The sequence below is a fragment of the Priestia sp. YIM B13490 genome, from assembly GCF_042787735.1.
GTDB lineage: Bacteria > Bacillota > Bacilli > Bacillales > Bacillaceae_H > Priestia > Priestia megaterium.
This window is the reverse complement of record NZ_JBHZOT010000001.1, coordinates 456556-512844: the sequence shown is the minus strand read 5'-3', so window position 1 is coordinate 512844 and position 56289 is coordinate 456556. Positions and strand designations below refer to the sequence as shown.

Sequence of the window (56289 nt, the reverse complement as noted above, 5' to 3'; positions counted from 1 at the left end):
ATTTACAATAACTACACAGAAATTAATATAAAAAAGCACAAACTCCTTAAAGGAAGCTTGTGCTTTTCTATTTCATTGTTTGTTAAAGCTCCTTGCTCATATTAAACCACTGCACGCCTGCATGCTGAGACTCCGCTACTCCTTGATTCACATATCCGTTTTTTTCGTAAAACGGAATCAATTCTTCTTTACATGTTAAAGTAACCGTTAAGCGCTGTTTGTCCTGCGCTTGCTTTTCAAACTCTCTTAGCAGCATACTGGCAATTCCTTTGTGATGATGATTGGGATTTACAACGATACCTAAAATGCTTTGATGACCGCCTGCCTCAGGGTTCGAAATCGTTTTTTCAAACAAATCATCCGTAATAAACGGAGCTGAAATGACGGGACCGTTCACATATCCGATTATTTCTTCATTTTCTTGAGCGATGATAAACGTATCAGGAATAGTGTTGATCCGCGTGATAAATGCATCTTTTGAGGCAGCTTCTGCAGGTGTAAAGCCTTTGTTTTCTAACGTAATTAATTGGTTTAAATCTTTTTCCTCCACTTGTCTTATAATCATTGGAACGTTTCCTTTCATTATGTATTTTCTTTTTTCTCTAAAAGCTTCTATTACATATAACTATCTCTTTCTACTATATATAAAAATGCCCAAACAAAAAAGGATTGACCTCTGCATCATACAGAATTCAACCCTACTTCGCTTTTTAATTAACATCTTGATTATTTGATAAATGCTCCAAACGGCTTGCCCACCGGAAGCACAATTCGACCATAGTGAGTATTTAATATAGCCGCTGCAGATCCATAGAATGAAAACAGAGCAATCAATAGCTCTGACACTGCTGCTAGTAAGTGCGTGTATTCATATGCCACACCAAATGTACTTAGCGATAATCCAATGAATAAGAAATCAATTAACACAAAAATAATAAATAATACTTTATGAGTGCCCATTGCTCCAACTGTCATAAAAACGCTGAAAATCAAGTAGCCGACAAAAGCAAATGCGAGCTGCTTTGGATCCGCTTCTTTTGCGAGCGCTTCTCCAAATGCTCCAAGCTGAATAAGCCATGTCATAGCTACACCTAGCCAAAATAACCCGAAGGCACCAAAAGCAGTTGCGCCGAAGGTATTATTATGTTTGAAATCTTGCATAGACGCGATTAACTGTCCTATTCCGCCTAAAAAAACCGCCCATGGCAATACCAATGAAACACCATCGGTTACCCCAAGCTTTTGAAACGATGCAACAAGTGTCACCATGGCAAGTCCGAATAGACCTAGCGCTGATGGATCCGCTGTTACAATTTTAACGTGCTGCGTGCTGTTGTTACTCATGTTGTACCTCCCTGATTTTAAAAACACCTTTAAAAAGATACAAAAATGTGCGGGAAGTGTCAATGGATATTTTTGGCCTTTTAAAATCCCATAAGACCAAGCAGTGTAGCGGTTACACTGCTTGGCCTTTACTTTCTTATTATTAAACGTTTTGTAATAAATTTTTTCTGGTTTGTTTTGCAGACTCAACCATCACTTTTAAAGCTTCAACCGTCTCGCTTATTCCTCTTGTTTTAAGGCCGCAGTCGGGATTAATCCAAAATAATGCAGGATCAAGCACCTTTAGAGCGCGGTCAATGTTTCGCTGAAGCTCTTCAAGCTTCGGTACGCGCGGGCTGTGAATATCATATACGCCAAGTCCAATTCCTTGATTGTACGTATGTTTTTCAAACGCATAAATTAATTCACCGTGGCTTTTAGACGTTTCAATGGAAATCACGTCGGCTTCCAGCGCTTTAATCGCATCAATAATCTCTTCGAATTCTGAATAGCACATATGCGTGTGAATTTGCGTCTCGTTTTGCACCGATACCGTCGCTAGCTTGAACGCATACACCGCAGCATTTAAGTAGCTGTCCCAGTTTTCTCGTTTTAACGGCAGTCCTTCACGCAGCGCCGGTTCATCTACTTGAATCATTGAAATGCCCTGACTTTCAAGTGCTTCTACTTCTTTTCTAAGAGCAAGCGCAATTTGATTTGCGACGTCGTAGCGCGGGATATCATCACGCACAAACGACCAGTTTAAAATCGTAATCGGACCCGTCAGCATTCCTTTAACCGGCTTATTTGTTAGAGACTGTGCGTAGACCGTTTCTTTGATCGTCATCGCCTGCTCATACGATACATCTCCGTAAATAAGCGGCGGCTTCACGCAGCGAGAACCGTAAGATTGCACCCAGCCAAACTTCGTAAACTGAAAGCCTCCTAATTTCTCACCGAAGTATTCGACCATATCCGTACGCTCAAACTCTCCGTGCACAAGGACATCTAAGCCGATGTTTTCTTGAATTTCAATCCATTTTTTTATTTCCTCGTTAATGTACGCTTCATATGCTTCATCGCTTAACTCGCCTTTACGCCATTTTAGACGCTCTTTTCGCACTTCTTTTGTTTGCGGAAAGCTTCCAATCGTGGTCGTTGGAAGAAGCGGCAGTTGAAACGCTTCTTGCTGAACGCGCTGACGTACGTCAAACGGCGCTTGTCGCTCTGCTTTATAGCTGTGCAGCTGCTTCAGCTCTTTTTGCACATCTTGACAATTTCGAAAAGATGATCCATTTAATGCTTGAATTGCCTGCTTGCTTACGCTTATTTCTTCTTCTATTGCTTCTTTTCCTTGCTGCACCGCTTTTGTTAACAGCGTAATTTCCTTTAGCTTTTCATCTGCAAAAGAGAGCGCATTTTTCAATACTGGATCAATCGTCTCTTCATTTTTCACCGTGACAGGAACATGTAGCAGACTTGATGAAGGCTGAAGAATCAAACGGTCTTTTGATACGGCTTCTTCAATTTCACTGATCGTTAAAAGCTGCTCGTCCAAATTTTCACGCCAAATGTTTCGTCCGTCAATCACTCCTGCTGCCAGCACTTTATCAGTTGGAAAACCATATTTATTAAGGGCAGTGAGATTTTCGCCTCGGTCATGCACAAAGTCTAAACCAATTCCTTCAACAGGAAGAGACACGACTTCTTTATAGTAATCAACGCTGTCAAAATACGTTTGTAAAATGACTTTTACATTCGGTGCTGCTTCCTTCAAAGCTTGATAGACTTCTTTGTAAAGCGCCAGGTCTTCTTTTGATAGCGTTGTAGCTAAAACCGGCTCATCTATTTGTACCCACTCTACTCCTTCTGCTTGCAGCTCCGCTAAGATAGTTGCATAAAGCGGAACAAATTGTTCAACTACTTCTTTAAACTCACTTTTTTTATATCCTTTTGACAGCTTCACAAATGTTACTGGACCTAAAACAACGGGCTTGCCTTCAATATTCAGCTTCTGTTTTGCTTCTTTGTAAAATTGAAGCGGGCGATTTTCTACAAGTGCCGGCGTACATTCCTCAAGCTCTGGTACGATATAGTGATAATTTGTGTTAAACCATTTTGTCATCGTAGAAGCTACCGCACCTTTTGTTCCTCGCGCGATGTCAAAATACGTTTCAAGCGATACCGCTCCCCCATCATAATCAAAGCGCTTTGGCACTAGACCGAACATAGCGGCTGTATCTAACACGTGATCGTATAAGCTAAAATCGCCGACTGGAATCAATTCAATTCCTGCGTCACGCTGTTTTTTTAAATGCCCTAGACGAAGAGATTCAATTTCCTGCAGAAAGATATCTTTCTCTAGTTTTCCTGCCCAAAACTGCTCAAGCGCTTTTTTCCATTCTCGTTTTTCACCAATTCTTGGATAACCTAAGTTTGAACTTTTTACACTGCTCATTTTTTCCACTCCCTGTATATTTTTTTATCGGTAAACTAAAAAATCTCTCTTTTCGAAATGAAAAGAGAGATGATACGCATACTTAACTAAAGTTGAGATAGCCTGTTTTTCTCAACACGTATTCCTCACTCCTCTCTATATCCCGTAGAGCTTAAGTGCATACAACAGGCAGGTCTCCTGACTTAGGTTCATCGCTTCTTATCCCTTCCCATTTCAACATGAAACAGTGGTTAATAAGTTGCTCCCCATTACAGTGGCGGGACCGCGCCGGCTTTTCACCGGTCTTCCCTTTTAAGCTGCGTACATTCGTTACACAGCACCTGATGCATTTTTATAAAATTGTTCATTCAAAACATATTCACATAAAATAAAAAGCCTCTCTATCACGAATAGAGAGGCATAGTATCTATGAAATCCTCTCTTATTTTTCAAAGCTGTACGCTTTGCAGGATGTAGCACCTTTTCAACAAGAATGTTAAATGGTTGCCGGGCTTCACAGGGCCAGTCCCTCCGCCTCTCTCAATAAGAGTTTTAATTGTTTATAATATTTTGAATGTAGAGTCATCTTAACACCTTACATTTATGCTGTCAAAAGAAATTTCAAAAAAATTAGTTTTTAGGAGGCGCTGACGCTAACTTTTGCCTTAACAATTTGTAATCATCTTTTCGGTGCGTTTCGATTAAATCTTTTGCCCCTTGGTGATATCCTGACGAATAAATGTACTCTACCGCTGTTTCGATAAGCTTTCTTTTTTCTTCGGCACACTCCCGGTCCATTAAGGGGAACAGTCTACCTAAAAGGTCATTTAAATCTTCCTTGATAAAACGATCAAGTCCTTCTTGCATCTTTTCGTTTGCCATGATTGCTCCTCCATTTGCTGTGTATGTTCTAAGCCTCTATAAACAGGCATTTCACTGTAAATTTTAAGATAAAGTTAAGTCATTAAACAGTATATCAAGTGAATGTTTTTCTTTAATTACATATGTAATACAAATATATGACAAATATAGAGAATATATCATCATTCATTATCTATTATAACGTTTGACTGAGCCTTCTGCTACAAGGTTTCGTTAAGAGTTATGCACATTTTTCCAAAAGAGGTTGAGACATAACCAAATGAATCCACTCTAAAGGCAAATGGAATACATGAGCTGAATCGCTTGTGACACCGCAGTTGATTTCCGTACAAGACTTCGCTTCCCGCAGGAGTCTTCGTCTTGTCCTCCAATCACCTGCTAGAAAGACCTATACACATGAAACCTACGTTTGCCTTAACAAAAAAACGAACCACTAATCACACATCTTGATCGATGATTCGTTTCACTTCGTCTAAAACCCTTTTGTTCCAGCCTCTTTTTTTGAACCTAGCTTTCTACTTTCTTGTTTTTACAAACAATTTCTTCGAGGTCGTCCAAAATCCTTCCAAAGAAGAGGACCTAAAATGTCGTACCTGCTTACAAAAAATTCCGTAAAATTATAATTATTTAAAATTAAAGGCGGCTCAAAATCAAGGGGAGCGCCGGCGCCTCCTGACAATACAAAATCAGTGCCTCTTCCAAGCGTAAACGACCCGTTTCTGTTTTTTCTAATAAACTGCTCGTCATACGCATGCACGTGGCTGACTAACACTTTTTTCACGCGGTGTTCTTGAATTAAATCAAAAAATTCTTGACTTTGAGGAGTCGTTACAGGAAACCCTTCAAGATTTGACCACCGGCCAATATTTGGCTGCGCATGCATAGCTACAACGGTATTACGAGGAGCATCCTCTAGCTGCTGCTCTAAATAATTCAGCTCTCTATCTGTAAATCCATATATTTTATTCTTGGGACTGATGACATTATTTAATGCGATGCACCGGAAGTTGAAGACAGGAATATCAATGACCCAGTGTACTTTTCCGATAGTGGCTCTGAAGTTTTCGAGATTGCTTTCATCAAGGTACAGTTCATCATGATTCCCTACGCATACAAACATAGGAATGTTCGGGGCGATTTTTTCAACAACCTTAACAAAGTGCTCCAAATACTCTTTTTTCCCTGTATAGACGGTGTCTCCCCCATGAATAATAAACAGCGGGTTCAATTCCACCGCCTTTTTTAACACAAGCTCAAATTCACCGCTCATCGTGAAACAATTATCGTTTGGTCCGTCACCTCTGCTGTCTCCCATAAAAACAAAGTTAAATGGATCTCTCGGATTTAATTGTTTAATTCTTTGCTTTAATAACTTTTCAGAACGTTCATGAAGCGTCAAATTCATCAACTAGTTAATCCCCCTATTAATAAATAAATTTAGTTAAAAGTAAACAAGCTTACTTATTTATATGAGAATTTGTTGATGATGGTCACTACCTTCTTGTAAGCAGAACGCACATTTAGCTTTCGTTTTAGAAATTGCTAGTTATGAATATCTATTAAAGTCTACATTATGATAAGCTAACCTATCTTTCCATTTTATTAGGCACTAATAGGACAGGGTAAAAGATGAACTCTCTGTATCTACTAATAAGAAAGAGGCTGGGGACGAACAAAGGCCGACATGAGCTGAACCGCTTGTTCCCCCGCAGTTGATTTCCGTGCAAGGCTTCGCTTTCTGCGGGCGGCCGATGAGCCTCCTCGTCGTTTGTGCGCCTGCGGGGTCTCATCTGTTCCGCTTGTCCCGCAGGAGTCTTCGCCTTGCTCTCGAATCAACTGCTAGAAGAAACGAAACAGCTGAAACCTGCGTTCACCATAAAAAAACGAACCACTAATCAAAGTGTTTGATTAGTGGTTCGTTTTTCACTTCAGCTAAAATACTTTTATCTCAGCATCTTACATTTAAAACATTTACGACAATTAAACATATTTATTACGCTCAACTGGACTTACAGAATTTCTTCCAGAACGAGCTGCCATGTCCGTTTCAATTTGCTCTAGGCTACGTCCTTTTGTTTCAACAACTACAAAACGTATGAAGAATAAACCGAGAATACAAATGATCCCGAACGTTGAAAAGATAACGCCCAAACTAAACTGATCAGCTAAAATTGGGAACACAAGCCCTACTGCCAGCGATCCCGTCCAGTTAAAAGCAGATGAAATCCCAGCACCGATGCCGCGTACAGAAAGCGGGAAAATTTCTCCTACAATAATCCACGTAAGCGGCGCCCAAGAAAACGCATAGCAAAGGATAAAGCAGCAAAGAGCAATTAACGTAACCCAGTTAACAACGACTTCATTAACCCCTAACGCTCCTAGAATAGCCGGTGTGAAAAATGAAAGAGCCATACCCGCGCCGCCAATCGTAAGAATGGTACGGCGGTTGAATCTATCAACAAACTGCAGAAAAATAAGTGTTGTCACGACAAAGATTATCCCAACGATGACCGTAAAACCAGCAGCTACCTGCGGGGCTAAACCAACTTGACGAGCAATGCTTGTTGCATAATAAACAATTGAGTTTGAGCCTTGAATCTGCTGAAAAGTTGCCATTCCGACGCCGATTATTAATGCTAAACGAAACTTTTTCTGAAACAGCTGCTTAATGCCTGATTGTTCATGCACAGCTACGCTTTCAATTTCAGACACTTCAGCTTCTACTTCAGCTGTTGAGCGGCGAAGCGTACGCAGCACTTCACGCGCTTTATCTGGCATTCCATTTTTAATTAAGTAGCGCGGCGACTCTGGAAGCTTGATCATACCGATGCATAATACAATTGCAAAAATACCGGCGCTGCCAAGCATTAATCGCCAGCTGTTTGGAACCGGCTCAAAAATAAAGGCTACGATATAGCTTAATAATAATCCAATTACAATCATTAGCTGATTTAAACCTGAAAGCTTCCCGCGAATATGAGCGGGTGCGATTTCTGACATATAGGCAGGAACTAAAGAAGAAGCCGTTCCTACTGCTGTACCTAAAAAGACGCGCGCAATCGTTAACGTAATTTCCTCTGGTGCAATCGCTGAACCGATGGAGCCTAAAAGAAAGATGATCGACGAAATTAAAATTAACTTTCTTCGTCCAAACTTATCGCCTAATAATCCGCTTAAAATGGAACCGATAATTGCTCCTCCCATTAGCGACGAAACCACAATCCCCAGCCAGAGCGGACTCAAATGAAACGCTTCACGGATATGACCTTCTGCACCAGCAATAATCCCAATATCATAACCGAATAAAATACCGGCAAATGAGCCGAAGAAGAAGATAAACTTACTTGATACTTTACTCATGATTATAGATCCCCTTTGTATTGTCTTAGTTTTGCTTCCTATCACACAAATTTAAAACGCTTTCATTTATTTCTAAAAACGGCGTTCTTTTACTAACACTATATTTTCACTTTCAAGGAAGCAGCGCTCCCTCGAAAGTAGTGATGCTTACTTAATAATGACGTACTCTAGATCCACAAGCTTTGCATAGCTCACGATTTGATCCGTCGTTAAATTTAATGAAAGAACCGTATGATGGCCTCCTCCATTTTCAATCCACGCTTTAACGCCGTCTTGGAAGTTCGGCTTAATGTTCCAAAGCACGCGCGCCACGGGAAGATGTGGAGCAGGAACTTCCGGCTCAAATGCCGATACTTCGTTAATTAACAGCTTGTAATGCGTGCCGAAGTCAGCCATGGAAACCACTACGCCTTCTCCTTGTTTACCGTCAAACACTAAGCGGGCCGGATCTTCGCGGTTACCGATACCCAAGGGAGAAACGATTAGTTTTGGTTTGTTTACCGCTAGCGTTGGGTCTACTTCAAGCATGTGTGATTGAAGCACTGACTCACGTCCGGGAGCCAATTCATACGTGTAGTCTTCCATAAAGCCCGTTGACTGATTATGGCTCATCACTTTAAGCAAGCGGTCAAGCGCCGCTGTTTTCCAGTCTCCTTCACCAGCAAAGCCGTAGCCCTGTGCCATCAAGCGCTGTACGGCTAGACCTGGAAGCTGTTTCATACCGTATAGATCTTCAAAGTTAGTGGTAAAGGCGCTGTAGCCGCCTTCATCTAGAAAACGTTTAATCGCAATTTCATAGCTTGCCTGTACTTTTACGCTAGACTCCCAGTCTTCTGCAGAATAATCACCGTAGACAAATTCATACGCGTCTGCATATTCAGCAAATAAATCATTGATTTCTTCTTCCGTAACGGCATTGACATATTGAACAAGGTCACCGATTCCGAAGTAGTCAACCGTCCAGCCAAATTGAATTTGCGCTTCAATTTTGTCTCCTTCCGTTACGCCGACGTTGCGCATATTGTCACCGAAACGCGCAACTTTAATGTTGAAGCTTTCGTTATAAGCAGCGGCTACGTCCATCCACTGTGCAATTTGCTGCTGTACTTCGGGGCGCTCCCAGTAGCCCACTACGATTTTATTTTGCTTGTTCAAACGAGCGTTGATAAAGCCGTATTCACGATCACCGTGAGCGGACTGATTCAAGTTCATAAAGTCCATATCAATCGTTTCCCAAGGAATGCTTTCGTTAAATTGTGTTGCTAAATGAAGCAGCGGTTTTTGCAGTAGTTTGGTACCGCGAATCCACATTTTTGCAGGCGAGAACGTATGCATCCACGTAATTACGCCGGCAACTTCATCTCGGTAATTCACTTCTTTCATCATCTTTGTAATCGTGTCAGCATTCACAGCTAAATCTTGCAGAACAATCGGATAAGGCAAGACACCGCTTTCATTTAAAGCATCAGTCATCGTTTGCGCGTGTGCTTTTACTTCTGCTAGCGCTTCTTTTCCGTAAAGATGCTGTGAACCAACAATAAACCAAAATTCTTTTTGAGCTGTTTTTAACATGATAATCCCCTTTTCTGTATGTAAGTCTTTTACTGTCCTTGTCCGTAATACGCATTTTGTCCGTGTTTTCGTAAATAATGCTTGTCTAATATACGCTGCGGCAGCTCTTCAGCCAGCCCGTTTAATTTTTGTGTAAAGAAGTTCATTTTGGATACTTCGTCTAATACGACGCTGTTCATTACCGCCGTTTTGGCATCTTTTCCCCACGTAAACGGCCCGTGCCCTTGGAGTAAAATACCAGGAACCGCTAACACATCTAAGCCGCGCTCTTCAAACGTTTCGATAATCACCTTGCCCGTTTCCACTTCATATCCGTCATTCACTTCTTTTTCGGTCAAAAAGCGCGCGCACGGTACGGAACCATAGAAAGTATCGGCATGAGTAGTACCCATTGCCTGCACATCAAGTCCTGCTTGAGCCCAAATGGTCGCCCACGTTGAATGCGTATGGGCAATACCGCCAATTTGCGGGTAATGTTTATAGAGTACGGCATGTGTCAGCGTATCAGATGACGGATTAAGCTCACCTTCTACCACGCGACCTTCTAAATCAACGACTACCATGTCTTGCGCCGTCATTTTCTCGTACGTCACGCCGCTTGGTTTAATCACAAACACCCCCCTGTCTCGATCAATGGCACTTACATTTCCCCACGTATACTTGACTAGTCCGTGTTTTGGCAAATCGACGTTTGCTTGAAATACTTCTTCTTTTAATTTATCTAGCACACTAACTCCTCCCGTTCTTCGCTGTGGTGCTCTGCAGCTGCTTTTTCAATCAATAGCCCTTTTTTATATCTTTTAATAAATGCTTCAAACCCTTTTACATCGAGTTCGTCAGGATAAATTTCTTGTGCGGTCACTTCTTTAAAGACTCTATCATCCAAGAAATCTTCTAAACTTTCATTCTCACTTTTATTGAGCATATAAGAAGAAAGAATAGCCATTCCCCACGCGCCGCCTTCTCCTGCTGTGTCCATGACGGAAACAGGCGTGTTGATTGCCGCTGCCATCATTTTCTGACCGACTACCGGCGTTTTAAATAATCCTCCGTGCGCTAAAATACTGTGAATCTTTACGTTTTCTTCTTTGACTAAAAGATCCATTCCTATTTTTAAAGCGCCAAAAGCTGTAAAAAGATGTGTACGCATAAAGTTTGCTAGATTAAAATTGCTTTTTGCTGAACGGACAAATAGCGGACGTCCACTTTCTACTCCGGTAATATTTTCACCTGAGAAATAGCCGTAGCTAAGCAAGCCCCCTCCATCAGGATCAGCTTCTAGCGCTTTATTTAACATCACTTCGAATAATTTATCCGACTCTACTTTTTGCCCCATCGCCTCCGAAAATTCACGAAACAATCCGAGCCAGGCGTTTAAGTCGCTTGAGCAGTTATTCGCATGAACCATTCCAACTGGACTGCCGTTTGGCGTGGTAACCAAATCAATTTCCGGATAAACGTTTGAAAGCTTTTTATCTAGTACAATCATCGCAAAAACGGACGTTCCTACTGAAACATTTCCCGTGCGTTTTCTTACGCTGTTTGTCGCCACCATTCCCGTTCCCGCATCTCCTTCTGGAGGACAAAACGGAATGCCCGGCTGCAAATTTTTTGATTGATCTAAAATGCTAGCCCCAATGGCTGTTAATGTGCCTGCTTGCTCGCCTGAAGTATGAACTGCAGGCAGAATATCTGATAGTTGCCACGGATATCCTTTGTAAGAAATAAGCTCATCAAACTGCTTCATCATATCTTCACTGTAATTTTGCGTGCGTTCATCAATTGGAAACATCCCTGAAGCGTCTCCAATGCCCAGCGCCTTACTGCCTGTCAGCAGCCAGTGAATATAGCCAGCTAGCGTTGTCATGTAATCAATGCGCGGCAGATGTTTTTCTTGATTGATGATTGCCTGATACAGATGCGCAATGCTCCATCGTTCAGGAATATTAAATTGGAAATGTTCAGTTAATTCTTTTGCTGCTGCGCTTGTTGTTGCATTACGCCACGTTCGAAACGGAACAAGCAGCTCACCCGTTTTATCAAACGCCATATATCCGTGCATCATAGCTGAAACGCCGATGGAGCCAACTGTTCGAATGGTGATCCCGTAGCTTCGTTCTACCTCTTGCTTCATTTCACGGTAAGCACTTTGCAGACCTGTAATAATATCGAGTAAGTTGTACGTCCAAAAACCGTTTTCTAAGAGATTTTCCCATTCATAACTGCCTGATGCGATCGTTTCAAAGTTTTCATCAATCAGCACCGCTTTAATACGAGTAGATCCAAGTTCAATTCCAAGGGACGTTTTCCCTTTAGCAATTGCTTGTTTTATGCTTTCTTGAGTTGTTTTCACGTTTAATCTCCTTTCTGAACCTATAGCAGTAAGGAAGCGCTTTCCGTTTTATGTAACGCTGTTTGAATTTGTTAACAACCTAAGTATATTTATTTGTACGTACATTTGTCAATATAAAAATTATATATGCACACAAATACTTAAAACATCCTACTCTTTCCTTCTTAAACTTTTAAAAAATCGGTATTCAACCCTTAAATCATTTCCCCTTCGATTAAAAATCAAGGAAATCTTTTCATTTATTCACGTTCATGATAAAATATGTCCATACAAATTTTACACATAAAAAAGTTGAATGTATACAACTACGAAAGAAGTGAAAACATGAAGCCAAAATATCAGGTGATTATTGAGGATATAAAAAGCAAAATTCTTTCAGGCGATTACAGCATTGGCGAACAAATCCCGACTGAATCGGTCATGCAAGAAACGTATGGTGTCAGCAGACATACGGTTCGAAAAGCCATTTTAAAGCTGTCGAATGAAGGATTTTTAAGAAGCGAAAAAGGATCTGGCACCTATGTGAGCAATCAGTATCAATCCAAATCTAGCGGGGCTTCTGCCAACAAAACAATCGGTGTAATTACCACGTATATTTCCGACTATATTTTCCCTTCTATTATTCGCGGAATTGAAAGCAGGTTAAATAAAGATAATTATTCGCTGCTGCTGGCGAGCACGAATAACGATGTAGAACAAGAAAAAAAAGCGTTGGAAATGATGCTTTCCTACGGAGTAGACGGTCTAATTGTTGAGCCTACAAAAAGCAATTTGTACAATCCAAACATCTCGTATTATTTATCATTTAAAGAACAAGACGTTCCGTTTACGATGATTAACGCCTACTACGAAGAATTGGACGTTCCGTTTTTTTGTCTAGACGACGTTCAGTCAAGCTACCTTGCCACAAATGAATTAATTTTAAAAGGACATACGCAAATTGGGCTTATCGCAAAAATGGATGACCTGCAAGGAAAGTACCGAATGAAAGGCTACATAAAAGCGCTCGGTGAAGCAAAGCTCCGCTTTCAGCCTGAGCATATTTTGTCTTTCAACACCGAAACAAAACTTGATTTGTATGCTAATTTAAAAGAATTTCTTACTGAAAATCAAAACGAAATGACCGCTCTTGTCTGCTATAACGATGAAGTCGGATTAGAAGTTGTAAATGTATGCAGACAGCTTGGGATTTCCATTCCGGACAAGTTGTCAATTATTGGTCAAGACAATTCATACATCGCTAAAAATGCGACGATTAATTTAACAACGTTAACCCATCCGCAGGAACAAATGGGACACGACGCGGCGGATTGGATTATTAAAAAGCTGCAGGGCAAAAAAGATTTGCCAAACGAAACTTACTATCAGCCTGTATTAGTTGAAGGTGAAACGATTAAAGAGTTAAATGCGAAGCGTGATGAAGTTCGTTAAAAGAAGGCTTCCTTAGAGGTCTATAAAACTTCTTATGAGAGAAAGGGATGCACATTATTATGCATCCCTTTCTTTATGTACTGATTCCCTTTATAACGGAGCCTGAATGTTGAGATATACTCCTTTTTCGATCTTTTGTTTTGCTTGTTCTATTAGTCTTTTAGCAGTAAGTGATAACTGAGATGCAGAATTTGCCCCATCTGAGCCAATAACAAGGGGATCAACCCAGCGCATTTTTGTCGTTTGGTGAACGTCATGACAAGACGCTGTTCCTTTTTGTACTTTGCTGTTAAAAAGAGCAGATAACATCCCTTCAATGCTGCTATCTCCAGCATTTTTCAGCAGCCGAACCACATCGTCATCCTGCTTTAAAAAATCTTCGATAGATAAAATATCTTTTTGCAAAGCGAGCTTGATAATTTCCGTCAGCTGATGATTTCCAAACATATTAAGCGGATTCATAAAAAAGCCAATCACTTCTTTGTAGTAAGCATCCACAAACCAATCTGCCGCTGCTAAATTACTGCATGCCATTTGTCCATTAAATACGACAAGCTGATCCAAAAAAGCATGCACTTCTTGTAAAGTAATCTCCCCGCATACGTACAAATCCCGCAGCGTATAATCCACGCGGTCAGCGCATAAGTGCGGAGCGTTCTGTTCGAGCAGCGTCCACTGGCTTTCATCAAGCAAGATATCTCTCCAGTTTAAACCGGCGCTTTTTAAAATAGAAGGAATAGACGACTGAGTCACAATTTGTTCGTAAATCGTTTCATGATAATTTTCTTCTTTTTGTTCCAAAACATAGTCAATCACATGAGAAAATGCCGTATGTGAAACATCATGTAATAAAGCCGCTATTTGCTCTTCCAAAGAGCCTCCGAGTCTATTTACAAGCATCATCGCACCAACGGAATGATCATATCGAGTAGTATTCCAGTCTTCATTTACAAACCGGCTCGCTCCGCCTTGGTAAATTCCTTTTAAACGCTGTACGGGATCACTTTGAATGAGTTCCAAAAGAACGCCGTCTGCTTCAAATTTGCCGTACAGCTCATCATAAAGTATGAGCATATTTCTCTCTCCTTTTCCTAGCTTATTATGTTTAATCCTAAGCTCAAGACAGAATGCTGTAAAGTTGTGTTGCGATCGTAAACTATTTTTTGTGACAAAATGTTCGAGTTTCTTGCCGTCACACTCATAAAAATCACTCATTGGGATGATTTTTTTTTGTGACTTCAGTGATAAAGTTTTATGGAGAAATGTATTTAATAATAGGATATAAGATAAAAAAGGAGATATTTATGAAAAAGCTTAGCATGCTGCTGCTCGTTTTAGTCATTGCCGTGGTCGGCTGTTCAAAAGGAAATGAGCAACAGTCACAGGAAGTAAAAGGAACAATTGAAGTGCCGCAAACTATTAAAGCAAACGAAAAAACATCTATTAACGTACTCGTTACACAAGGAGATAAAAAAAACGAAAATGCAGACGCCGTACAGATTCAAGTTGAAAAAGAAGGCTATATTAACCAGGAAATGATCGATGCAAAACACGAAGGTAACGGCGCATACAGCATCGACTATACGTTCAAAGACAACGGCGAATATACGATTACCGCTCATGTGACGATAAAAGGCGACATGAAGATGTTTACGAAAAAAGTGACGGTTGGCGAGAAAAAGTAAATACCCTATCAAAAAGCGACCTCTGCTTGTCAAAGGTCGCTTTTATTATTTCTTTGATTCTTTAATACGGTCAAGATACTGCTTCGCATGAAGCAAACCAAGATTTTTTTCTTTTCGTATGTATTTAATAGCCTGCACATCACTTCGGCCATTCATCATCATCAAATTAACTCTGTTTTCAAAAGCCTCGTCTTTCTCTATTTCTAGCTGCTTCCACTCTTCATCTAAATCACGTTTAGGTGTTTTGAGCAGGAATATCACTAGGATAACCAGAACGCTACTTGTGGTGATATAAAGCCAAAGCCAATCGAGAAACCAGCTGTTAATCACATTCACTACGATGAGAATGGTGAAGCAAGAATATAGCCTTGTTTGATACTTATTAGCTTTTTTTGAATCTATTTTATTAAAAAATATCCCCACCGTCAGCCTCCTTTTAGCACGTTATCGGCGCTTTTTCTATTAATCTCTCGTGGTGCAAACTGCAGCTTTTTTTACCTAATGATGACGCTCTTGGTTGTACCCTCGCTTGTCTGATAGCCTCCTGAACTGTTACTGCCAATCACTTGTATGCTGCCGTAATTACGATAATCTTTGTCCAAAGAATGAGAGGTTTGTAGCTGTTTTAACTCCGTTCCCTCTAAAATAAAGTAAGGGCCGTCATAACTCGTATTCTCGTACTCACCGGAAGAATGAAGGTGCGTGTACGCTTAGCGACTAGTTGTAAAGAAATGCTGGTTATTAAGAACCTCTACCTTCGAAAAAAACTCATCTGCGGTCATTAATCGGTCATATTGAGCAGGCTTTCCATCAACTTTGTCACTTGTAACCGTCAACCGGTCCTCTCCTTGGTCTTCACATGAAAAACAAGAGCTGTAATCCAGCATTTTATAGGAGCTATGATCAGAAGGATCTATTACTGTAAACCGCATAGAAGATATGTTTTGATTCCTATCGAGCGTTAAACGAAAATCTTCTATTTTTGCGTTATTCTTTGACAGCTGCTGTTCTTTTCGAAATGATTCCCAGCTTTTGCTTACTTCTCCAGACTTCAGCTCATCTCTTGTAAATAGAAGCGTTTGTTTTGTACCTTTATAAACGACATTTACAATACTGAGAATAAGGAGAGCAAGGATTGCTAGCCAGCAGATGGTTTCTGCTGCCTTGTTTTTCGCCATAGTTGTTCTCCCCCAGAAGTTACATGTATGTGCATCATAAACGAAGCGCACATCATACAAATTACCATTTCCCCTAAAAAATATCAATTAATCTTACATTATAAAACTGAATATCTAGTTAATTAACAACTCATAAAAAAAGCAGGGCTCTTTGCAAAGCCCTGCACTTTTATTTCATATTTAAATAAGGTTAAACGCTTTTACCACTTGAGCAACCGCAAACGTAACCCCAATCGCAATCACTGTTGGAATTGCAAAAGCAAGAAACGTCCACTTGACATTTTTGGTTTCTTTATAAATATTCACAAGCGTCGTTCCGCACGGAAAATGCAGGAGCGAAAACAACATCATATTAAGAGCGGTTAGCCACGTCCAGTGGTGATCAAGGAAAATTTGCTTAAGTCGAGTCGCATCTTCAATTTCAATTAATGAGCCCGTTGATAAATACGCCATCAGTAGAACCGGTACAACAATTTCATTAGCCGGCAAGCCAATGATAAAAGCAGCTAATATATACCCGTCTAGCCCCAGCGTCTTGGCGAACGGATCAAGAAACTGAACGAAGTGCATTAAAATACTTGTGTCACTGATATAAATATTAGCCAATACCCACGTTAACACCGCTGCGGGTGCTGCAACAATAATCGCGCGTTTTAACACGAACAGCGATTTATCCAGGGTCGCGCGCACAATTGTATCTACAAATTTTGGCTTGCGGTAAGGCGGAAGCTCCAGCGTATAGTGTGTTGGAACTCCGCGCAGCGCCGTTTTAGACAGTGCCCACGATACGAACAGCGTCACAACAATTCCAAATAACACCGTTCCGACTACAACAAGCGCCGTTACGAAAGTTTTAGCACTCCCTGTAAAGCCTGTTGCCATAAATAAAGAAGCTAACAAAATCAGCGTAGGCCATCTGCCGTTACACGGAACAAAGTTATTTGTTAAAATCGCCATCATACGTTCACGCGGCGATTCAATAATACGCGTTGACATAATCGCTGCGGCGTTACATCCAAACCCCATCGCCATCGTCAATGACTGCTTGCCGTGTGCGCCTGCTCGTTTGAACAGACGATCCATATTAAACGCGACGCGAGGCAAGTAGCCGTAGTTTTCTAAAAGCGCAAACACCGGGAAAAAGATGGCCATCGGAGGTAACATGACGCTAATGACCCATCCCGTACCGCGAAACAGCCCTAATACAAGAATTCCGTGCAGCCATTCCGGTGCATGCATCGCTTGAAAGAAAGCTGTTAAATATCCTTCCGCCCAGCCAAAACCTTGTGCGATTAATCCAGAAGGAACGTTTGCGCCGGCTATGGTGATATAAAAAATTACCGATAAAATACCGAGCATAATTGGAAATCCCCAAATTGGCGAAGTGAAGACTTTATCTAACTTTTCTGTGCGCTGAAGCTTTGAGCGGTCTTCGTACACAACTGATTTTTTACATATTTGCTGTGACGACTTGTAAATGCTTGCGACCATATTGGAACGATGATCTTTTTCTTTTGCCTGCTGCGCATAGCGCGTTAATTGTTCCATTGCTAATGAGTTTTCAGGAGTTAACGGATTTCCCATATGCGCTGTTCCTCCTTTCTGTGTGACTGATATCTTGCTGCTGACGCTGCTGAATGGTTTCTAAAAATGACGTGTCTCCATCAAGAACCCGTAAAGCAATCCAGCGTAGAGGAAATTGATTTCCCACAATAGAAGCGACTTGAGGTTCTAGCTCCTTTAGTGACGCTTCAATTTCTTTTGTGTACTGCACCTGGTAAGGATTAAGATTTACTTGCCCTCGCACGACTCCTTCAATCGCATCCAGCAAATTCGTAATTCCTTTTTTATTGCGAGCTGATATAGGCACAACCGGTACGCCTAACGATTCAGCGAGCTTTTTTTCATTAATCACAATTCCTTTTTTCTTTGCTTCATCCATTAAGTTCACGCAAATCACGACGTTTTCCGTCATTTCCATTACCTGCAGGGCTAGATTAAGATTTCGCTCCATCGCCGTTGCATCGACCACCACAACCGTAACGTCAGGTCTTTCAAATAAAATATAGTCACGCGCTACTTCTTCGTCCGCTGAGTTTGAATAAAGTGAATACGTTCCAGGTAAATCAACGATTGTGTAGAGCTGCTGGTGATGTTCAAACGTCCCTTCTGCTTTGGCTACGGTTTTTCCCGTCCAGTTTCCCGTATGCTGCTTAAGACCGGTTAAGCTATTAAATAACGTACTTTTTCCTGTGTTCGGATTTCCTGCTAATGCAATACGATACTTACTCACCGTCGTCACCTACTTTTTTTACATAAATTTTTGAACTTTCTTCTTTTCTGAGACCAATCGTTGTATGACTTACTTGATAGGCAACAGGATCTCCTAACGGGCTTTTTTGAAGCACTTTGATAATTGCTCCTGGAATAAATCCTAAATCTAACAAGCGTCGCTTTAAGGCACCTTCGATTTCGATTCGCTCTAGCTGTACCGTTTCACCTGTCGTAAATGTAGACAATGGATAATTATTTACACTAGCCATCTATTTTTCGTCCCTTCTCATTTTTTACCTAAGGTTATGTTTTTTTCATCAGACCAACTTTTAAGGTAAAAAAAATATGCTCGTTGATTTTTAATAGGGTATTCTGCTTGTGCAGAAAAATGAACATGTCAGCATAATTTATTTAAAATTTTCAGTTTTTACTGTCATGATATCGAAAGTTTACCACAGGAAACTTTTTTAGTCTAGGGTAAAATACTGTGTTTTTTCTTATTTCTACTGAAGGCATAAAGTGCGCCGGCTATTTTATTTAATCATTTAATAAGAGGAATCAAGTCGAAAAATAATTTAGTAAACACGAATTAACAAAAGTGAAAAACTGTAAAAATATGCTATACTAGTAAATGGGTTTTTTTGAAAATAAAGTATTGATTAGCTTTAAAACCTCAAAAAATCACTTTAGGGGGCTTTTATGAAAAAGTTCAAAAGAGTTAGCGCAGTTGTTTTAGGTTTGGCTTTGTTATTCTCACCGCTTGCTCCGCAAACAGTTGCAGAAGCAAAAGTCGTGTGGGGGAATCAGGAACTGGTTAAAGGGCAAATAGGACGCGTTACCGTTTTAAAGAACACGAATCTTTACAACATTAAAAACAACAAGTTAGTAGCGGCTAGAAAAGTGACAAAAGGGCAAGTATTCCGCGTGTATTCTGAGTCCAGCAAATTTGGTGGTCTGTATGGGGTATCAAAGGGTACCTATGCTCAGAAGTCATCAAGTATTAAGTATGAAAAAGCACCTAGTGACAAAATTCAAGCACTAGGAGTAACGGTTACGAAGAAATCTTTAGCAAGCAACATTAGCTATCCGCAGGTATCCGGCCTTATCAATAAACCATTTGAGGCTAGCTATAATCGAAAATTTTTAAACATTGCGAAAGAAGCCCAAAAAGAACACAACGAGCTAAAAGAACAGGAAAAGGAAGACCGCAAAAACGGCTGGGCACCAGGTCCTTATTCTCGTAATATGACATACTCTGTACCTTACAACCAAGATAATATTTTAAGTGTTGCTATTACGAATGATGCGTACGCTGGCGGCGCTCACGGCAACGCTTGGATTGATACTTATAATTACGATTTGTTGAAAGCTCGACAAATTAGCTTAAAAGATATTATTAACAACAACACTAAGTTGAATAAAGTTAATAACTATATTCGTAATGAAATGATTGCTCGCAATAAAAAAGGTGCTCAGTTCTGGGTTAATGAATTTAAGTCTGTAAACTTAAAAGAAGATCAGTTTTACTACACAAGTAGCGGCATTGCCATTATATTTGGTGAGTATGAGTACGGCCCTTATTCTAACGGCATTCATACGTTTAAAATCCCGTCCAGTGTTTATAAATAAGATAATCGTATAAAACAAAAAAGAAGCTTACGAATCATCAGTTCATAAGCTTCTTTTTCTTTTTTTCTGCAAAATAAGCAGAGCAAAAAAGAAAGGTTATTCCTAATCCCCTTCCCTTTTACCATCATTTTTTCGGATATTGCAGAAAATCAAATTATACAGCCATGGAAGAACTCAGGGCTGCCTACATTACGCTGCTGATAGCCGAGGAAAACTGCTTTTCGAGGTATTTTTATAGGGTTTGAAAAAGTGAAATGGTCAGAACTAACGTCAGCAAGGAGCCTGCGGATGTTAACATCATTATTTTTCGGTTACTTTGATTCTTTTCAGGTTTTAAAAACTCTTGAATGGCTGCAAACCAGATAACAAAAGTGATTAAAGAAAGTATCCCCATAGACATACGAGCCTCTCCATTCATATATGTATTTAAATTTTTAACCCATCTAATCAACAAGCTTTTCAGACCAAGTTACTAAAATAAATGCCACTTCTCATCTAATATTAACATAAAATCCCATAAATCTTTAATGCATTGTGTAAAACCACAATATTTAAAAAAACAAGCTATTTATAAAACACTCTTTTGAACTGAAAATAGACATACAGCTGTCTTTGTCTATTCTCCTTTTTACAAATGATATACTTATTTATAGAAAAATTTCTCAAAGCTCACCCAGTACTTACCCTATCGTCAGAGAAAGAAAGCTTACATTGTGAGGAGGAAACGAAATGATTAAAAAATTAGACCATTTTGTGCTAACGGTAAAAGACGTTGAAAAAACGACTCACTTTTATACGGTTATTTTAGGCATGAAAAAAGAAACGTTCGGAGAAGGAAGAATAGCGCTTCGTTTTGGTGAACAAAAAATAAACTTACATCAAGCAGGCCATGAATTTGAGCCAAAAGCAAAGCATCCTCTTCCGGGTTCCGCTGATTTATGTTTTATTACAGAAGAAAAAATCGAAAGCGTAATTAGTCATTTACAAAAACATGATATGGAAATTGAAGAAGGACCCGTCAAACGAACAGGTGCTGTAGGTCCGATCGTTTCTGTTTATGTAAGAGATCCTGATTACAATTTGATTGAATTATCCAATTACGTAGATTGAAGCGTTCTTACTAAAAAAGAGCTGTTTTCATAAATATTGCTGCTATATCATAGACCTCACATAGACCTCAAAAGAAAACTCGCAGTAGAAATTTGCGAGTTTTTTTATTATATAAGGATTTGCTTATTCAACTTAAGCACCCTGATTCCTATAAAATGCGCCCTTACAATCTAATTAACAACCAAATTGATCGTATCTTCCCGTATTGTATACTGCCCTATTATTTCTCCAATACCAGCAATTAAAAGGGAATCACCAGTTTCCAATGGTTTATCCTTTAATAGAATGAGTAATTTATTTATATTTTTTAATCCATCCGCACAATAGGTAAGAGATGGTTGTTGAATAAGGTATTCTTGGTTATTTATCCTTACTTTTATATAATTTTTATGTAATAACCTGTTCTCAAAAGGGACAATATTCATCGGATCAAAGGATAAAGCAATGATTTCTCCTTCGATAAAAAGATGGGTTCCTATCTGTGCTTCGAATTCATCAAGTTCTTTCTTCCTTGATTCAACCGCAAAAATTACTGCTGCTTCTGTTTCCGGGCTTATTTGAACCTCTTCAATTGTCTGTTTTCGAGAGGCAATATCAAGAAGTTTAATTAACTCAAATAGTGTTGTTTTAGTCCCCAAAAAACTTTCCTTCCAATCAGATGACAATTCATCCAACAACAAACACATAAATAAACCTGAACTATAACAGCTCCGCCTTGTATTAGAAGTGGATTCAACGGCGTTTATTAGAGTTTTTCCATATTTTTTTAGAATCAAATCATTAGCGAGCGAAGATTTTTCTGAAAAAGCTTTTAGTTCAACGTACCAGGCAGGTCCTTCAACAGATTCAATTAAATTTTCATATGTTAGATGCTCTTTTATTCCTTCTGCCCTTTTTTCCCTTAGGCTGATAAACTCGTTCAAATACTGCTTCTTTTTACTGATACCAGTTTCTATCAATGCATTATAAAGATTTTTTCTTTCCCGATTTCGAATTTCTACATTCTCTTTTGTTAAGGGATAGGTTATTCCCAGCATTTCATCAGGGAAGCGTTTTTCCTCTTTTATATATTGATTTCCGTGGAACAATTCGTGGACCAATATCGAAAAAAGTCCTTCATAGTCATCGTACAGTTCCATATCAGCAATAGCCGTAGGATAGCCATCAAATAGAATAAGCGTATTTCCCACAAACTGCTCGTCCCGTTTTAAAATTTTATATGTTTTAGGAGGAACTTGATTATATCTAGGATGATTGAACAGGAATACACTGTTTTTATCGTACAATGCGTAAGCAACAAGTTCGAAATTTGGCCAATACCTTTCTAAGTTCATGTTAGTTAAGTCCTTGGCAATTTGATTCAGAAAATGATTCATTCTTTTCATCCCCAATTGTTAATTCCCTAAGGAAAGAGAATATTCTTTTTTAGAAAAAAGGGTTTGTTCAACTTGACTGTCCCGCTAGTTAAATAAGGTTACTGTCATTATCCTAATTTTAACATATTTTCTCAATATTTAGTTTGATGTGTAGGAGAAAAAGAAATGGTTAAAAAATTGGACCATTTCGTGTTAACGGTAAAAAACATTAAAAAACAACCCTATAAAAAAAAGAGAATGCACGAGGCATTCTCTTTTACATGGCTATATAAGCCCCTTCTTCAGCTATAAACTTTACTCTTTAGACTTGCCTATCTCTACTTTTTTCGTAAACATTTTCATGTCACCGTCTACCGTAACGTGAGCGGTAATCATATATTCGCCGTCTTCTTTAAACGTATAGTCCGTGCTGTATACACCTTTTCCTTCGTGCGGTGCTTTTGTCATTTCTTGATTGATGTAGCCTTCTTTTTCAACTTGGAACTGTACGTCATCGGCGTTTTCCACTTTTTTATCTCCTTGCGTCACAAGGACTTTAAGCTTGACTTGTTCATTTGCTTGAATTGATTCCGGTACTTCAATCGTTCCTTTTACTTCTTTTGAACTTGAATCATTTCCTTTTGAACAGCCTACTATAGCTATCATTAAAACAAATAATACGATGCTGAGTTTTTTCATTATGTTGTTCTCCTTTGTTATGTAAATGTGAAGTCTTCCTGCAATTTCATATTATACTCATTTATCCGGTAAAAAGAGAAAAAATGCTTATTGTCCACATAAAGTTCTTATTTCTACAGTAGCTTTTGCATCTTTTCATTTCTCTACTCGCCCTTCGCTTTATAAAAAAAGCTGAAGAAGCTCATTGCCTTCTCCAGCTTTGCCTTTATCTTTGCGGTTCTTCTAACGTGTATGATGAGAGGGCGTTTTCTACCCATCGCACAAAATCCTTGCTTGCTCCCCAATCAATATTTAATATCCCTTCTGCGCTTCCGGAAGGAATACACTTTACTTTGTTTGGACCGGACACATTTTCTAAAATAATCGTTAGTGATCCCCTGCCGCCGGTGCGGAAAAAATAGCGTTCAAACACAAGCGTACACATCTGCTTGCCGTCTCCGAGATCATAATATTCCTTGTATAATAAGTCACTTTCCGAATTATTTGCATTCACAAGCTTTTTTGCTCCATCAAAAGGAAGCAGCGTCGTTTTAAACTCAATTACTTTTTCCATCACTCAAGCCCCTTTCTATCGCAACAGATATGTACTACTTCTCTTTTTCCCACTAAAAAACCTGCCGCTTCTCTTTATGTACAATCAATATGGTACAATAGAAGAAAAAGAATTGTTTGAACGGAAAAAGGAGCATACAACCTCTATGAATACACGAGATCAACTTATCCAAAATGTGGTTTCCACGATGCGAAACCAAACGAAAAAAATGCAGCTATCGGTTATCCCCACTTTAAAATCATATATTCCTTTAAATGAATTTTTAGCGCTTCGCCTGCTGTATAAAGAAGGCAATCATATCGTTTCTGAGATTGCAGAGCATATGCACATCTCAAACAGCAGCATGACGTGCGTCAGCGACCGCCTCATGGAAAGAGAATTTGTCACGCGCGTACGCAGTCAAAAAGACCGCCGCGTTGTCTACTTATCCATTACGGATAAAGGAAAAGCGTTTGCAGAAGAAATGGAAAAAGTACTCACCAAAGAATATGGTGAAAAGCTTAGCCATTTTACGGATGAAGAATTACAGACGTTTCTTCGCTTGTTAAATAAAATGGATATCTAATAAAAAACCAGATGCACGTTAAGCAGGCATCTGGTTTTTATTTTGGTTAGTTGTTGTTTATCTTCAAATTAAAGGAGTCTGAGGTTAAGTCTTTTGAACTGTCGTTTTCGTAATCACTTACATACGGAACAAATCGAAGCATAACCACTCCTTTGTCGTTTCGGTACTCTTCGTCCATTTCTAGCACTTTGTCTGTTCCTCCTCCACTGCCGCTTTCAGAAAGATCTCTTCCATTTTGGTCTTTTATTTTTACGCCCACGTTCGTTCCGTTTCGAATGCTTCCGGTTGACGATGTAAATGTATAGTGCAGCTTAATTGAAACAGGCGATACGCGAACTTCTTTGATGGACAATACACCTTTTATTCCTTTTTCGTTAATGGGAACTTCTTTATTCAACGGATACACTTTTGTATCAGCGATGATTTTTGAGCCGTTTACGCTTGTATGAACCGTCCAATTTCCTTTAATTTCTCCGTAGGAATCCCGGTAGTTCCCGCTTTTCGTCTGAGCAGGATTCTTTTCAAATTCAAGGCTTGTGAACTGAGCGCTGATTTGATAGTTTTTATTCGGATCAATATGATCCAGTACACTGTAGCCTTTCACATCGATTTTCCCGTCTCCGTCCGTGTCCGCTTGCGTTAGTTTTAAAGCGTACAGATAGTTCCAGCTTCCGTCTTTATTTTTGATTGGTTCCTCTCTAATACTTGAAGCGGAATCAAAAAACGACATGTTTCCAATTTTCACGCGCAGCTCTCCTGGTCGAATTGGCGCGTTTCGATTAAGACCTAGTGCAGTTCTTCTAAATTCATCTGCGCTAATCGTCAGCCCAAGCAGCACCTGTCCGTCATCAAGCATCAGCTCATTTACTTTTACTTGAATGCCTTGGTCCGTTGCTGTTTCATTTACCGTTTTTTTGTAGCTGCTCAAGCTGCCTTCAGGCTTGTTCATAAGCAGCTCGATTTGCTGGCCAATTTGCTGACTGATTCGCACAGCCGATGCCCATACCGTTTCGTTTTGCATCATCACAGGCGTCACAGCAAGCAGCAGCACCGCAGCGGCGATCAGCGGACGCGCTTTTTTTCGAGTCGGCTTTATGTCACGCTTTAAACGTTTTTTCATACGCTTTTTCTCGCTTGCCGTTAGCTCAATTTCTTCATATTCATCAAAATCTACAGAAGATCCATTTAATAAGTCATATTGATTTTTCATCTTTGTCCCTCCTTATTTCTTATTTGAAAATCGCTTTTAATTTTTTTCGTCCGCGCGACAGCCGGTTGTATAAATTGCTGATGGTAGTCTGCTGCTTTTGAGCAATTTGTTTAAGCTCAATTTCTTGTAAGTAATACGCTTTAAACAGCTCGCGGTCTCCTTCGCTTAAGTGACCTAAAAGTTCTTCCACGTCGTTTGTTTGAATGTTATGAACTTCGGGCGTTTCACCCATTCCCGCTTCGCTAAGCGATTCGTGCTGCGTTTTTATGTATTTGCGCTGATAGTCAATGGCTTTGTACTTAGCAACAGCTGCAACCCAATTTTTAAACGTATTTTTCTCCGGATCAAAGCGATCAATATGATGCCACACCGCTAACAATACGTCGTTTACACATTCTTCTTCGTAGCTTTTCAGCGTGCCTAAATGCTTGCGTACAATGGCCGTAATTAACCCTCCGTACTGATCGATTAACAGCTCTAATCCTTTTTCTTTTTTTCGCGTTATACACGTAACAATCCAGTCATCTTCCATGACATTGCTCCTTTCCGCTTGCTTTTACATCTATTAATACGGATTCTTTTTACAAAACCTATCAATCTTCCTAAATTAAATGAAAAATAAGCTTGTTCCGTATTTCCCTCGCTGGTAAAATAAGCTAAAACCTTTGAAGGAGGCCGCTATGATTACCTATCCTTTTCTTACATCCAACCCAACCATCGGCATAACCGCACCTTCTTCTGGTGTACCTCAAGCTCTTCATTCCATGTTTTCTTTATCGTGTGAACGAATGAAAGAAAAAGGCTTTCCTGTTATACCGGGCGAAACCGTGTGGACGCAGCATAAAGCAAAATCCGCTTCTCCTAAAAAACGTGCAAATGAGCTTCAAGCCATGATAGAAGATAGAAACATTGATATCATTATCCCGCCTTGGGGAGGCGAGCTGCTGATTGAAATGCTTGAACATCTCGACTTTACAAAATGGACAGCAAAATGGGTGCTTGGCTATTCTGACACCAGCGTTCTTTTGCTGGCTATTACACTTAACACCGGGATTGCAACGGCTCATGGAACCAACTTTGTAGATTTGCGCGGAGAATACTGGGATCCAACGACTGCGATGTGGCAGCAGGTGCTGACGACCAAAAAAGGAGAAAGCGTGGCTCAAGTTTCTTCTGATCACTATCAAAAAGAATGGCAGCATGACAACCCGTCACCATGCGTGTTTCATTTAACCGAACAAACCGTTTGGAAGCATACAGAGTTAAGCGACGTGCACATCAAAGGGCGTCTTCTCGGAGGATGTATTGACGTGATTAGGCACTTAGTAGGAACTCCTTTTGGAGATGTAAAAACGTTTCGAGAAAAATACATTCCTGCTGAGCCGGTGATTTGGTACTTTGACAACTGTGAACTCACGACCGCTGACCTTCGCCGCTCGCTTCTTCAGCTTAAGCTAGCGGGCTGGTTTGATAACTGCTCAGGTATTTTATACGGCAGAAGCAGCGCTAATAAACCCATTGATTCCTACACCGCTGAAGATGTGTATCATGACCTTTCCTCTGACTTACATATTCCAGTTATCTATGACATCGACTGCGGCCACCTCCCTCCTCAGCTCACGCTTATTAACGGCGCGTATGCGAGTGTTAACGTAGAGAAAAACAAAGGCACAGTTGTTCAATACTTTACGTAAAAAAAGAAGCTTGTATAAAAGTAGTTTGATTGAAGGAAGATCCGAACGAATTTGATTCTTGATGGAGAATCCAATCCGTTCGGGTTTTTTCATGGGTATAGTGAACGTAGGGTTGTTTCATATATGTAGGTGCTTCTAGTGGTTTATTTCGTTATGTCTCAATCTTGTTTTACATATCCGTCATCAGTAATATAAACGTCCCAAATAAGAAAAAAGTTGCACCAAACCACGAGTGGTAGTGCTCTTTTTGCTTTCTTTCAAACTTCCATTCTTCGAAACCTCGAATTACGTATAGGAGAAAAAAGAAAAGAAACATAAAAACCGAGGTGTAGGCTGGAGGTATAACGAAGATGAGCACTAAAAAAGAAGCAAGCATCACCATTTCAATTGTGACAAACAGCGGACGCCTTCCTTTAAAGCTTCTCCAATAGCTTTTTTTCATCTTTGTATGGAGCTTTTTTCGCATGACAAGATCCAGAAAGATATAAACAACTGCCAGAATCAGCAAATACACAAGCGTCATTTCCGTTCCTCCTTCCGACCAAAAATATCCTTATACTTCCATTTTAAAGAACTTTCCATAAATTTCAAGGCTCTAAAAAATCTTTACACAACTTATTAGTGCAAGCATTCATATATTCAAAAATCGCTAATATATTGACTAATGTACAGGTTAAATTCTCTGTATAAACTCACCTAGAGGGGGACATCAAGTTATGAGAATAAAAGAAGTGAAGCAAGGTGCACTCGCAGCGCTGAAAAACCGCTGGGGATTTGCCGTACTGCTTACGTTCGTTACGTATTTAATTGCTGCCGGCATTCCAGGACTTATTGACTTTTTAATCAACGGATTTCCAAGCGGGTCCGAAACCGAATACTCTCAGTCTACCTTAGCTAATATTGTATCCCTGCTGCTCGTACCGCTCTTCTTTTCTTACTACTGGGTATTATTGCGTCTGGTGCGAGGAGAAAGTGTACGTGTAGGAAACGTGTTTGATTCGTTTTCATCTGCGGGATTATACTTTAGAACCCTCGGACTTTACTTACTAACGATTATTTATACCGTGCTATGGAGTATTTTATTAATCATTCCTGGCATCATCAAAAGTCTTGCCTATTCACAGGCTTACTACGTATTCCGGGATAACCCTGATTATTCAGTCAACCAGTCTATTACTGAAAGCAGACGGTTAATGAACGGCTACAAGTGGACCTACTTTTTACTTGTTTTAAGCTTTATCGGCTGGGGAATTTTAAGTATCATCACGCTTGGCATTGGGTTATTATGGCTCGTTCCATACGTCACAACTTCGCTTGGCGTATTTTATGAAAAGCTAAAAGCAAATGAAACTGAAGTCGCTGAATAAACGAAAAACCGTATTCGAGTTGCGAATACGGTTTTTTTATGGATAGCTTTACGCTGCCTGGTCTCCTCCATCAGAGGGCTTTAACTTTTGATTCTTCGCTTTTTTATTCACTAAATAAATACTGATAATAATAAGCACCAGCCCTACAAAAAGTGACGACGTAAACGGTTCGTCTAAAAAGAGCGTGCCAATGACAATTGAAATAATCAGAACAAGAAAATTAAAGGACGCCACTTTGCTGGCCTCTCCTCTACTGATTAAATAAAAATAAATGAGCCACGCAACAGCAACGGAAAACAGTGCTAAAAATAAAAGCAGCAGCATAGATGATGAATTCCACACCATATGAGACCATCCTTCCACTCCGCTTCCGGCTGCTGTCATAACCACTCCGCCGACAAGACTTTGAACGGTAATAAGCCAAATGCCATCTACACTGTCGCTAATACGCTTGATATAAACGGTTCCAATCGCCCAGCTCAGTGCCGTAAGGACAGCTAAAAGAATTCCAATGGCTGAAGCATTAGCAGATAATTCTCCCGTGCTGATGGTAGCTACACCTACAAAGCCAAGAAGCAAGCCCCCTATCTTCACAGCGTTCATGCTTTCTCCAATCCACAGCCATGCAATGATGCCGATGAGCACCGGCTGCAAGTAGACAATAACGCTGAAGACTCCTGCTGGCATAAACATAAGTCCAATCGTTTGCAGACCGTAGAATAAGATTGAATTAAATAGACCTGACACCATATATTTACGCCAGTTCTGCTTCCAGTGAAGCTGTTTATATCTTGGCAGTGCGACTGCTAATAAGATGATTCCCGCACTTAATGACCGCAGTCCAGATAACAAAATAGGCGATGAATAGCCAAGTGCCAGTTTCGACATCGGCCACGTTAATCCCCAAATTAGTACAAGAGCAGCTAAAAGAATCCCATTAATAAAAGATGATGACTGTTTCATACAACAACCACTCCTACATATATGAATGTAAATGATTCACGCGTTCATTCCTCCTTGTATACTACGCTTCTTTTTTGCTCACTTCAACTGGATGCTTTTGATGTAATTTATGTATAGCAGTTATAGTAACTGAGTTTCTTTTATGACAGCGTATCTTTCTTTTCTATGTGTTCACCCAGAAAAAATAAAGTGCATGGCTAGTGACGATATCACTTTTTATCTATAGCTTTTATACATCCTAAAAGCCCTGAAGCCATTCAGCTGCTGGGTTTCTGCTCCCCTTTTTCATTTAGCTTACATATTTTCTAATAAATCTATGAATCTCCTAAACATTTCTACCTAGATAAATTGTCAGAATTATTACAGAGAAGGTGACAATTCTACTTATATCGCCCTTTAATATTAAAACTATGTTACAAAATGTCGTAATTTGGAATTAGATGTTTACTTTTCCTGTCAGGATTGATAGACTCACACTTGTGAATAAAACAAGTTATGGAAAGGGAGAAAGAACATGCTAAAGAAAGCAAATCGTACAGTTATGAATATGGGGTTAGCAGCATTACTTGTTCCCGCTGCCCTAACATTTAGCACAACTTCAGCAAGTGCTAATGACGGAGGCGCTGCACCAGCACCCGTACAAGAAAAGGTAACGCCAAGCGTACCTCAACAACAAGCAACTACTACTACTAATCAAAAAGTCATCGTAAACGTGAGTGCGTTAAATATTCGTCAAGGAGCTAGCTTTTCATCTCCAGTCGTTGGAACTGCAACACAAGGTCAAGAGTTTGCTATTTTAAAAGAAGCAAACGGCTTAGTTGAAATTGCACCAAACAAATGGATTTCAAAAAGCTCAAGCTACGTAACAATTGCATCAGGTAAACCAAGCGCAAGCCAAGTAAAAGGTGTAAGCACATCAACTCCTTCTACTTCTACTTCTACAGCATCTACATCTGCAGCACAAGAAACAAGCACACCAGCACCTGCTCCAACAACAAGCACGGCTTCTGGAAGCACAGTAAATGTTGCACGTAGTTTAGTAGGATCACCTTACCAATGGGCAGGAAACACACCAAGCGGTTTTGACTGCTCAGGCTTTATCGCATACGTGTTCAACCATAGCGGTCACAGCATTTCACGTACAAGCGTAGCCAACTACTGGAACATGGCGACAAAAATTTCGTCTCCACAACCAGGAGATCTAGTATTCTTCCAAAACACATACACAAGCGGCCCATCTCACATGGGAATCTACATCGGAAACGGCCAAATGATTCATGCTGGTTCACACGGTGTAGCTGTAGCTGACCTAGATGTTTCTTACTACCAAGATCATTTCTTAGGATACGGACGCTTCTAAGAAAAAAATGCCCTCTAATCGTTAGATACGTATCTAACGATTAGAGGGCATTTACTTTTTATCTCTGCGCGACGGAAAGCGCCTTTTCAATACGCGTTTGAAATTTATGCTTCCAGTCTTCAGCCAGCTCAGCTACTTCTAAAGCCCGCTTCATCCCTTCTACATCTTTTGAACGATGGAAATATAAATCAAGCGTAAACCAAACGGATACTTGGTTTGGATGAGCTTCAATCAATTTCACTTCCGCATCTTGCGTAATCGTACCTTCTTTCAGCACGCGGCAAAGGTAGCCCGTATAGCTTGTCTCAATCATTCGTTTTAAAATCCCTTTAACGCCCGTTCTCTTTGTAATCGTGTCGCATGGATTTCGACCTTGCGTCACTTGAATAACGGCGTCTCCTACTTGATAAACGTCTCCAATGCATACGTCTTTTTCAATCATGCCTGCAACAACAAGATTTTCTCCAAACGCAGACATCGGCAGCTCCGTATCAAACTCTTCGTTCCATTTCTTATAGTGCTCATACGGATATACGCACACCGCACGATCCGGACCGCCGTGATACTTTAAGTTCGCTACGCCGTCGCCTTGAAACCCTTCTTTTGCTAAAAACGTTTCGTCTACTTGCTTCTTGCATATGCCTGTACGCATTTCTTTATCAGGACTGTAAGCCATTTGTTCAGGCATTCCAGTTGCTAAATGAATTATTTTGCGTTCATTCATTTGTACCTCTCCCTTCCCCTTTTTCCCTTACTAATTACGTCATATTTTACCACATTTTAAAGATGGCGTTCTTATCTTTTGTGTATCCCACTAAAATCTTGGCAATATCATGAAAGTTTAAAAAATATTTCACAATTATATTAAAAATATCTTCATTTCCTCTTTTTCTTTTGTTCGAAATGATTTAAGATAGTAGAGGCTGTCGAAATATAAGTTATTATGTCATCTCCGCATGTTTCTTTACATAATAGCACATAGTAAATATTATTTTACAATTACGTCATTTTTTACAATGGCCTAAAAAATTTTGCCCATTTTTAACAAAATTGGCGTAAAAGTTCCGTTTTTGTATAAAATAGAGGCCGATTTACATAGTCATTTCTATGCACGTCCCTCTTTTATAAATATAGAATACATGTAAGGAGAAAAGTAAATGTCAATTTTAATGGGAATTATCGGGATTGTAATTATCTTAGCAGTTGCATTCCTCATGTCGAACGACAGGAAACTTATCAACTATAAAGGCATCGCAGTTATGCTGGTTATCCAGCTTGCTATCTCTGCTTTTATGATGAATACATCGATTGGTCGCAAGGTGCTTGACTTTATCACAAGTGTATTTACAAAGATCTTATCATTTGGTAACGACGGAATTTCGTTCGTGTTTGGAGATCTTGCAGGAAAAGGCATTTTCTTTATCCAAACGTTAGTTATGATTGTATTCGTTTCAGCATTATTAAGTATTTTAAACTACTCTCGTATTTTACCCTTTGGGATCAAATATATCGGAGGACTTGTTTCAAAAATTACCGGACTTCCTCAAATTGAAAGCTTCACAGCCGTGAACGCAATGATTTTTGGTGATACAACGGCGCTAATTGCGGTGAAAAACCACATCGGAGGTTTAACACCAAACCGTTTATTTATCGTTACAACAACATCATTAGTATCCGTTTCTTGTTCGATTCTAGGCGCATACATGCAGATGATTCCGGCGGAATACGTATTAATTGCCCTTCCGCTAAACGTATTCTCTGGCTTAATTGTTTCTTCTATCGTTGCACCTGTAAAAGTAGAAGATGAAAACGAAGTCGATATCAAAGCACCTGCTAAGCAAGGCACGCTGTTTGAAGCAATCGGCGACGGAGCACTAGACGGCGGACGCGTTGCGTTAATCGTAGCAGCGATGCTTGTAACGTACGTTGGTCTTTTAGCATTAGTGAACTACGTATTAAACGGCGTCATCGGATTAACTGTTCAAGACATTTTAGGCTATATCTTCTACCCAATTGCCTTTATCATGGGTATTCCGGCAGATGAACTAATGAGAGCCGGCGGCGTAATGGGAACAAAAGTAGTAGCAAACGAATTCGTTGCCATGCTTGACTTCCAAAAAATGATGCCTCACCTTTCTGAAAAAACGGTTGGTATCGTATCAGCTTACTTAATCTCATTTGCAAACTTCAGCTCAATTGGTATCGTTCTTGGTACGATCCAAGCAATCAACGGCGAACAAGCTTCACGCGTTGCGAAGTTCGGCTTGAAGATGCTGTTAGTCGCGACAATGGGATCGATATTAACAGGTATTATGGTTGGATTGTTTATTTAATGGAAAAGCACTCACTTTTGGTGAGTGCTTTTTTGTTGGGGCTGGTTCTTTTGGGGTTATAGCTGGAGCGTTTCTACAATGTTGAAATTTATTAAATATCTCTGTTGACATACTCCGAGTTATCGGCACTATTATCAAATGCTTTTTATCTTCATTCTAATAACATTTAAATTAGTTTTACATAATGGATTAAAGCAATATCTCTTATCCAATAAAAAGACAGCTTGCTTTATCAGCAAACTGCCTTTTTTGTAATGACCCGTCCGGGATTCGAACCCGTGTTACCTTTTTAAAAGGACAATTTCTCGACCACTTGGCCAACGGACCAGATAAAATTATAAAATGGCAGAGAAGAAGGGATTCGAACCCTCGCACCGCGTTAACGATCTACTCCCTTAGCAGGGGAGCCCCTTGAGCCACTTGGGTACTTCTCTGTATGGATCTCCCACTGAGATACTGTGGAATAATAGTAGGCCTAAGTGGGCTTGACACCGACCTCATCAGACTTGGGCTCTACCAAACTGAGCTGCTTCCCGTTTATGGCGCGCCCGAGAGGAGTCGAACCCCTAACCTTTTGATCCGTAGTCAAACGCTCTATCCAATTGAGCTACGGGCGCTTCCTAAAATGGTGCGGATGAAGGGACTTGAACCCCCACGTCATAAGACACTAGATCCTAAGTCTAGCGCGTCTGCCAATTCCGCCACATCCGCATGTGAAAAATGGTTGCGGGGACAGGATTTGAACCTGCGACCTTCGGGTTATGAGCCCGACGAGCTACCGAACTGCTCCACCCCGCGATAATAACAAAGATATAATGGAAGAGGAAGAGGGATTCGAACCCCCGCGGGCTTTGACACCCCTGTCGGTTTTCAAGACCGATCCCTTCAGCCAGACTTGGGTATTCCTCCATATTTCAGGTTCAATGGTGGACCTTGTAGGACTCGAACCTACGACCGGACGGTTATGAGCCGTCTGCTCTAACCTGCTGAGCTAAAGGTCCTTTCTAAGTTCTCTATTAGAATGTGGAGACGGCAATCGGATTTGAACCGGTGATAAAGGTATTGCAGACCTTGACTATGCCACCAATAAGTATGAAAATTATTTATAGTCAGTCACATTTATCCGTATGCTACCCCTTCATATGAAACATGCACTAGTAAGTTAATAATTAATATTTGTTTCGCTACCAACAAATATTATTTTACCTTATAGTTTCGCAGAAGTCAACATCTATGTAAATTGTGTTTTGATACTTAATTTTGCAATTATTAAGTAGGAACATACACCTAAATAAAAAAACTCTGTAACAAGAATCATGATTCTTGTTACAGAGCTTATTTTTATAAAAAGGTTTGCGTAATCGCATTTTCTAAATCTCTTGTAGAAGATTTTAGGTATCGTTTTGTAACATTCACATCAGAATGGCCTGCTAATTCGGCAACTGTTGCAATATCTATCCCTTTCTTAACTAACTCATGACAGAAAGTATGACGTAATTTATGAGGATTTACATTATATTTTTTTAACATGTACTGAACCGTACGTGCAGACATTCTTCTATCAAAATTAGAGACAAATAAAGCTTCATGATTAGAATCAAGTGAATCAATATATCTCTTTAAACTATTTCTTGCTTCTGTAGAAAGAGGAACAAGTCGCTTTTTAGACCCTTTAGCATTACGGATAATTAAAAAACCGTCAGATTTGTTAATCTTTACGTCTTTATGATTCAAAGCACAAATCTCTGATACTCGAATCCCTGTATGTAATAAAGTATATACAATAGCAATATCACGAAGGTTTCCCTGTTGATTTACTTCAGATAAAAGGCGCTCACGCTCACTTGCTTCTAATGACTCTGGTACAACCTCGTTATTTTTCTCTTTTGGTTTACGTTCAATATTTTGAACAATTTCTGGTTTTTCAAGAAAGCGTGCAAAAACGCTAATTGTGACAAAAGCTTTTTCTATAGTCGACGCACTTTTATTATTAGATTCAAGGTTAATCATATAAGTTTGGACATTATTTCTTGTTACTTGCTCTAAATGTCTACCTTCACTTAGAAGCCATTCATGAAATTGGTTTAGCACTGCTCGATAGGTTTTAATCGTATTATCAGATTTGCCTGATTCTATTAACCATCGGCTAAAGTCATCAATCAACGGAATAACTTCTAGGCTATTTTTTTTCACTCTAAATCCTCCTACATGTACTAATAAATTACATAAAACATAACATTTAATTTCGTAGAAATCAATTTAAACGAAATTAATATACAAAAAAACAGCCCATCATTGATATGATGGGCTGTTTTTTTGCCTGACAACGTCCTACTCTCACAAGGACAAAGTCCCCACTACCGTTGGCGCTAGAGAACTTAACTTCCGTGTTCGATATGGGAACGGGTGTGACCTCTCTGCTATCGCCACCAGACCTATTAAAGATAGTTTTCTTAACACTAAATAAAAATTGCTAAGTAAAAACACCGTGCACCCGTCATTGACATGATCAAATAAGCGTTACTTGTACAGTTAGCTCGACCGGGCTGTGCTGCAACACACAGAAGAATCTACTTATGGCTGCTTCCTTCCGGACCTGACCATGTTCATAGGTTTCTGTTGTACAGGACCTAGTTGTCAACACCACTTGTCCAAGTCAGACCTTACCTGACTCATACCTCTGTTAGGAATTAAACCCTGCTAAGGCGGATTGCAGGTTACAGGGCACCGCCATCTCCCCGTCTAGCACGGTATGTATAGTTAATGGATTCCCACCTATGTCGTCCTCCCAATCTGTTTTGTGAACCCGCGATCTCGCAGGTGGGTTTCCGCATATTAACGTTTCAGCGATCCTGTGTCAAAGACAGGCATGGCATCAGTCAACAAATGTAGGAATCCCAAATAAACAGTACGGTTCAAAACAAATAGGGCATAACGTACATCGTAGGATAAGTATTTAATGTGTTTATTGATGATATAGATTATCCTACAATAAAATTTCGTAGAAGTCAACATAAACGAAAAAATAACTCCTAACTCTCAATGTTTTCTTATTTGCTTGATTTTCTGTTGTTGGGAAGGGATTCCTTTGAAAGGTGGAAGTTATAAGGAGTCGTGTTTCATTATATTGAGTCCTCCACTTAAAAGTGAAGTTCATTACGATTAGATTTTTATACATCCTTGATCTGACAACACTTTTCTGATGCGGTTATTTTTCTTCTTATCCTATGGGAGAAAAATAAAAAAGCCTACATAAAACGGCTTTTTTATTCTAAGAGTAAATTATTGTTCTGTTAGTTCAGTTATAGAAACACTTTGCTTACTATTTGGTTCATCCAGGTTATGAATTGTAGCTACCCCATTTTGTTGGTCTACATGCTCAATGTAAATGCTTTTCCCGTTATGTATGACATTGGCCATGTCCACTGAATCGGCAATTTCTTGTGCTCTTTGTGCATCCATCTTTATCTAGCCTCCTTTTTATTTATGACAGTGAAAGTATTTGTTTTTAATTAATTTTTATGCATTTAATTCCTCTATATAAAACCAATTTTAATTTTTCAACCGAGACATTAAGCAGTAAAAAAGCTATCTCATTCATAATTTGAGATAGCTTTTCATTTTATTATTCAGTTTAATCTTCTTCTGGAATCTTAATTAAAATGGCTATAGCTATTGTTGCCAAAAATATAACCCCTAAAGTTAGCAATAGACTCGTACTCATATGCCTCATCTACCCTTCTCTTTCCATCCCTATGATTCCATTTTAGCAGAGGAAATCAGGTAATAAAACTGGAAATGATAGCGTTTTACTAAAAATTTTATACATGTTAAAATAATGTAGTTGTTTTAACTCAACCAATGTATTCAATCTTTTACTTCAGTAGAGCAAGCTACCTCTTTTCTATTTTTGGGTAGCCTTTTTTTTATTGTAATAAAATAAAATGTTGTTTTGGATCTATTCCTTCCTGCCCTCGGTTTACATTCGTTATTTACGCATCTGTTCAATCTCTTCTTCTGTAAGCTCCGTTAATTCAGATATTGTTTGATTATCCATACCTTTTTGCAGCATTCTTAATGCTACTCTCTTAATAGCTCTTTTTTCCCCTTGCTTTTCAGCTTTTTTTAATGTCAATGTTTCATCTACTTGGAATTCCTGGTTTACTTCATAAGTCATTAACACTTGTGGATCCTCAGTCACACGTGCCCATTCATTCATCGCATTTTTCAACGTTTGATCTTTCTCCATTACAACTTCCTCCAAAAATGAGTAAAATCTTCATCTCTTGACACATTAAACAACAGTAATTGTTTTACTAATTATGTGTCCTTTTTACGATACTATTCTCACCTATTCCAAAATCAAATTAATCCCATAAAGCTTGTCCGTCCACCCTAAAACTAAAAAAGAGTAATTACTGCATTAGGTGAGGTGTAGGTAGTAATGTAAGATGTGCTCGGTTGTTTATATGCCGGAGTTAGCTTGGTGATAAATAGGGTTTTGATTCAGAAGCAACTAACAAATTATTTATTTAATTTATATGTTTTTTCTTATAGTTGCACATATTAAAAACAATACTAAATGAAAGCGAGATGAGATAAGTAATGTCAAAACAAGGGATACAGAAAAAGAATCAAACAAGAGAGCAAGTAGAGAAGCAAGATAAAAGAAATGATGTTGAATTAGGCAATGAATTTCAAACTGGCAACACAACTTCCCAGAGCCAGAAAAAAAGTGGACGCCAAGTGAATAAAAAATAAATTTAACCTTTCGAGGATAATAAAAAACCTCCGTTCAAATTTATGACTTGAACGGAGGTTTCTTCAAATTAAATAATACTTTTCCATAGAGTAAAAAGCTCACTAAACGTTCAACGTTTAGTGAGCTTTATTATATTTATACTATTATCTATACCCGTGAGAGAGTATATGGGAAAACGGTCTTTTTTTTGCAGAGAATGTTGAGTGTTAACGGAATATTATATACTTGTTTCAAACAAATTCAATTTACGCACCAAAATTATAAATAGAGCCCTTTAATGTAAATAGATGCGATATTCTTAGCAATTTGTTCTACAGGATGCTCATATTCATTACGAACAATTTCCCAAAGGTACATTTCATTGGTGAAAAACCATCCTCTTGCTACTAGCTCGTTATGTACATCTTTACGGGCTAATCCATTGCGCTGCGCATAGGCAATGTCTTCTGAAATTCGTTGAATAAACTTTTCCCGAATGTTCTTCCATTTCTCTGAAACGAGAGGAGAAATACCAATAGCCTGCTCAAACACTTGCAGCATTTTTTGTTCATCTTCAGCCATTTTTAAAAACTCGTTCGTTTGTTTATGAATCATTTCTTCTGCTTCATTTACAGAGGCGGGTAAAAATGCAGCCTCGGCAATTTCATAAAATTTCTCCATAACATTCTCCATTAATACAACTAAAAAGTCTTCTTTTCCTTCGAAATGAACGTATGCAGTGCCATACCCAACCCTTGCCTTTTTTATTATTTGAGTGATAGTTGCTTTGTGAAAACCTTCTTGTATAAATACTTCTCTTGCAGCTTCTAATAATTTCTGTCGAGTCTTTATTGAACGTAAATGCCGTTTATCTTCAATGTTATTTTCATTCATTAAGGCTCCTTCCTCCCTATCCGTTTTACTCTCTAGGATATAGAAGTTTTCACAAAACGAAAAGAAATAAAGAGAATTTATTACAAAAATTATTTTTTAAATTTTCAAAATTATATTATTGACACTGTGTCATATTCTTTGTTACGATTCTTCTAGGATACATATTAAGTAATGCAGAGGAGGAAAATTATGCAATTAAATACCTTTAAACCCACATTAGAGTATGCCAAACAGTTGGATCAAGAAGACTCCCTTTCAAGTTTTCGTGACGAATTTTATTTAAAGCCTGATTCCATATATATGGATGGAAACTCATTGGGGCTTCTTTCTAAAAGAGCTGAACGCAGACTTATAGAAGTATTAAATGATTGGAAAGAACAAGGAATTGATGGATGGACTCAAGGGAAACACCCATGGTTCTCCTTGTCCGAAAAATTAGGTGAAATGAGTGCGCCGTTAGTTGGGGCTTCTAGCGAAGAAGTCATTGTAACTGGTTCGACAACAGTTAACCTTCATCAGCTTGTAGCTACTTTCTACAATCCAAAAGGAACGCGCACAAAGATTTTAGCTGATGAACTGACCTTCCCATCTGATATTTATGCGCTTCAAAGTCAGCTGCGAACCCATGGATACAATCCAGATACTCACCTTATATGTGTAAAAAGCCGCGATGGCCGTTTTTTAGAAGAAGATGACATTATTGAGGCTATGACCGATGAAATTGCTTTAATTATCTTACCGACTGTACTCTATCGCAGCGGCCAAATATTAGATATGGAACGATTGACGGCTGAAGCACACAAGCGTGGAATTTTGATTGGATTTGATGGCTGCCACTCTATTGGTGCAATTCCTCACTCCTTTAGTAAATGGGATGTTGACTTTGCATATTGGTGTAACTATAAGCACTTAAACGGTGGACCTGGCTGTGTAGGCGGTTTATATGTAAATAAAAAACATTTTGGAACAGCACCTGGTTTAGCAGGCTGGTTTAGTTCAAAAAAAGAAAAGCAGTTTGATATGGAGCACACATTAACACCTGCTGATTCAGCCGGTGCTTATCAAATTGGAACACCCCATGTTTTAAGTCTTGCTCCTTTAATTGGATCGCTAGAAATTTTCACTGAGGCTGGTATAGATAATATTCGAGCTAAATCTCTTAAAATCAATCATTATTTAATGTATTTATTAGAAAAAGAGCTTAGTGACTTCAATTTTACCCTTGGAAGCCCTAGAGAAGATAAAAAGCGCGGAGGGCACGTAAGTCTTGAACATAAGGAAGCAGCGCGCATTTGTAAAGCATTAAAAGAGAATGGTATCATTCCAGATTTCCGCGCTCCGAATATTATTCGCCTTGCTCCTGTTGCTCTTTACACTTCTTATACAGAAGTCTGGGAAGTAGTACAAACTTTGAAGAAAATTATGAACGATAAAGAATATGAAAAATTTAAAAATGAACGTGAAGTAGTGGCGTAAAAGCTAAACTACTTGTTTTTTAACAAGAAAAGTAAGCGCTTTCTAAATCTTAAGGGAGCTATTTTACGTAGATATGCAGCCAAACCATTATTTTGAAACTATGAGGGAGATGAAATATGAAAACCCACAATACTCAATTGCCAAACAAAGATGACGCAGAAAAGGGATTAAAACGAAATCTAAAAACAAGTCAATTGACAATGATTTCGATGGGCTGTGCAATTGGAACTGGACTGTTCTTAGGCAGTGGACTTGCGATTCAAACAGCTGGACCTAGTGTATTGGTTAGTTATGCTTTAGGAGCTTTTGTTGTATTACTTTTAATGGGGTGTTTGGCAGAAATGACGGTGGCCCACCCTACTTCCGGATCGTTTGGAACAATTTCCGAAAAATATGTACATCCCCTGGCAGGCTTTTTGGTTCGCTATTCATATTGGATAGCCAACGTCCTCGCCGTTGGAGTAGAAGTAAGTGCAATAGCCGTGTATATGAAGTACTGGTTTCCAAGCGTTCCGGGTATTGTCTGGATTTTAGTGTTTGCTACTATACTAATCTATGTAAACGCAACTAGTGTTAATACGTTTGCTACTTTTGAGTATTGGTTTTCCATGATAAAAATCAGTGCAATTGTGGGCTTTATTCTTTTAGGGTCCTATGTTCTGTTTGGAACAGATGCACGTCCTAATATGGGTACAGGTAATTTTGTAAATGACGGTGGATTCCTTCCTTTCGGGTGGTGGGGAATGTGGGTAGCTGTCTTTATTTCCCTCTTTAGTTTCTTAGGAACCGAAATGATTGCAGTTACAGCTGGAGAAGCAAAAGAGCCTGATATAGCCGTTCCGAAGGCTTTAAAAGCAACTGTGTTTCGTTTAACTACTTTTTACGTTTTGACTATAGGCATCATGTTAATGATTGTTCCATGGAAGTCAGCTCAAGTTGATAAAAGTCCATTTGTGAAAGTAATGGAAATTCTGAATATCCCGGCTGCCTCTGGAATTATGAATTTTATTATTTTAACGGCTGCTTTATCAGCTATGAACAGTCAGTTATATGCTTCCACACGTATGATGTTCTCCCTCTCTCAAAGTAAACATGCACCAGCTTTTTTAGGGAGACTAAGCAAAAAAGGTGTACCGCTATGGGCCCTTGCTGTATCAACCCTGGGCATTTTTCTTGCGGCAGCAGTTAATGGACTGCTCCCAAGCTCTTCATATGCCTTTATGATGGGTATTTCAATGTTCGGAGCTATGTTCACATGGCTTATGATATTTGTTTCTCACCTCTACTTCCGGAAAAAATGGGAGAAATCTGGCGGAAGAAAATTACCGGTAAGAATGCTTGGCTTCCCCTATTTTACGATTTTAGGAGCCATCTTATTACTAGGTTTAATGATTACCACTTGGTTTACAGATTTTAAAATTATGCTTCAGTTTGGAATTCCTTGGTTAGCATTCTTATCCATTGCTTATTTTATCTCTAAGAAAAGAAAAGGTAACCATCACTTTGCAGAAGATATGGCTAATAGCAGCTTAAAAGAAGAATTAGAGGAATTACGTTAACGTTCAAGTTATTTTACATAAAAACAAGGGGGATACAAAATGAAAACGACAAATAACAAAGCACCCAATGCAGTTGAACTAGAGAAAGAACTTCAAACCGACTTTCAGAAAGCTATGTCATATGGAGACTACCTGCACCTTGATAAAATATTATCTAGTCAGCATAGACTTTCTAATCACCATGATGAAATGCTGTTTATTGTCATCCATCAAGCTAGTGAACTATGGATGAAACTAATTCTACATGAGGTAACAGCTGCTATTCAGTGCATCCGTGCTAATAACCTGGAACCTTCATTTAAAATGCTATCACGCGTTTCAAGAATTCAGCAGCAGCTAATTCAATCTTGGAGTGTTCTCTCTACGCTAACACCGGCAGAATACATGGAATTTAGAGATAAATTAGGTCAATCTTCTGGATTTCAATCTTATCAAAATCGCCTGATAGAATTTGCTTTAGGAAATAAAAATGTCCATACACTCTCTGTTTACCAGCATGACGCGGATTTATATCAAAAAATGCAAACGGCTCTTCATGAGCCTAGTATCTATGATGCTGCTATTCATGCCCTTATGAAACGCGGATTGCCGGTAGATCAAGAAGTTTTACAAAGAGATTGTTCACAGCCTTACGAACCGAATGCCAGCGTAGAGGATGCATGGCTTACCGTATACCGTAACGTTGATCAGTATTGGGACTTATACGAGTTAGCAGAAAAATTAGTTGATATCGGAAATCAACAGCAAATGTGGCGATTTAGTCATATGAGTACAGTAGAAAGAATTATTGGAAACAAACAAGGTACAGGCGGATCTTCTGGAGTGAATTACTTAAAGAGAGCTCTGGATCAGCACTTCTTCCCAGAACTATGGAGCCTGCGAACGAAGCTATAAATATTTTATAAAAGATAGAGAGGTAGTAAGAATGAGCAAATGGATTGATATTTCACAGCCTCTAGACGAAAAAACAGCAGGATGGCCTGGTGATACTCCCTTTTCTTATGAAGTGAATTGGAGTAAAGAAGAGACCGGTTCTGTAAATGTTGGAAAAATAACAATGAGTATCCATACCGGCACTCATATCGATGCACCTTTTCATTTCGATGATAACGGAAAAAAGGTTATAGATTTGGACTTAGATTTATATATTGGACGTACAAAAGTTGTCCATATCTCAGCTAATAAAAGCATTGGAATAAACGAATTGTCAAATGTTAATTTAAAAGGTGTTACACGCTTATTGATTCGAACAGATGCGTGGCAAGAACGAAGTGTTTTCCCGGAAACCATTCCTTACATTGAACCAAGCTTAGCTTCTTACTTAGCTAAGCTTGGCATTCGCCTGCTAGGCATTGATCTGCCTTCAGTAGATCCACTCGATAGTAAAGAACTAGCGGCTCACCATGAACTTGCATACCATAAAATTCACATTTTAGAAGGTGTTTTACTAGATAAAATCCCTTCAGGAGACTATGAACTAATCGCAGCTCCTCTTCCTTTAGTTGAAGCTGATGGAAGTCCTGTGCGCGCGCTGCTGAAAAAAAGCGACTAACTTAAAGCGACTATTAAAAGAGCGATTCTTTTTCCTTAGATAATTTCCGATGTATACAAAAAAGAGCGGTATATAAATATACCGCTCTTTTATTATAGCTAATCAAATTTTTTCAACTTATTTCTTCTTATTCATATCAATTTCTTTCCTTGATACTCCTGCAATTCCCCAGTGCGAAGATGGAACCTCATTGACAATAATCCTTACTCTCTCCTTTTCAACGTCAAGGCTGTTAGAAATTGCTTCGGTTACTTCTACTAACATGTTTTTAATGTCTTTTTCTTCTCTTCCTTCCAAAAGGTGAACTTGTACAATCGGCATACTATCGACTTCCCTTAAAGTTTTCTATACAACAAAGGGTCTTTATGTTCAGATGAAATAATTATTAAAAAATTCTAGTTAGCTGCAGCTGAATGATACGCTGCCTAAATCAGCGAACTGTGCCTGGATACTATCACCTGATCTAAAAGAAATTGCTTCAGATACCGCTCCAGTTAATACGATATCCCCTTTTTTCAACCCTTCTTTATGTTCACCTAGTTTATTAACCGCCCAGGCGACAGCTTTAGCAGGGTGTCCTAATACGGCAGCACCCGCCCCTACCGTAGCAACCTCTCCGTTTTTAGACATTACCATTCCGATATTAGCTAGATTCACTTGGTCAGGCTTTATCCAATTGCTCCCTACAATAAAACGTGAAGACGAACAGTTATCAGCTACTACATCAGGAAGAGTAAATTTAAAATCCAAGTAACGGCTGTCGATAATTTCAAGAGCTGGTGCAACATATTTTACTGCTTTTAAAACATCTTCTTCAGTTAAGTTGGTTCCACAGAGGTCTTCCCCCATTAAAAAAGCAATTTCCGGCTCAGCTTTTGGATGGATCAGCTGATTAAACGCTATAGGTTCCCATTCAAATCCCAGCATGTCGCTTGTTAAGTATCCATAAATCGCTTCATGTACCCCCATCATTTCCTGCTTAGCTTTACTTGTTAAACCAAGCTTTACACCTACTCGTTTTACACCATCTTGTACTTTTCGTTGGATCAATTGTCTTTGCAAGCTGTAAGCGTCATCAATTGTCAAATCAGGGTAGCGTTCCGTCACTTTTGTTACTTCATACCCTTCTCTTTCTGCAGATAAAAGATAGTCAACGATTTCTAAATTTCCGCTTTTCGTTAAAGGCATCATCACATTTCCACCTTTCTTTGAGCTAACTCAGCAGCCACGTCTAGAATCATATCTTCTTGACCGCCGACTGCTTTTCTTTTACCAAGTTCAAGTAAAATATCACGTGAATCCAAATTAAAACGCTTTGCAGCACGCTCTGCATGAAGTAAGAAACTGGAATACACGCCTGCATAACCCATTGCGAGGCTGCCTTTTCGAATCTCTTGAGAGCCTGGCAGGATAGGTCCTACTACTTCTTCAGCCAGATCCATTATTTTATACAAATCAATACCTACATCTATTCCTAAACGGTTTAATACGGCTATCAATGCTTCAGTTTGAGTGTTACCTGCTCCGGCTCCTAAACAACGAACGCTTCCGTCTATTCTAGTAGCGCCTTCTTCAATAGCAGCAAGCGTATTTGCAACAGCTAACGAAAGATTATTATGAGCGTGAAAACCTACTTCAACTTGAAGGGATTGACGAAGTGCTCTAACACGTTCACGAACTTCATGAGGCAAAAGAGCTCCTGCTGAATCAGTTATGTAAACTCCTTGTGCTCCATAGCTTTCCATTAGCTTTGCTTGCTCCACAAGCTTTTCTACGGGTGCTGAATGGGCCATCATTAGAAAACCGAAGGTTTCCATCCCTAGTTTCCGAGCATATTCAATGTGCTGAGCAGAAACATCTGCTTCCGTCACATGTGTAGCTACTCGGACTAAGCCTGCCCCAAGGCTATTTGCTTGCTTCAGCTCATGTACCGTTCCAATTCCCGGAATTAAAAGAACCGCAACGGTGGCTTGTTTCGCTTCTTCTACCGCAGCCTCAATTAATTTCATTTCGTCAACGAGAGACTTTCCGTATTGCAGAGTCGAGCCTCCTAACCCGTCTCCATGACTAACCTCTATATAGTGCATCCCTGCATCGTCCAGCGCTCTCGTGACACTTTTTACTTGGGCTTCTGTGAATTGGTGTTTGACTACGTGACTTCCATCTCTGAGGCTGACCTCTGTAATCTTAATAGGCTTATCACTGTTACGTTTCATTCGTCATAGCCCTCTCTTTCTTTATTCCTCCATATAAGCTCTCTTCGAGTTTATAGCGGGCATAATCTTCCGCAACCTTCGCTGCAGCAGCCGTCATAATATCTAAGTTACCGGCATAAGAAGGAAAATAATCTCCGGCTCCAGTTACTTCTAAAAAGACTGTTACTTGATTACTATCAAATAATGGTTCTTGCTTTAAATTATAGCCTGGTACATATTCTTGTACTTTTTTGACCATATCTTTGATAGCCTTTTGAATAGCTTCCTTATTCATATTTTTTACTTTACAATAAATTGTATCGCGCATTAAAATAGGTGGATCAGCCGGATTTAAGAGAATAATAGCTTTTCCGCAGTCTGCACCGCCTACTTTTTCAATAGCTTTTCTTGTGGTAACAGTAAACTCATCAATATTTGCTCGTGTTCCTGGTCCAGCGCTTAGGCTAGAAATAGTCGCTACAATTTCTCCATATGTTACATCTGCAACTTGGTTGATTGCATAAATGATAGGAATCGTCGCTTGGCCGCCGCACGTAATCATGTTTACATTTTCTGATTCAAGATTTTCTCCAAGATTAACTGGAGGACACACAAAAGGTCCTTTGGCAGCGGGAGTTAAGTCGATGACCATTTTTCCTAAGTCTTTTAAAATCTTTGCATGTCTAACGTGAGCCTTAGCCGATGTAGCATCAAACACAATTTCCGCCAGGTCTGGATTTTCAGCAAGGGCTTTTATTCCATTGCTGTATGTTTGATACCCTGCTTCTCTCGCTCTTTTTAGACCATCTGAATCCGGATCAATTCCAAGAACAGCTGTTAACTCGATAAATTCGCTGCGCTGAAGCTTATACATCAAATCGGTCCCAATATTTCCTGAGCCAATAATTGTGGCTTTCACTTTTCCCACTACTCTTCACCTTCTTTCCGGTATTATTCAAAACGTACGGATACTGAACCAAGAGAACCGAATTCTGCTTTTACTGCATCCCCGCTCGCAACTGGTACTGCTGCAGATAGAGCCCCTGGTAAGATTAATTCGCCGGCTTTTAAACAAATATCGAAATCAGATAGCTTATTTGCCAGCCATGCAACCGCATGTGCCGGATGCCCAAGGGCAGCTGCCCCAGCTCCTGTTGCGACAAGCTCCTTGTTTTTATAGAGAATCATACTAGTCGTACGTAAATCGGCTTGCTCAATTGTGGAATATTTATTCCCTACCACTACTTTGGCAGAAGAGCCATTGTCTGCAACCGTATCGACTAATTTGATTTTCCAACCGGCAATGCGACTATCAATGACTTCGATGGTCGGCACCACGTATTTCGTTGCCATTAAGACATCCAAATAGGTAACGTTAGGCCCTTTTAAATCTTCTTCTAGAATAAACCCAATTTCCGCTTCAATTTTTGGAGCCACCATTGAATGAATGTTGATTATTTCATTATCCGTTACTTTCATATCATCAAATAAGTGTCCATAATCAGGCTCACTAACGCCTAACATATCTTGCATGGCTTTACTGGTTAGACCAACTTTTTTACCAACAATCTTTTTTCCTTCTTCCAGCTTTCTTTTTACAATCTCTAATTGAATATGGTAAGAATCAGCTACTGATAAAGCAGCATGTCGTTCTGTAATAGGAGAAATTGGCTGATTCGTCTTTTCTGCTTCTAAAAGTTCTTCTGCAAGCTCACTAATAAGTGTACGCATCCGTTAATCACCTCTTTTATAGAGTTAAAGTTTCATTGTAATTGTTTTGGCTTCTGTATAAAATTCAAAGCTGTGTCGGCCGCCTTCACGACCAATTCCACTTGCTTTTGCTCCGCCAAACGGCGTTCTTAAATCACGAATATACCAGCAGTTGATCCAAAGCAATCCAGCAGTAATTCCAGAAGCAACACGTTGTGCTCTTCGTAAATCATTTGTCCAGACAACCCCTGCTAATCCATAAATAGAATCATTGGCAATTTGAATTGCTTCCTCTTCTGTTTTAAATGGAATAACAACAAGTACAGGTCCAAAAATTTCTTCTTGAGCTACACGCATTTTGTTATCTACGTCGTAAAGAACAGTCGGCTCATAAAAATTCCCTGTTTCTAAACCTTCTACTCTTTTTCCTCCGCATGCCAGCTTAGCTCCTTCCGCCAAACCAATTCGGACATATTCATCGACCGTTTCTAAGTGACTTTGTGATACAAGTGCTCCCATGTTTGTCTCTTCACTCAGAGGATCGCCTACTTTAATATTTCTTACCGCTACTGTGAACTTTTCAAGAAACTGCTTATAAATGCTTTCTTGTACAAGTAAACGAGAACCTGCTAAGCATATCTCTCCTTGATTTCGATAGATTGCTTCGATAGATCCTTTTACTGCTTCATCCAAATCCGCATCTTCAAATACAATATTGGCTGATTTGCCTCCAAGCTCTAGCGAAACAGGAATCAGGTTTTCTGCTGCATTTCGCATGACCGTTTTTCCTGTATTACTTTCCCCTACAAATGAAATACGGCGAACGGACGGGTGAGTAGACATAATAGTCCCTACCGTATTCCCTGGACCTGTAATAATATTCAATACACCAGGAGGCAATCCAGCTTCATTAGCAATTTCTCCAAGCATTATTGCACTTAACGGTGTATAAGAAGCGGGCTTAATAACCACTGTATTGCCAGATGCCAAAGCAGCTGAAGCTTTCCATGTCATCTGCATAAATGGTAGATTCCAAGGGATAATGAGGCTTGTAACTCCCGCTGGTGAATACTTGGCATAGGACATGACATTATGCTTTTCGTAATGCTCATGCACCATATATTTAGCCATTTCAGCAAAGAAACGGAAGTTTTGAGCTGCTCGTGGAATATCAAACTCTCGACTTTCTTTAATAGGTTTTCCTACATCTAGCGTTTCTAAATAAGCTAGTTCATCTACTTTTTCCATAATTAAGTCAGCCATTTTACAAAGGATGGCAGAGCGCTCTTCAACAGGCATCTTGCTCCAAATACCGCTTTCAAATGCACGCTGAGCTGCGTCAATAGCGCGCTTTGCATCTTCTTTGCCGCCATTAGCTACAGAAGCTAATTTCTCATTCGTTGCTGGATTAAAGGTATCAAAGGTTTGACCGGATAGAGCGTCTACGTATTCTCCATTAATAAAAAGCTTTGCATCTTTTACCGTCATTTTTTCAATAACTGCCTCTTTACTCATCGGATATCCTCCTCATCCTCAATCTCTAAAACCATTTCAATTTCTACAGCTGTGTTATTCGGGAGCTGAGCCATTCCTACAGCTGAACGGCCGTGTTTCCCTTTATCCCCAAATACTTTTACGAGCAAGTCTGAAGCGCCATCCATTACTTTAGGCTGGTCCGTAAAGTCCTCTGTACTATTTACAAAACCAAGAATTTTAACGACACGCTTCACTTTGCTTAACCCGTCTAACTCGTAACTTACCGCACTCAATACATTCAGCACGGATTGCTGAGCCGCCTTATATCCCTCTTCAATTGTTAAATCCTTGCCTAACTTGCCGTGATATTGATCTACCCCTTGGCCAGCAGTAAACAATAAATTACCTGTTCGTACACAGCTGACGTAGTTTCCTACTGAAGGACGAACCTTTGACAGCGTTAAGCCAAGTTCTTGTAATCTATTCTCTGGTGTTTGTACTGTTGGCATAAATGTCACTCCTTTTCTCTTGCCCGATGTTTAAAAACTTCGCAGCATTTCCACCTAACATATCTAATCTTTGTTGTTCAGTTAAATCCAGCGTTTCATCCAGAACTTTTCCCGGAACAACTTCACGCAGTAAAAATGGATAATCCGATCCCATAAAGATTTTTTCATGTCCAAACCGTTCAATCATGTACTTTATATTCAGTGGATCGTAGTTTAACGAATCAAAATAAAATTGCTTTGCATAGTAACTAGGAGGATGTGTTGTCAGTCTAAGGTGCGGCCACACTTCCCACCCTTTATCTAATCTAGGAAGAATATAAGGGAAAGATCCTCCTCCATGTGCAAAACAGACTTTTAATTTAGGGAATTTCTCCATAATGCCGCTCCATAGAAGCGTTGCAGCCGCTAGTGCTGTTTCACTTGGCATTCCTACGGTATACATAAAGTTATGGTTTGGCATTCGATCACGGCCTAACGTTTCCCACGGGTGAATGAAAATGGGCACTTCCCACCTTTCAGCCATTTGAAAAAACTCAATGAAAGACGGATGGTCTAAATTTTGACCATTGACGTTTGTCCCAATTTCAATTCCATGCAGTTTTAATTCATTCATGCACCGTTCCATTTCTTTAACAGCCGTAGGTCCGTCTTGCATAGGAACCGTCCCTAACCCAACAAAGCGATCAGGGTACTTAGCAACTGTTTCTGCAATAAAATCATTTTGGATTTTAGCCATTTCTAATGCATGTTCGGGCTGAGCCCAATAAGAGAACGTAACAGGGATAGGAGATAACACTTGAATATCTACTCCTTCTTTATCCATGTCAGCTATACGTTTTTCAGGGCTCCATACTTGGTCGGTTACGTCTCTGAAGTTTTTCCCTCCGACCATAATCGATGCTCCGCATGTACATGTACGTTCTAGCACGGGCCAGCGCTCACCGCCATATTTTTGAGCAAAATCAGGGAAACTTTCCGGAATGATATGTGTGTGAAAATCTATTCGCATTTCCATTCACTCGCTTCCGGTGCCATAACATGATTACACTTTTTACATGTGCGTAATTCTAAGCTGCTGTTGAACTCCTGAATGGCTTCTTTTACTTGAACTTCAATATTGGTTAGCTGAACTTTCACGCGATGCATCTCGGCATCACATTCATCACAGAACCATACAAAGTCTTCTAACTCCCCTTCACTTCTGTTTCGCTCGATAACAATACCGATTGTATCCGCTACACGATGTGGAGAATGCGGAACGTTTGGAGGAAGTAAATACACTTCTCCTTCTTTCACCGTTACAACTTCGCGCTTGCCTTCTTCATTAATGATTTCAACATAGCAATCACCTTTTAATTGATAAAAGATCTCTTCGGAAGGATCTACGTGGAAATCACGGCGTTTATTGGGTCCCCCCAAGACCATAAACATCAATTCTGAATCTTTCCATATCACTTTATTGTTTACAGGTGGTTTTAACTGATCTTTATGATCTTCGATAAACTTCCAAAGATTTAATGGTTTAGATGATTGAATAGTATTTGTCATTGAGATAATCTCCTTTTAATAAATTTTAATTTTCAAAAAATAAAAGTTAGTTTGATTACACTTGAAAATATTAAAATCTTAAAATGTGATTAAGTAAGGATTTCCAGCTCGCTTACTTTTAGTTTTTTCTGCATGTAGACGACTTCATTTGCTAAATTCTTAATGCGACCTAACACTTCCGGATCGGCTACCTCATTCTTTTGGTTAAAGTGAGTCGTATGAGCGTATACATAACTCGGTGCCACAAAAGCACGAAAGTAACCCGCAATAGGCTTTAACTGATTTTCAATGACTAAATAATGCTGATAAGTACCGCCTGTGGCGATGAACCCCATTACTTTATTTCGGAAAACCCGAGGATGTATTAAATCAAATACATTCTTAAGAGCACCCGTGATTGATCCTTGGAAGATAGGTGAACCAATTACATAAAAATCAGCGCTAGAAATAATTTCAATGACTTTTTTAGTATCTTCTGAATAAGCAGAGGGATCGCGGCCATCACAAAATTGGACAGTATAATCTCGTAAATCTAAAAATTCAATTTCGATATCTGGATGCTGCAATTTAGCTTCTTCTAATACTTGTTGAACAACAGCGCCTGTTTTAGAACCTATAATCGTGCCTGATATGCCTAGTAATTTCATTTTCACTTTCCTCCTTTTAAAAAAGTTCCATACTTATCTTCAAACACTCATTTTTTTATACATATTCCTTTTGCAAAGACCAGCCTAATAAATCATTTGATTGGTCAATTGCGCCTTGCTGGATTAGCTGGCGAATTCTAGTAGAAGAAATTCTTGTTCCTTCTGCACAACAGACAGGCGGGATGATATCTACTAGAAAGTGCTTTGCCAGCAGCTTAATATCTCCTTCTCTATTTCGGCCGAAACGAAAATCGTTGCCTACGATGATCTCCGATGGATTAAGCTTTTTTAAGTTACTGATAAAATCAATTGATGGCCGCTTAGCGTATAATTCATCAAAATGGATAATAACTGCGTAGTCTACTCCTAACTCTGCTATTAGATGTACCTTTTGATCAATAGGCGTTAACACTTGATCTTGTTGAAAATGAAAGCGAGGAGGAGGATCAAATGTATAAACAACGCTAGGTACCTTTAAAGCTTTGCTTCGAGTTACAGCTTGCTTAATCACTGCTTGATGTCCTTGATGCACGCCATCAAATGCACCTATAGCTATTACTGATGCTGGTAAAGTTAGTATTCCATCCTCATACCGCTGCATCTTTACACCTCCCTTATTAAGAACGTCATGAACCTAGACCCTGTATCTATTAACAAAGTTCATTTTTAGATAAAAGGAGTATGGGTATCAGCTGTTTGTTACTTCTTTCTTTTTAACTTCTGTATTTAAAGCAGCATCTACCATGGCAAATGAATGGCTGCGCTTGTAGCTATTGTAGAAAATAGCTCTTTTACGGATTGGATCTCCTGTATAGTATCTCTCGTATTGAAGTAACCTTTGGCCAAATGCTTCTCCACATAAATCCCACGCTAATTTAAATAAGTGAACACGGTCTACAGCAGGCACTCCTTCTCGGCCTCCATAATAACGATTTAAATCCTCTCTTAATTCAAGATTTTCAAAATCCGCTCCTGTAGGAGACATAAGCAAGCCGCCTGCACCAATTGTTTGCATGACTTCAATAGCACGAGGGTACATTTTAGGAAGCAATCCACGAATTGTTTCTAAAGCCGTTTCGTTTGGAAGAGCTTCTCCTTTTTCATTAATCGTATACTCATACTCTGATGTTCGAAGCAAAGCCCTAATGGATTCTACTGACTGTATCAACTCCCCTAAGCTCTCTTGAACGTTTAGATATCCGTCTACACCAATTGCATCCGCTACTTTACAAGCTACTTCCGTTGCAAATTGAAGTTTAACTAATCCTCTTACGCCAGATTGATGTGCCGGTTGCTGAGCGATTCCTGTTTTAGGATAAAGAAGATTGGCAGCTTCAATATTGTTATATAAAAACACTCGGTCCCAAGGAATCAGCACATCGTTAAAAATCAAGACTGCATCCATCTCTTCAAATCGAGAGGCTAGCGGATGATCAAACACTGATCTTGTTCCGTCTTGCATAGCTTCTCGGCAAAGAATTCGAAGTCCCGGTGTATCAATCGGCAGCGCAAAAGCAAGTGCATAACGTTCATCGCCAGGTTTAAACCCTGGGAACGAATAAACAATCACTTCATCGGTAATAGGTGAAAGTGTAGCTAGCATTTTAGCTCCTTTTACAACAAGTCCATCCGGCGTTTCTTTGACAGCACCTAAATGAGTAAAGAGGTCTTGCTGTTCATGGGAAGCTTTGCTTCGGTCGTTCTGCGGGTTGATAATAGCATGAGTTAAAAACAAGTCATTATCACGAATATAACGGTAATAATCTCTTATATTTTTGCCCCATTGTTCATTGTAATGATCTAGGAAACTAGCATTATGAAATAAAGAAGTGACTACCACATTTAAGAAATCCGGTGTTCTTCCCATCAGTCCAAAGGTAGCTTTTGCAAATGCTTCAAACACCTCTCGGCGAGCTACTAAGTCTTCGTAACTTTTAGGAATTAAGAAGGCATTTGATATTCTCTCACCTGTTTCTTCGCAAATATGAGTAATTTTCTCTTGGTAAGCCGGGTCATGTTGCATATCGTACAACTTCGCAATTTCTAAAATAGGCTGTTGAAACACCTTTTCTTCAAATACATTTGTAATTTTTCTGCCCCCTAACCAAATTTCTGGCTGGCGTGATTTTAATGCATCAATATATTGAGCACCTGTACGAATCCCCATATTTGTTCATCCCCTTAAGGTTTAATAGTAATTAATTGAATTATAGTATTTGATTTTTTTCAGGGGTGTAGTCTCGTTAACATTTTTTGGAGTTTTTTATTTTTGGAATAGACGGAGCAGCTCAAATAAGAAATTTATATTATTGCATTTACGCATTTTTCGCTTTAAGATATTGTAGAGAGCGTAACGTTTTTATAAAAATATTGGCTTATTAAAAAAGAGAGCAAATAAAGCGCACATTATTGTAAGCGCTTACTTATTTTGTTTTTTATAGTAACGTAAATAAAATGCCCTACCCTATAGTGTGTTACTTGATCTTACAATTGTCTTTTCAATTTTTTAGGCGTATCTTATATTTTGGTTAAGGAGTGAGTATCATGGCTATTCTCTTCAATCATGAAAATAATTTCAAAAACTACTTAATGTACGGAAAAAGGCAATATATGAAACAAAAAAATGTGGTATATGAACAAGGAGACATAGGAGAAGGATTTTATTACTTGGACAGTGGATTAATTAAAGTCCATACCTCTACCCCATTAGGGAAAGAACGCGTGTTAAACATTGTATTGCCAGGTCAATTGTTGGGAGTCCAAGCAATGGACCAACAAGCTCATTTCACTACTGCAACTACGGTAAAAGATTCCGTACTATATTATTTTAGTTATGACGATTTTAAAAAGCTTATAACTATTCACCCGCCTATACTAAACCTTATTACAAAGAGTATTATTCAAAAAATGCATATCTTAGCTGAACAAATTAATTTACATACGTTAACTACTGAGCAGCAAATCGCCGCTGTGCTTTTAAACATCTATCATGACTTTAAAAACTATGAAATTCCTTTAACACAAAAGGACTTAGCAACGTGTACCGGTTTAACAAGGATTACGGTTTATAAAACGTTAAAAAAATGGAAAGAGAAAAAACTAATAGATAGTAAAAATAAAAGATTTCTAATTAAGAACCCGGATCTGTTAAAAAACTATCTCTTTCAGTGATAAACGCTTTGGTCACGTTATCAAAGTAAGGAATAATGCTCGATGCAGTAAATGTTTCTGTACGTTTAAAATACACGTTTATAGAAAGGTGATTAAATGGTAAACCTTCGATACATATGGCGTCCCTTTTTAAAGTATGGACAGATGATAAAATTAGAAGAAAACACCACAATCTATTATCAAGGAGAAGTTGGTAAAGGATTTTATTATTTAGATAAAGGCAGCGTAAAGATTACTCTCTTAACTGAGAAGGGAGCAGAACGTACGGTTAACTATGTACCTGAGGGTATGTTATTAGGTGAAAACGGTATTAATAAAGAGCCTTATTTAACAACGGCCGTGACCACAGCTCCATCCGTTTTATATTATTTTACTAATGAAACAACGTTAAAAATATACGAGGAGGAACCGAAAGCAGTCATTCTCTTTACAAATTCTCTTCTCTATAAGTTTAGATTACTAGCAGAAATTATTACGTTTCTTAATCTCCCCGTTGAGCAACAGATGGCTCATTATTTATTAAAGCTCGTAAAAGAAAATGAGGAATTTCCCTTTAACCAAACATCCTTTGCCCGCTACGTTGGGACTTCCCGCATTACGGTGAATAAAATCATTCAAAAATGGAGTAAAGAAAAATTGATTGAGCTGTCTAATCAAAATATCTATATTAAAAACATCAGTAAACTTAAAGAAATAAGAGATCAAAACAGCAAAAATATAGGCGATTTAGATATGCTAATGCTGCCCTTAATGTGATTATAAATATACTTATGATACTGTTTCGCACATAGAAGGTATGGAGAAAAATACAGCGTAAGTGAAAATATAATTAAATAAAAAAAGAAGTTACCTTGCGGTAGCTTCTTTCACTAAAAGAGGAGTCTATTTATTCTAAGGTTAACCTTATATCACAAATCATGTTTTTCAGGGTACTACTACGATTTATTGTATTTTATCCTAATCAAGACGTACCTCTGTTTAAAAGTTCAATTAAAATCGCCTTGCCATATATACATATGCCTTTATTTCAAAGTTACGGTTAATTCTCTTTCTGTAAAAACTTGTTTAGCAATAAAAATGGCATTTAACACTCTAGGAAAGCCAGTGTATGGAATACAGTGAGTAATGGCTTCTACTATTTCATGGGGTGTGAGACCTACATTAAGCGCAGCATTAATATGAACATTTAATTGTGGTTCACACCCTCCTTGTGTCGTGAGCGAGCTTATTGTAACTAGTTGTTTTTGCTGTAGGTTAAGTCCTTCTCTTGTATAAATATCTCCAAAGGCAAATTCAATGACATATTTCCCAATGTCAGGAGCAATGTCTTTTAATGATTCAATTACTCGTTTCCCACCCTCTCCATCTACTTCCATTAACGTTTTCCAACCATTTTCGTAACGTTCATTCATCAACTGAATCTCTCCTTACAACTGAGTTATTTTATTTACAAGTTAGATATTACGCTTTAGAGCGCG

At 39.1% G+C, this 56289-nt stretch carries 58 protein-coding genes, 6 tRNA genes, 1 rRNA gene, 2 other RNA genes and 2 riboswitches; of the genes, 16 read left to right on the top strand and 51 right to left on the bottom strand.

Annotated features, from left to right (window positions below):
• Nucleotides 1-82 precede the first annotated feature (82 nt).
• The 10 genes from ACFX4R_RS02810 to ACFX4R_RS02765 all read right to left on the bottom strand — a co-directional run bounded on the left by ACFX4R_RS02810 (nucleotide 83) and on the right by ACFX4R_RS02765 (nucleotide 11927).
• Entirely contained in the window at nucleotides 83-583 is a 501-nt protein-coding gene (locus ACFX4R_RS02810) for a GNAT family N-acetyltransferase (RefSeq protein WP_043981100.1), read from the bottom strand.
• Between the two features lie 143 nt (nucleotides 584-726).
• The gene (locus tag ACFX4R_RS02805; protein WP_377568703.1) at nucleotides 727-1344 is read right to left on the bottom strand and encodes an acetate uptake transporter; all 618 of its coding nucleotides are present in this window, start codon (nucleotides 1342-1344) and stop codon (nucleotides 727-729) included.
• A gap of 142 nt (nucleotides 1345-1486) precedes the next feature.
• The gene (metE, locus tag ACFX4R_RS02800; protein ID WP_377568700.1) at nucleotides 1487-3781 is read right to left on the bottom strand and encodes a 5-methyltetrahydropteroyltriglutamate--homocysteine S-methyltransferase; all 2295 of its coding nucleotides are present in this window, start codon (nucleotides 3779-3781) and stop codon (nucleotides 1487-1489) included.
• 150 nt (nucleotides 3782-3931) lie between these two features.
• A riboswitch (cobalamin riboswitch) is annotated at nucleotides 3932-4120 on the bottom strand.
• Between the two features lie 79 nt (nucleotides 4121-4199).
• Nucleotides 4200-4310, bottom strand: a riboswitch (SAM riboswitch).
• An 80-nt stretch (nucleotides 4311-4390) separates the two neighbouring features.
• Nucleotides 4391-4642: a hypothetical protein gene (locus tag ACFX4R_RS02795; protein WP_013058233.1), complete on the bottom strand. Its 252-nt coding sequence runs from the start codon at nucleotides 4640-4642 to the stop codon at nucleotides 4391-4393.
• Nucleotides 4643-5171: 529 nt separating this feature from the next.
• Nucleotides 5172-6047, bottom strand: coding sequence for a metallophosphoesterase family protein (locus ACFX4R_RS02790; protein WP_234943547.1), 876 nt, complete (start codon nucleotides 6045-6047; stop codon nucleotides 5172-5174).
• A gap of 242 nt (nucleotides 6048-6289) precedes the next feature.
• A complete protein-coding gene (locus ACFX4R_RS02785; RefSeq protein WP_377568697.1) occupies nucleotides 6290-6478 on the bottom strand; it encodes a hypothetical protein in 189 nt (62 codons plus the stop codon).
• Between the two features lie 144 nt (nucleotides 6479-6622).
• Nucleotides 6623-8002 carry a sugar porter family MFS transporter gene (locus ACFX4R_RS02780; RefSeq protein WP_377568694.1) on the bottom strand — a complete coding sequence of 460 codons (1380 nt, stop codon included), beginning with the start codon at nucleotides 8000-8002 and terminating at the stop codon, nucleotides 6623-6625.
• Between the two features lie 147 nt (nucleotides 8003-8149).
• Nucleotides 8150-9574 (bottom strand): L-arabinose isomerase, encoded by a 1425-nt coding sequence (gene araA / locus ACFX4R_RS02775; RefSeq protein WP_230183242.1) that lies wholly within the window; start codon nucleotides 9572-9574, stop codon nucleotides 8150-8152.
• A 29-nt stretch (nucleotides 9575-9603) separates the two neighbouring features.
• Nucleotides 9604-10302, bottom strand: coding sequence for an L-ribulose-5-phosphate 4-epimerase (locus tag ACFX4R_RS02770; RefSeq protein ID WP_377568691.1), 699 nt, complete (start codon nucleotides 10300-10302; stop codon nucleotides 9604-9606).
• A complete protein-coding gene (locus ACFX4R_RS02765) occupies nucleotides 10296-11927 on the bottom strand; it encodes a xylulokinase (protein WP_377568688.1) in 1632 nt (543 codons plus the stop codon). Before ACFX4R_RS02765 ends, ACFX4R_RS02770 begins: the two co-directional genes overlap by 7 nt.
• Before the next feature lie 324 nt (nucleotides 11928-12251).
• Between ACFX4R_RS02765 and ACFX4R_RS02760 the strand changes: the two genes are divergently transcribed.
• Nucleotides 12252-13358, top strand: coding sequence for a GntR family transcriptional regulator (locus ACFX4R_RS02760; protein WP_377568685.1), 1107 nt, complete (start codon nucleotides 12252-12254; stop codon nucleotides 13356-13358).
• Between the two features lie 90 nt (nucleotides 13359-13448).
• Here the strand turns inward: ACFX4R_RS02760 and ACFX4R_RS02755 are convergent, their stop codons facing one another.
• Nucleotides 13449-14432 carry an HD domain-containing protein gene (locus ACFX4R_RS02755; RefSeq protein WP_377568682.1) on the bottom strand — a complete coding sequence of 328 codons (984 nt, stop codon included), beginning with the start codon at nucleotides 14430-14432 and terminating at the stop codon, nucleotides 13449-13451.
• 230 nt (nucleotides 14433-14662) lie between these two features.
• Here ACFX4R_RS02755 and ACFX4R_RS02750 point away from each other — a divergent pair, with 230 nt between their 5' ends.
• Nucleotides 14663-15043, top strand: a complete 381-nt coding sequence (locus ACFX4R_RS02750; RefSeq protein ID WP_377568679.1) for a FixH family protein — start codon at nucleotides 14663-14665, stop codon at nucleotides 15041-15043.
• 45 nt (nucleotides 15044-15088) lie between these two features.
• Here the strand turns inward: ACFX4R_RS02750 and ACFX4R_RS02745 are convergent, their stop codons facing one another.
• The 5 genes from ACFX4R_RS02745 to ACFX4R_RS02725 all read right to left on the bottom strand — a co-directional run bounded on the left by ACFX4R_RS02745 (nucleotide 15089) and on the right by ACFX4R_RS02725 (nucleotide 18764).
• A complete protein-coding gene (locus ACFX4R_RS02745; RefSeq protein ID WP_377568676.1) occupies nucleotides 15089-15466 on the bottom strand; it encodes a hypothetical protein in 378 nt (125 codons plus the stop codon).
• Nucleotides 15467-15753: 287 nt separating this feature from the next.
• Nucleotides 15754-16221, bottom strand: coding sequence for a hypothetical protein (locus tag ACFX4R_RS02740; protein ID WP_377568673.1), 468 nt, complete (start codon nucleotides 16219-16221; stop codon nucleotides 15754-15756).
• 180 nt (nucleotides 16222-16401) lie between these two features.
• Complete coding sequence (locus ACFX4R_RS02735) at nucleotides 16402-17769, bottom strand: nucleoside recognition domain-containing protein (protein ID WP_377569062.1); 1368 nt, start codon at nucleotides 17767-17769, stop codon at nucleotides 16402-16404.
• 13 nt (nucleotides 17770-17782) lie between these two features.
• Nucleotides 17783-18514: a FeoB small GTPase domain-containing protein gene (locus tag ACFX4R_RS02730; protein WP_043981078.1), complete on the bottom strand. Its 732-nt coding sequence runs from the start codon at nucleotides 18512-18514 to the stop codon at nucleotides 17783-17785.
• Nucleotides 18507-18764 carry a FeoA family protein gene (locus ACFX4R_RS02725; protein ID WP_013058246.1) on the bottom strand — a complete coding sequence of 86 codons (258 nt, stop codon included), beginning with the start codon at nucleotides 18762-18764 and terminating at the stop codon, nucleotides 18507-18509. The genes ACFX4R_RS02730 and ACFX4R_RS02725 overlap by 8 nt, the downstream gene beginning before the upstream one ends.
• Before the next feature lie 430 nt (nucleotides 18765-19194).
• Here ACFX4R_RS02725 and ACFX4R_RS02720 point away from each other — a divergent pair, with 430 nt between their 5' ends.
• On the top strand, nucleotides 19195-20124 hold the full coding sequence (locus ACFX4R_RS02720; RefSeq protein WP_043981075.1) for a DUF3298 and DUF4163 domain-containing protein: 930 nt from the start codon (nucleotides 19195-19197) through the stop codon (nucleotides 20122-20124).
• Between the two features lie 232 nt (nucleotides 20125-20356).
• On the opposite strand, the gene ACFX4R_RS02715 is transcribed toward ACFX4R_RS02720, so the two are convergent.
• Nucleotides 20357-20524, bottom strand: coding sequence for a hypothetical protein (locus tag ACFX4R_RS02715; RefSeq protein ID WP_165574840.1), 168 nt, complete (start codon nucleotides 20522-20524; stop codon nucleotides 20357-20359).
• 329 nt (nucleotides 20525-20853) lie between these two features.
• Here ACFX4R_RS02715 and ACFX4R_RS02710 point away from each other — a divergent pair, with 329 nt between their 5' ends.
• A complete protein-coding gene (locus tag ACFX4R_RS02710) occupies nucleotides 20854-21234 on the top strand; it encodes a VOC family protein (RefSeq protein ID WP_043981073.1) in 381 nt (126 codons plus the stop codon).
• Nucleotides 21235-21404: 170 nt separating this feature from the next.
• Here the strand turns inward: ACFX4R_RS02710 and ACFX4R_RS02705 are convergent, their stop codons facing one another.
• The 3 genes from ACFX4R_RS02705 to ACFX4R_RS02695 form a co-directional block, all read right to left on the bottom strand.
• Nucleotides 21405-22610, bottom strand: coding sequence for a hypothetical protein (locus ACFX4R_RS02705; protein WP_377568669.1), 1206 nt, complete (start codon nucleotides 22608-22610; stop codon nucleotides 21405-21407).
• Nucleotides 22611-22904: 294 nt separating this feature from the next.
• Complete coding sequence (locus ACFX4R_RS02700) at nucleotides 22905-23288, bottom strand: FixH family protein (RefSeq protein WP_043981069.1); 384 nt, start codon at nucleotides 23286-23288, stop codon at nucleotides 22905-22907.
• A 205-nt stretch (nucleotides 23289-23493) separates the two neighbouring features.
• Nucleotides 23494-23841, bottom strand: coding sequence for a DUF6054 family protein (locus ACFX4R_RS02695; protein WP_028409537.1), 348 nt, complete (start codon nucleotides 23839-23841; stop codon nucleotides 23494-23496).
• Between the two features lie 145 nt (nucleotides 23842-23986).
• Between ACFX4R_RS02695 and ACFX4R_RS02690 the strand changes: the two genes are divergently transcribed.
• Nucleotides 23987-24406, top strand: coding sequence for a MarR family winged helix-turn-helix transcriptional regulator (locus tag ACFX4R_RS02690; protein ID WP_016765035.1), 420 nt, complete (start codon nucleotides 23987-23989; stop codon nucleotides 24404-24406).
• A 46-nt stretch (nucleotides 24407-24452) separates the two neighbouring features.
• Here the strand turns inward: ACFX4R_RS02690 and ACFX4R_RS02685 are convergent, their stop codons facing one another.
• The gene (locus tag ACFX4R_RS02685; protein WP_377568666.1) at nucleotides 24453-25616 is read right to left on the bottom strand and encodes a DUF4179 domain-containing protein; all 1164 of its coding nucleotides are present in this window, start codon (nucleotides 25614-25616) and stop codon (nucleotides 24453-24455) included.
• A 19-nt stretch (nucleotides 25617-25635) separates the two neighbouring features.
• A complete protein-coding gene (locus ACFX4R_RS02680) occupies nucleotides 25636-26148 on the bottom strand; it encodes a sigma-70 family RNA polymerase sigma factor (protein ID WP_377568663.1) in 513 nt (170 codons plus the stop codon).
• 148 nt (nucleotides 26149-26296) lie between these two features.
• On the opposite strand from ACFX4R_RS02680, the gene ACFX4R_RS02675 reads away from it, so the two are divergent.
• The gene (locus ACFX4R_RS02675; RefSeq protein ID WP_377568660.1) at nucleotides 26297-27310 is read left to right on the top strand and encodes a S66 family peptidase; all 1014 of its coding nucleotides are present in this window, start codon (nucleotides 26297-26299) and stop codon (nucleotides 27308-27310) included.
• Nucleotides 27311-27479: 169 nt separating this feature from the next.
• Here the strand turns inward: ACFX4R_RS02675 and ACFX4R_RS02670 are convergent, their stop codons facing one another.
• Entirely contained in the window at nucleotides 27480-27833 is a 354-nt protein-coding gene (locus ACFX4R_RS02670) for a DUF4181 domain-containing protein (protein ID WP_025750793.1), read from the bottom strand.
• Nucleotides 27834-28026: 193 nt separating this feature from the next.
• On the opposite strand from ACFX4R_RS02670, the gene ACFX4R_RS02665 reads away from it, so the two are divergent.
• Nucleotides 28027-28677 (top strand): DUF975 family protein, encoded by a 651-nt coding sequence (locus ACFX4R_RS02665; protein WP_013058258.1) that lies wholly within the window; start codon nucleotides 28027-28029, stop codon nucleotides 28675-28677.
• Nucleotides 28678-28725: 48 nt separating this feature from the next.
• Here the strand turns inward: ACFX4R_RS02665 and ACFX4R_RS02660 are convergent, their stop codons facing one another.
• Entirely contained in the window at nucleotides 28726-29640 is a 915-nt protein-coding gene (locus tag ACFX4R_RS02660) for a DMT family transporter (RefSeq protein WP_377568657.1), read from the bottom strand.
• 514 nt (nucleotides 29641-30154) lie between these two features.
• Between ACFX4R_RS02660 and ACFX4R_RS02655 the strand changes: the two genes are divergently transcribed.
• The gene (locus tag ACFX4R_RS02655; RefSeq protein ID WP_328143117.1) at nucleotides 30155-31000 is read left to right on the top strand and encodes a C40 family peptidase; all 846 of its coding nucleotides are present in this window, start codon (nucleotides 30155-30157) and stop codon (nucleotides 30998-31000) included.
• 58 nt (nucleotides 31001-31058) lie between these two features.
• On the opposite strand, the gene ACFX4R_RS02650 is transcribed toward ACFX4R_RS02655, so the two are convergent.
• A complete protein-coding gene (locus ACFX4R_RS02650; protein WP_043981053.1) occupies nucleotides 31059-31724 on the bottom strand; it encodes an MOSC domain-containing protein in 666 nt (221 codons plus the stop codon).
• 433 nt (nucleotides 31725-32157) lie between these two features.
• On the opposite strand from ACFX4R_RS02650, the gene ACFX4R_RS02645 reads away from it, so the two are divergent.
• Complete coding sequence (locus ACFX4R_RS02645) at nucleotides 32158-33333, top strand: NupC/NupG family nucleoside CNT transporter (protein WP_025750788.1); 1176 nt, start codon at nucleotides 32158-32160, stop codon at nucleotides 33331-33333.
• A 343-nt stretch (nucleotides 33334-33676) separates the two neighbouring features.
• On the opposite strand, the gene ACFX4R_RS02640 is transcribed toward ACFX4R_RS02645, so the two are convergent.
• From ACFX4R_RS02640 to ACFX4R_RS02585, 12 genes are all read right to left on the bottom strand, one after another.
• Nucleotides 33677-33767: transfer RNA gene (locus ACFX4R_RS02640), tRNA-Ser, on the bottom strand.
• A 106-nt stretch (nucleotides 33768-33873) separates the two neighbouring features.
• Nucleotides 33874-33950, bottom strand: a tRNA-Arg gene (locus ACFX4R_RS02635).
• Between the two features lie 9 nt (nucleotides 33951-33959).
• Nucleotides 33960-34044, bottom strand: a tRNA-Leu gene (locus ACFX4R_RS02630).
• A 10-nt stretch (nucleotides 34045-34054) separates the two neighbouring features.
• Nucleotides 34055-34131, bottom strand: a tRNA-Met gene (locus ACFX4R_RS02625).
• Between the two features lie 18 nt (nucleotides 34132-34149).
• Nucleotides 34150-34242: transfer RNA gene (locus ACFX4R_RS02620), tRNA-Ser, on the bottom strand.
• A 15-nt stretch (nucleotides 34243-34257) separates the two neighbouring features.
• Nucleotides 34258-34334, bottom strand: a tRNA-Ile gene (locus tag ACFX4R_RS02615).
• 340 nt (nucleotides 34335-34674) lie between these two features.
• Nucleotides 34675-35526, bottom strand: a complete 852-nt coding sequence (locus tag ACFX4R_RS02610; protein ID WP_043981051.1) for a tyrosine-type recombinase/integrase — start codon at nucleotides 35524-35526, stop codon at nucleotides 34675-34677.
• Nucleotides 35527-35651: 125 nt separating this feature from the next.
• A 5S ribosomal RNA gene (rrf, locus tag ACFX4R_RS02605) occupies nucleotides 35652-35767 on the bottom strand.
• A gap of 52 nt (nucleotides 35768-35819) precedes the next feature.
• Nucleotides 35820-36084: signal recognition particle sRNA large type (gene ffs, locus ACFX4R_RS02600), an RNA gene on the bottom strand.
• Between the two features lie 13 nt (nucleotides 36085-36097).
• A non-coding RNA gene (ssrS, locus tag ACFX4R_RS02595) (6S RNA) lies at nucleotides 36098-36286 on the bottom strand.
• A gap of 329 nt (nucleotides 36287-36615) precedes the next feature.
• The gene (locus ACFX4R_RS02590) at nucleotides 36616-36795 is read right to left on the bottom strand and encodes a small acid-soluble spore protein H (RefSeq protein ID WP_028409545.1); all 180 of its coding nucleotides are present in this window, start codon (nucleotides 36793-36795) and stop codon (nucleotides 36616-36618) included.
• Nucleotides 36796-37321: 526 nt separating this feature from the next.
• Nucleotides 37322-37582, bottom strand: a complete 261-nt coding sequence (locus ACFX4R_RS02585; RefSeq protein WP_377568652.1) for a hypothetical protein — start codon at nucleotides 37580-37582, stop codon at nucleotides 37322-37324.
• A gap of 356 nt (nucleotides 37583-37938) precedes the next feature.
• Between ACFX4R_RS02585 and ACFX4R_RS02580 the strand changes: the two genes are divergently transcribed.
• Entirely contained in the window at nucleotides 37939-38094 is a 156-nt protein-coding gene (locus ACFX4R_RS02580; RefSeq protein WP_165592307.1) for a hypothetical protein, read from the top strand.
• A 259-nt stretch (nucleotides 38095-38353) separates the two neighbouring features.
• Here ACFX4R_RS02580 and ACFX4R_RS02575 read toward each other — a convergent pair whose 3' ends face one another.
• Entirely contained in the window at nucleotides 38354-38968 is a 615-nt protein-coding gene (locus ACFX4R_RS02575; RefSeq protein ID WP_013058267.1) for a TetR/AcrR family transcriptional regulator, read from the bottom strand.
• 189 nt (nucleotides 38969-39157) lie between these two features.
• Here ACFX4R_RS02575 and kynU point away from each other — a divergent pair, with 189 nt between their 5' ends.
• The 4 genes from kynU (at nucleotide 39158) to kynB (ending at nucleotide 43555) form a co-directional block, all read left to right on the top strand.
• On the top strand, nucleotides 39158-40444 hold the full coding sequence (gene kynU / locus ACFX4R_RS02570) for a kynureninase (protein WP_043981045.1): 1287 nt from the start codon (nucleotides 39158-39160) through the stop codon (nucleotides 40442-40444).
• A 116-nt stretch (nucleotides 40445-40560) separates the two neighbouring features.
• Complete coding sequence (locus tag ACFX4R_RS02565) at nucleotides 40561-42003, top strand: amino acid permease (RefSeq protein WP_377568649.1); 1443 nt, start codon at nucleotides 40561-40563, stop codon at nucleotides 42001-42003.
• 39 nt (nucleotides 42004-42042) lie between these two features.
• The gene (gene kynA, locus ACFX4R_RS02560; RefSeq protein ID WP_013058270.1) at nucleotides 42043-42897 is read left to right on the top strand and encodes a tryptophan 2,3-dioxygenase; all 855 of its coding nucleotides are present in this window, start codon (nucleotides 42043-42045) and stop codon (nucleotides 42895-42897) included.
• Nucleotides 42898-42928: 31 nt separating this feature from the next.
• Nucleotides 42929-43555, top strand: a complete 627-nt coding sequence (gene kynB, locus ACFX4R_RS02555) for an arylformamidase (protein ID WP_098779354.1) — start codon at nucleotides 42929-42931, stop codon at nucleotides 43553-43555.
• Between the two features lie 117 nt (nucleotides 43556-43672).
• Here the strand turns inward: kynB and ACFX4R_RS02550 are convergent, their stop codons facing one another.
• The 12 genes from ACFX4R_RS02550 to ACFX4R_RS02495 all read right to left on the bottom strand — a co-directional run bounded on the left by ACFX4R_RS02550 (nucleotide 43673) and on the right by ACFX4R_RS02495 (nucleotide 53807).
• Nucleotides 43673-43876 (bottom strand): 4-oxalocrotonate tautomerase, encoded by a 204-nt coding sequence (locus ACFX4R_RS02550; protein ID WP_016765049.1) that lies wholly within the window; start codon nucleotides 43874-43876, stop codon nucleotides 43673-43675.
• Between the two features lie 78 nt (nucleotides 43877-43954).
• Nucleotides 43955-44743, bottom strand: coding sequence for a 2-keto-4-pentenoate hydratase (locus ACFX4R_RS02545; protein ID WP_060745341.1), 789 nt, complete (start codon nucleotides 44741-44743; stop codon nucleotides 43955-43957).
• 2 nt (nucleotides 44744-44745) lie between these two features.
• Entirely contained in the window at nucleotides 44746-45771 is a 1026-nt protein-coding gene (gene dmpG, locus ACFX4R_RS02540) for a 4-hydroxy-2-oxovalerate aldolase (protein WP_043981038.1), read from the bottom strand.
• Nucleotides 45761-46678 (bottom strand): acetaldehyde dehydrogenase (acetylating), encoded by a 918-nt coding sequence (locus ACFX4R_RS02535; RefSeq protein WP_098779350.1) that lies wholly within the window; start codon nucleotides 46676-46678, stop codon nucleotides 45761-45763. Before ACFX4R_RS02535 ends, dmpG begins: the two co-directional genes overlap by 11 nt.
• 23 nt (nucleotides 46679-46701) lie before the next feature.
• On the bottom strand, nucleotides 46702-47481 hold the full coding sequence (locus tag ACFX4R_RS02530) for a 2-keto-4-pentenoate hydratase (protein ID WP_043981033.1): 780 nt from the start codon (nucleotides 47479-47481) through the stop codon (nucleotides 46702-46704).
• Nucleotides 47482-47505: 24 nt separating this feature from the next.
• Nucleotides 47506-48975 (bottom strand): aldehyde dehydrogenase, encoded by a 1470-nt coding sequence (locus ACFX4R_RS02525; RefSeq protein WP_377568644.1) that lies wholly within the window; start codon nucleotides 48973-48975, stop codon nucleotides 47506-47508.
• Nucleotides 48972-49445, bottom strand: coding sequence for a RidA family protein (locus ACFX4R_RS02520; RefSeq protein ID WP_016765055.1), 474 nt, complete (start codon nucleotides 49443-49445; stop codon nucleotides 48972-48974). The genes ACFX4R_RS02525 and ACFX4R_RS02520 overlap by 4 nt, the downstream gene beginning before the upstream one ends.
• On the bottom strand, nucleotides 49417-50460 hold the full coding sequence (locus ACFX4R_RS02515; RefSeq protein WP_043981029.1) for an amidohydrolase family protein: 1044 nt from the start codon (nucleotides 50458-50460) through the stop codon (nucleotides 49417-49419). Before ACFX4R_RS02515 ends, ACFX4R_RS02520 begins: the two co-directional genes overlap by 29 nt.
• Complete coding sequence (locus tag ACFX4R_RS02510) at nucleotides 50445-50993, bottom strand: 3-hydroxyanthranilate 3,4-dioxygenase (RefSeq protein WP_043981027.1); 549 nt, start codon at nucleotides 50991-50993, stop codon at nucleotides 50445-50447. Before ACFX4R_RS02510 ends, ACFX4R_RS02515 begins: the two co-directional genes overlap by 16 nt.
• Nucleotides 50994-51082: 89 nt before the next feature.
• Nucleotides 51083-51640: an NADPH-dependent FMN reductase gene (locus tag ACFX4R_RS02505; RefSeq protein ID WP_016765057.1), complete on the bottom strand. Its 558-nt coding sequence runs from the start codon at nucleotides 51638-51640 to the stop codon at nucleotides 51083-51085.
• A 55-nt stretch (nucleotides 51641-51695) separates the two neighbouring features.
• Nucleotides 51696-52241, bottom strand: a complete 546-nt coding sequence (locus ACFX4R_RS02500; RefSeq protein ID WP_016765058.1) for an FAD synthetase family protein — start codon at nucleotides 52239-52241, stop codon at nucleotides 51696-51698.
• Nucleotides 52242-52328: 87 nt separating this feature from the next.
• Nucleotides 52329-53807, bottom strand: coding sequence for a 4-hydroxyphenylacetate 3-hydroxylase family protein (locus ACFX4R_RS02495; RefSeq protein ID WP_016765059.1), 1479 nt, complete (start codon nucleotides 53805-53807; stop codon nucleotides 52329-52331).
• 374 nt (nucleotides 53808-54181) lie between these two features.
• Between ACFX4R_RS02495 and ACFX4R_RS02490 the strand changes: the two genes are divergently transcribed.
• Nucleotides 54182-54811 (top strand): Crp/Fnr family transcriptional regulator, encoded by a 630-nt coding sequence (locus ACFX4R_RS02490; protein ID WP_080781669.1) that lies wholly within the window; start codon nucleotides 54182-54184, stop codon nucleotides 54809-54811.
• A gap of 96 nt (nucleotides 54812-54907) precedes the next feature.
• Nucleotides 54908-55567 carry a Crp/Fnr family transcriptional regulator gene (locus ACFX4R_RS02485; protein ID WP_322552330.1) on the top strand — a complete coding sequence of 220 codons (660 nt, stop codon included), beginning with the start codon at nucleotides 54908-54910 and terminating at the stop codon, nucleotides 55565-55567.
• A 266-nt stretch (nucleotides 55568-55833) separates the two neighbouring features.
• Here the strand turns inward: ACFX4R_RS02485 and ACFX4R_RS02480 are convergent, their stop codons facing one another.
• On the bottom strand, nucleotides 55834-56223 hold the full coding sequence (locus ACFX4R_RS02480; protein ID WP_013058286.1) for a carboxymuconolactone decarboxylase family protein: 390 nt from the start codon (nucleotides 56221-56223) through the stop codon (nucleotides 55834-55836).
• Nucleotides 56224-56289 lie beyond the last annotated feature (66 nt).

Coding starts and splice junctions, on each gene's coding strand:
- ACFX4R_RS02810 (WP_043981100.1), bottom strand. CDS start 583: ATGAAAGGAAACGTTCCAATGATTATAAGACAAGTGGAGGAAAAAGAT.
- ACFX4R_RS02805 (WP_377568703.1), bottom strand. CDS start 1,344: ATGAGTAACAACAGCACGCAGCACGTTAAAATTGTAACAGCGGATCCA.
- metE (WP_377568700.1), bottom strand. CDS start 3,781: ATGAGCAGTGTAAAAAGTTCAAACTTAGGTTATCCAAGAATTGGTGAA.
- ACFX4R_RS02795 (WP_013058233.1), bottom strand. CDS start 4,642: ATGGCAAACGAAAAGATGCAAGAAGGACTTGATCGTTTTATCAAGGAA.
- ACFX4R_RS02790 (WP_234943547.1), bottom strand. CDS start 6,047: ATGAATTTGACGCTTCATGAACGTTCTGAAAAGTTATTAAAGCAAAGA.
- ACFX4R_RS02780 (WP_377568694.1), bottom strand. CDS start 8,002: ATGAGTAAAGTATCAAGTAAGTTTATCTTCTTCTTCGGCTCATTTGCC.
- araA (WP_230183242.1), bottom strand. CDS start 9,574: ATGTTAAAAACAGCTCAAAAAGAATTTTGGTTTATTGTTGGTTCACAG.
- ACFX4R_RS02760 (WP_377568685.1), top strand. CDS start 12,252: ATGAAGCCAAAATATCAGGTGATTATTGAGGATATAAAAAGCAAAATT.
- ACFX4R_RS02755 (WP_377568682.1), bottom strand. CDS start 14,432: ATGCTCATACTTTATGATGAGCTGTACGGCAAATTTGAAGCAGACGGC.
- ACFX4R_RS02750 (WP_377568679.1), top strand. CDS start 14,663: ATGAAAAAGCTTAGCATGCTGCTGCTCGTTTTAGTCATTGCCGTGGTC.
- ACFX4R_RS02740 (WP_377568673.1), bottom strand. CDS start 16,221: ATGGCGAAAAACAAGGCAGCAGAAACCATCTGCTGGCTAGCAATCCTT.
- ACFX4R_RS02735 (WP_377569062.1), bottom strand. CDS start 17,769: ATGGAACAATTAACGCGCTATGCGCAGCAGGCAAAAGAAAAAGATCAT.
- ACFX4R_RS02725 (WP_013058246.1), bottom strand. CDS start 18,764: ATGGCTAGTGTAAATAATTATCCATTGTCTACATTTACGACAGGTGAA.
- ACFX4R_RS02720 (WP_043981075.1), top strand. CDS start 19,195: ATGAAAAAGTTCAAAAGAGTTAGCGCAGTTGTTTTAGGTTTGGCTTTG.
- ACFX4R_RS02715 (WP_165574840.1), bottom strand. CDS start 20,524: ATGTCTATGGGGATACTTTCTTTAATCACTTTTGTTATCTGGTTTGCA.
- ACFX4R_RS02710 (WP_043981073.1), top strand. CDS start 20,854: ATGATTAAAAAATTAGACCATTTTGTGCTAACGGTAAAAGACGTTGAA.
- ACFX4R_RS02705 (WP_377568669.1), bottom strand. CDS start 22,610: ATGAATCATTTTCTGAATCAAATTGCCAAGGACTTAACTAACATGAAC.
- ACFX4R_RS02700 (WP_043981069.1), bottom strand. CDS start 23,288: ATGAAAAAACTCAGCATCGTATTATTTGTTTTAATGATAGCTATAGTA.
- ACFX4R_RS02695 (WP_028409537.1), bottom strand. CDS start 23,841: ATGGAAAAAGTAATTGAGTTTAAAACGACGCTGCTTCCTTTTGATGGA.
- ACFX4R_RS02690 (WP_016765035.1), top strand. CDS start 23,987: ATGAATACACGAGATCAACTTATCCAAAATGTGGTTTCCACGATGCGA.
- ACFX4R_RS02685 (WP_377568666.1), bottom strand. CDS start 25,616: ATGAAAAATCAATATGACTTATTAAATGGATCTTCTGTAGATTTTGAT.
- ACFX4R_RS02680 (WP_377568663.1), bottom strand. CDS start 26,148: ATGGAAGATGACTGGATTGTTACGTGTATAACGCGAAAAAAAGAAAAA.
- ACFX4R_RS02675 (WP_377568660.1), top strand. CDS start 26,297: ATGATTACCTATCCTTTTCTTACATCCAACCCAACCATCGGCATAACC.
- ACFX4R_RS02670 (WP_025750793.1), bottom strand. CDS start 27,833: ATGACGCTTGTGTATTTGCTGATTCTGGCAGTTGTTTATATCTTTCTG.
- ACFX4R_RS02665 (WP_013058258.1), top strand. CDS start 28,027: ATGAGAATAAAAGAAGTGAAGCAAGGTGCACTCGCAGCGCTGAAAAAC.
- ACFX4R_RS02660 (WP_377568657.1), bottom strand. CDS start 29,640: ATGAAACAGTCATCATCTTTTATTAATGGGATTCTTTTAGCTGCTCTT.
- ACFX4R_RS02655 (WP_328143117.1), top strand. CDS start 30,155: ATGCTAAAGAAAGCAAATCGTACAGTTATGAATATGGGGTTAGCAGCA.
- ACFX4R_RS02650 (WP_043981053.1), bottom strand. CDS start 31,724: ATGAATGAACGCAAAATAATTCATTTAGCAACTGGAATGCCTGAACAA.
- ACFX4R_RS02645 (WP_025750788.1), top strand. CDS start 32,158: ATGTCAATTTTAATGGGAATTATCGGGATTGTAATTATCTTAGCAGTT.
- ACFX4R_RS02590 (WP_028409545.1), bottom strand. CDS start 36,795: ATGGATGCACAAAGAGCACAAGAAATTGCCGATTCAGTGGACATGGCC.
- ACFX4R_RS02585 (WP_377568652.1), bottom strand. CDS start 37,582: ATGGAGAAAGATCAAACGTTGAAAAATGCGATGAATGAATGGGCACGT.
- ACFX4R_RS02580 (WP_165592307.1), top strand. CDS start 37,939: ATGTCAAAACAAGGGATACAGAAAAAGAATCAAACAAGAGAGCAAGTA.
- ACFX4R_RS02575 (WP_013058267.1), bottom strand. CDS start 38,968: ATGAATGAAAATAACATTGAAGATAAACGGCATTTACGTTCAATAAAG.
- kynU (WP_043981045.1), top strand. CDS start 39,158: ATGCAATTAAATACCTTTAAACCCACATTAGAGTATGCCAAACAGTTG.
- ACFX4R_RS02565 (WP_377568649.1), top strand. CDS start 40,561: ATGAAAACCCACAATACTCAATTGCCAAACAAAGATGACGCAGAAAAG.
- kynA (WP_013058270.1), top strand. CDS start 42,043: ATGAAAACGACAAATAACAAAGCACCCAATGCAGTTGAACTAGAGAAA.
- kynB (WP_098779354.1), top strand. CDS start 42,929: ATGAGCAAATGGATTGATATTTCACAGCCTCTAGACGAAAAAACAGCA.
- ACFX4R_RS02550 (WP_016765049.1), bottom strand. CDS start 43,876: ATGCCGATTGTACAAGTTCACCTTTTGGAAGGAAGAGAAGAAAAAGAC.
- ACFX4R_RS02545 (WP_060745341.1), bottom strand. CDS start 44,743: ATGCCTTTAACGAAAAGCGGAAATTTAGAAATCGTTGACTATCTTTTA.
- dmpG (WP_043981038.1), bottom strand. CDS start 45,771: ATGAAACGTAACAGTGATAAGCCTATTAAGATTACAGAGGTCAGCCTC.
- ACFX4R_RS02530 (WP_043981033.1), bottom strand. CDS start 47,481: ATGCGTACACTTATTAGTGAGCTTGCAGAAGAACTTTTAGAAGCAGAA.
- ACFX4R_RS02525 (WP_377568644.1), bottom strand. CDS start 48,975: ATGAGTAAAGAGGCAGTTATTGAAAAAATGACGGTAAAAGATGCAAAG.
- ACFX4R_RS02520 (WP_016765055.1), bottom strand. CDS start 49,445: ATGCCAACAGTACAAACACCAGAGAATAGATTACAAGAACTTGGCTTA.
- ACFX4R_RS02515 (WP_043981029.1), bottom strand. CDS start 50,460: ATGGAAATGCGAATAGATTTTCACACACATATCATTCCGGAAAGTTTC.
- ACFX4R_RS02510 (WP_043981027.1), bottom strand. CDS start 50,993: ATGACAAATACTATTCAATCATCTAAACCATTAAATCTTTGGAAGTTT.
- ACFX4R_RS02505 (WP_016765057.1), bottom strand. CDS start 51,640: ATGAAATTACTAGGCATATCAGGCACGATTATAGGTTCTAAAACAGGC.
- ACFX4R_RS02500 (WP_016765058.1), bottom strand. CDS start 52,241: ATGCAGCGGTATGAGGATGGAATACTAACTTTACCAGCATCAGTAATA.
- ACFX4R_RS02495 (WP_016765059.1), bottom strand. CDS start 53,807: ATGGGGATTCGTACAGGTGCTCAATATATTGATGCATTAAAATCACGC.
- ACFX4R_RS02485 (WP_322552330.1), top strand. CDS start 54,908: ATGGTAAACCTTCGATACATATGGCGTCCCTTTTTAAAGTATGGACAG.
- ACFX4R_RS02480 (WP_013058286.1), bottom strand. CDS start 56,223: ATGAATGAACGTTACGAAAATGGTTGGAAAACGTTAATGGAAGTAGAT.